Here is a 57,671-nt window from a genome sequence, read left to right on the forward strand (position 1 = left end):
AATTAGTACAATGAATAAAGTACTACCTAGTCAAGCAAAGGTTTCATTTAAAGAAATGATTTCTTTTAGACAATTTAGTGAAACTAGTAAACAATATGTTAAAAAAGATAAAAAAACTGACTATACAATAGAAGTTAGTAATAACCAACGTAAAGATTGGAATCAAATCGCTAAAAATGAGATTTTTGAAAATCTGCAAACCTTTCTATTAGGAACAGGTAAAAATCAGATTGTCACAAAACAACAAAAAGAGCAAAGTCCTCATAATGTTGTCTTACAATATTTATTACCTTTTGGATTGATTGGTACTATTTTTGCTTTTGGTATTCTCTTTAGCCCATTAGTCCTTGTCTTAAAAAAAGGAAAAACGGCGATTGCTTTAATGTTTATGGTTCATGGTGCAGTTCTCATTAATGGCATTGTTCAACCAATTTATGGCTGGTTAGTCATCTGTTTAGCGATTAGTTCTCTATCCTATGCGATTTACTACTTGAATCAAAATGAAAATAAAGGGCGTTATCCTCACTATCAATCTATTATTGGCAATATGTCAAAAGTTTAAATCATACAGCCTTTAATTATGGCTAATCTGTTCATTTATACTCAAATAATCAATGAAAGGAGACCCTAATGAATAAAAAAATTATCTTTAATCCATTCTCATTATTTTTTATCATCATCTTGCTAACAACAGCTGTTTATAGCCTAAGTTGGTCAAGCTTGGCTCCATCGTTTTCAGGAAACTTATGGTGGTTTTTCGGCTTCATCTTGATTAGTTTATTATTCTTTTCAAAATTGTATAACAAAATATTCCCACCAGGAACTTTTGATGATACAAACTTTAAAATGAGCTTAACACCTTGGGCCATTATTGCAACACTATCTATGCTAGCAGAATTTGCATATGAAAAGGCCATCCCAATTATCAACATTCTCATTCTTAAAGATGGATATAATTATTCAGATTTTGAAGGTATTCCTACTTTCCATGTATTTGTCCTTACTTTTGTATCCTTTGTAGGACTACTATTTTGGCAAAAATTTTTAGATACAAAAAAAATCTCGCAGCTTTTTATGTCTATTTTCTTTGTATCCTATCCAATGATGCTCTTTAATCGTGGTGGCTTTATCATGAATGTGATTACCATGTGTTTCCTTTTTATCTATTATAAAAAAACTGTTACAATTGCTTTAAAATATATCATTGGTTTGCTCGTTATTATTGTACTATTCTTTTATGGCTTTGGTATTTTTGGAAATATTCGCTCTGCACCTCCTGAAGAAACTAAAGAAGATGTTACAAGTAGCCTTTTTATTATGGAAACAGGAAAAGCAACATCTGATTTCAAAAAATCTAGTATTCCTAAGCCTTTCTTTTGGGGTTATCTATATGTAGCTACACCATTAGCTAATTTTCAGAACATTGTTCAAGAAACTACGCCAAATTACAATATGACAGCTTTCTTTACGGAAAGCGTACTGCCTGACTTTGTAGGCAAGAGAATTGTAGAAGCTAAAGATATCAAAATACCTGAAGATGAGCTTGTTTCTCCAGTATTTAATGTCTCTACTTTTTTCTCATCTGCTTATAAAACATTAGGTTATACAGGTATATTTTTAATTTACTTCTATTTTGTTGGTTTTGTCTTTTTCTACTCTTATTTAATGAAAAAGATGCATACAACAACTATTATTGCCCTTTCAATTATTTGTACGATTACAGTATTCAATCTATTCAGTAATATGATGATATTCTCTGGATTTAGCTTCCAATTAATCTACCCTATCATGTTCTGGATGTATAAAAAAATAACATAAGAATGGAATGAGAAGATGACTTTTAAAATTGAAATGAAGAATTTAATGAACTTTTTTGCAAGACGTAAATGGATTTTACTCTTAACAACTGTTATCACAGCAATTGTTTTTGCTGGTGTGATGCATTTTTCATCAACTACGAAAGATGAGCCCACTAATACAGAAGAAAAAGCAAAGGTCGATCAATATTACTCTTACTTTACTTTTATCGCTGAGAATCCTATCAATGGAAACAATATGATGAGCATCAGCACAATGAAGTCTGCACTTACAACTGAACGTAACCTAAAAGAATTAAATGAAGCTGGCTTTACACTTGATCAAAAGGATTTAAACTATACAATGAATCTTTTTACAAATGGTGAGTCAGGAGAAACCATTTATTTAATTATTAGAAATACTTCTGAAGAAAATGTCAAAACCGCGATTAATTATTACTATAACTTATTAGTGAATAAAAATAGTGAGTATTTTAGTCAAAAAAATATGTATTACTTATCTCAACCTAGTGATCCATCTTTAGAATTGCCTGTTAAAGCTTACTATACTTCTACAGATAACAATTTATTTGAGGCAGCGACTGCTTCTAAAAAACCTATTGTCAAGAAAGACAGTCAACTAACAACAAATATCTTATATGGGATTGGCATCGGATTAATTCTTGGCTTTATTCTTGCTTTTGTCAGAGACACTACTGATAAAAAAATCCATGGTACGAGCTATATCTATCCTCTTTTCAAGGATCAACCGATGGAGTTAATTGATTTAACTTTTGAAAATAATCAAGTTAGTTCTAAAAAAATCAATATGCTATTAAATGCTGATTCTGAACGTGATCTGGTTATTTCCGAAACTGAAAGCACCTGGATCAATACGATTAAAGAAACAGCTCAAGCTGATATTGCGATTAAAGAGGTTTCGCCTCTCTCTATTAAGGCAATTGATCAAGTTTATATCTTGGTTCAAAAACATCTTACTACTTCTAAATGGCTTCATGAACAAATTGTTTTATTGTCTGATACAACAATTCCTGTTTCTATTATTTTTGTAGATAAGTAGGTATTTAAAAAGGCTGTTCATTTTCTAGTTATACTAGAAAATGAACAGCCTTTTTTACTTTATAAAAATAAAAAAGCTGATCAAGGATACAATTGCTGTATCCATTGATCAAGCTCAAATAATCATTACTTAACAGACACATTAGTAGCCGGAATCCATGCCATTCCTACGCCTGTATCATAATTTTTTACTAAATAGAATTTTTGACCATCTTTTGTTGTCGCAACTGAAGATAGTTTCACTTTTTTATTTAGGAACTGTGTCCAAGTACTTGGTAACTCATCCATTGATTTATCATAAAGACCATAACGCTTCGTATCTTTAGTGATTACACCTTCTAGATTAACAGAGCTCACGCCAGTAACTGCATAAGATACTGAGACATTCTCTACAGGAATCCATGCCATTCCTGTATTAGTAGTATAGTTAATTAGTAAGTAATATTGATTACCTTTATTCGTTGTAATCATCTGTGTCATTTTTACGCGACTACCAAGCATACTTGTCCATGTGCTATTGATTACATCAATATGAGAGCTTGTCGCACCATAACGAGCAGAATCAGTTTTAATAATACCTTCAAAATTAACAGTTTCTTTCTTTACAATTTCTTCTGGTAATTCTAAAGCATCCGCAGCAATCCAAGCAATTCCAACATTTGTATTGTAATCTTTTACAAGATAATACTCTTTTCCATTTGCTGTTTTAGCAACACTTGATACTTTGACTTGTTTATTTAAATAAGCTGACCAATTGCCTGTTAATACGTCCATATCTTTACCATATAGACCATATTTGTTGCCATTCTTCTTCAATAACGCTACTGTATCAATACTTTTCGTGCTTGTTACACGATCTGAAATCGCTACATTTCCAGCTGGAATCCAAGCAATTCCTGTATTGTTACTATAGTTGCGTAAAAGATAATATTTTTTACCAGTTGCAGTGGTTGCAACACTTGCTATTTTAACTTTTTGATTGACATAGCTTGACCAATTGCTTCCTAAAGGATCCAAACTTGTGTCATATAAGCCATATTTATTCCCAGCAGCTGTAATGACACCGACTTCATTCATTGCTTTAGTCTCTACAACAGTTTCAGTTAAAAGAATATTTTCTGCTGGAATCCATGCCATTCCTACACCCGTTTTATAGTTATTGACCAAATAGAATTGTTTGCCACTGCTACTAGTAGCAATTGTGCTCACTTTGACTTTTTGATTGACAAATGAAGACCAATTACTTCTAATAATATCCATATCTTTACCATATAGACCATATCTATTTGCATTTGTATGAATCATTGCATTAGAATTCACTTTTTCTGTTTTAACGATTGTTTCAGATAAAGAAACATTCTCAGCAGGAATCCAAGCCATTCCTACACCTGTCTTATAGTTGACTGCTAAATAATATTTCTTTCCATTAGCAGTTGTAGCAGCTTGTGTTAATTTAACTTTTTGGTATTGGAGCGTTGACCAATTACTCTGCAACGGATCTATATACTTCCCATTTGTCATACCAAATCGACTACTATTTTTTGTAATAATCGCATTAGCATTTAGTTTTTCTGTCTTAGTAACCGTTTGAGAAATGGTTAAATACTTACCTTCTATCCAACAATAACCTACATTATTGACAAGTACTAAATAGTAAACTTGTCCTGTGGTGGTTGTTGCTTTACGACCTAATGTCACACGATAATTATAAGGCGCTACTTTGCTGACAACACTTCCATTTACTTTAGTCAGCAGCCCACCATTAGCAGACATATGAAAAATTTCAGCGTTTGGTGAAATCTTTGCGCCAAAATCTGTTGCCACATTACTTTGAACAGCATGATTAATCGTGCCATTATCATATTGTGTCAAATTATAGGTTGCAATAATGCTATTTAATGTATTGGCATAAACTGGTGAAGTCGCATATCTTCCTTGTAACCATTGTGTCGCATCTCTATAACTAGTTGTATTTTCAATCCATGTTCCATTATAAAAGGCAGGTGCACCATTAATCCCATAACGAAGTAATTGTGCATTATCCTCTAAAGATTCTAAATAAGATGGGTATTTTCTAAAAGCAGCATAAACATCGATATATTGCCCATTTTCCCACTCTTTTGTCCAGAAATAAGAAGATTGTCCATTATAAGAACCTTTGATACCAAATAGGTTATTATGCGGTGCAAGAGATAACTTACTTCCACCCCAGAAGCTTTCTACGATTGCTTGCGCAATCATAACGGATGCATATAAGTTATATTTTTTAGCATTTTGTTGTGCATGTCCTGCAATTTTATTAATAAATTGTTGCTGTGAACTCACACTTCTAAACATCAGATTTGGTTGATTTTGTAAAGAATCAATCACTAATTGTAAATTTGCTTCTTGATCATAAGTATTTTCTGCTGTTTTTTCTGGCTCAATCTTGACAGGTGGTCCACCAATTGGTGCCTGATTTTCTTCTTGAAGGGGAGTTGTTGCCTCTTCCTCTACAGGGAAATCGGGTACGACAGTTGTTTCTGTCTCTTCTTCTGTGACCTCTTCTTTGATGTCAGTTGATGGAACCTCATTTTGAATAACAGCATCTTTATCTAATTTGTCTATGTTCTCAGTTGTTTCAGCTAACACTTGATGTGTTAATAAACTACTAGCTAGCGGACTAATAACCGTTGCAGCTATGATTGTTTTAAGTGTCAAATTCTTGAATAAATTATTTTTTTTAGCCATTTCATCTCTCCTTTTTTAGGCAATAACCTTATTTTATTACATAGTTTAAAGAAACTCAACCTTAAATTTTAAGATTTTTTAATGATTCCCTGTTTAAATTGTGCTAAAGCCTCTTGCCAATTGATTATTTTATACCCAGTTTTTTTTGCTTTTTCTAAATTCATTACTGAGTATTGTGGGCGTTTAGCTTTTTGAGGAAAATCTGAAGATTCAATTGCTTTTACTTCGACATTTTTATCCTGTAAAATTTCTTTAGCAAATTCATACCATGAACAACTTTCATCATTTGAAAAATGATAAATACCATATGCACTCTTTTGATCCCACAGGTAAACAATAAATTCTGCTAAGCTTCTTGTCCAAGTTGGTCGACCAAACTGATCTGCTACCACACTAATAACTGGCATTGTTTCTGCCAAGCGCAACATGGTGTAGACAAAGTTTCCACCAAATTCACCAAAGACCCAAGAAGTTCTGACAATATAATGCTGACTGCAATATTTAGCGACAGCCAGTTCACCTTCATATTTTGCACGGCCATATTCATTTTGAGGATTTGCTTGATTGTCTTCTAAATATTCTGATTGATTGGTGCCATCAAAAACATAATCTGTACTAATATAAATTAAAGTAGCGCCTACTTTTTCAGCAGCTTTGGCAACATTCTCAGTACCAACTACATTCACTTGATAATTGGCTTCTTTCCCCTCATCCTCTGCTTTATCTACTGCGGTATAAGCTGCACAGTGAAAAATAACTGTTGGTTGTAATGCCATGACTTTCTGATTGACCATTTGTGCATCTGTAATATCCATTTCTTTAGAATCAGTTCCTACAAAAGCAAGACCTTTTTCATTGAGTAATTGACTTAATTCTTTTCCTAATTGACCATTTGCACCTGTAATCATAATTTTTGCTGACATGATTTTCACTCCTCTATTTTAATCGTTCCTTTTGGTATATTAATTTCTTTCTTTCTTAATAGGACATACATGCTAATCATAATGCCCAATTCAATCATCGTTAGATTAAGTGCTGCGCCTTTGTCCTGTAAAAAGTAAATTAAGACAGGCATTGTGACCAAGCTAATCATGCTAGCAAAAAAGTAAATTTTGGATAAGAAACGTTGATAGCCAAAATTAATCATTGTTAAGACACCAAAGACATTGGTCCAGCCACGAATAAGTGGTAAAAAGGACATGATTTGAATCAGTATGATGGAATCATTGTATTTTTCACCAAAAACAATTGGGAAGATCCAGCCTGAAAAGAACAGCAATACCACACAACCTGCACCAATGACAATCGTAATGCCTATCCATATTTTTCTAGTAAGCTTAATTACCTGTATTTTAGACTCGTTCATTAAACGACTCACATGAGGATAAACAGCTTGGATAATTGGTGAAATCACACTTGAGCAAGCAGTAATAATCTTATCTGCACCGGTATAATAAGCGGTAATGGTGTTATTTGTAAAAGCACCTAGCAAGAGCGTATTTCCGATTGTATAAATACTTGAAGCAATATTAGAAACAAAGATATCCCAGCCTTCTCTCATTTGTCCTCGTATTTGTTTAAAACTTGGTCGAACAAAGCGAACTTTATATTTAAAGATAGCAATTCCTAGTGCAATACAGCCAGCTATAATATAGCCTAATGAATTTAAAATAGCGACTAAATAGATATCTCCTTTAGCTTTTACAAACATAAAAATACCAATTGTAAAAAATATTTTTGATAAAGCATTTAATAAGGCTGAAACTTTCATTTCTTCAATCCCCTGAAAAAACCAAGTTGGAAAAAGGACACTCCCAACAACCATGCCAAAGGTTAGAATATTTAACAAAATATTTTTTCTGAAATTTGGAACAATCAGAGAAATAAGGACTAATATAACAAAGGATACTACTAATAATAAGACTTTAGCTGACATCACAGATGAAAAAATTTCAGAGACTCTTTTTTTATCTTCTCTTTGTTTTGAAATATCTCGTGTAGCGGTTAAATTAAATCCATAATCTGTAAATAAAATAAAATATTGCGTCATCGCTTGTGCCACACCATAAGCCCCATATGAATTCAAATCTAGTACTCTCATCAAATAAGGCAGTGTCACAACAGGCAAAATGTAGTTGAGCACTTGAATACTTGCTAAAGAGAAAAAGTTCCCTACTATTTTATTATTTTTCAACGTTTTTACCATCGCTTTTAATCACCTGTCTTTATTTATCATAAGGATAAGGTCCCATTTTATTAAAAAGACCATCTTTTATCCCACGACATACATTTTGTATTTTCTTTAATTTATTCTTTTCAAATAGTACAATTTTAATGAATTCAACCCATGAATTAATCCAATCAGTCCGAATCCATCTTTTTTGACCCTTCCAATAGGCCTTATACATCGCGATTCTGTTTCTTGTAATAAAATAGCGTCTTATCGCATTATGGTTGGTTGTAACCATGGTTTTTCCTAAGAAACGATGACTGGTTACTTCTCCTAATGTGTGGAGCAGCAAGCTGTCAAAGGACTGAATCAACACTAAGTTTTCTTTTTTTAGATGAAAACAAAATTCATGATCAACACAGTCAATAAAATAATCTTCTCTAAAGCGAATCCCTTTACTGGTAATCAGCGGAACGTTTAATAAATTGCCAGAGGTCATAGCTGTCTCGATTGCTGTATAGCCCGTTTGTTTGGTTTGAGAGAGGTCATAGGTCATCCCCTCATCTGGATGTTGATAAGTTGGGCTCACTAAAGCAGGCGCTACCCCCATTTCTTTTTCATAGGCTTCAAAGGTATGCACCATCTGTTGAATATAATTTTCTGTGACGCGACTATCTTGGTCAAATGTAAATAAACCATCATAACCAAGGGCTAAGGCTTTCTCTAATCCTAGATTTAAAGGTTGGGCAATGCCTTTGTTCCCACCATTATCAACTACTTCAATCTGCTTTTCTGTAAAGGATACTGTTTGCTGATTTGGAGTATTATCTACTACTAAAACAAAAGGCAGCTGTTGACTTAATAACTTGATATTTTCATAGACATTTGCATCTGGTTCATAGGTTACGACTACAGCCATTACTTTCACTTATTCTATCTCCTTCGACCTTAAATTCATGTTATTATTGTATCACATCTTTTTACACAAAAAATAGTTGGTAAAGAATATTAAAAAATTCTTACCAACTATTTTACTTATTTGTTTAACGCTGCACGCTCTTGTAATGGTCTCCACCAAGCTTCATTATTTTGATACCATTCAATTGTCTCAACAATCCCTGTATCAAAGGTATACTTAGGTTTCCATCCTAACTCATCTTCTAATTTAGTTGGATCAATCGCATAGCGTTTATCATGTCCTAAACGATCTTCAACATATTTGATTAAATCGCGAGATAAGCCTAATTTTTCAATAATGATATCAACGATTTGATTATTGGTACGCTCATTGTGTCCACCAACATTATACACTTCTCCACTACGCCCTTTGTGTAACACTAAGTCAATTGCTTGGCAATGATCCTGTACATGTAGCCAGTCACGAATATTTAGGCCATCACCATAAATTGGTAACTCTTTACCATCCATTCCATTGGTAATCATTAATGGAATTAATTTTTCTGGAAAATGATAAGGACCATAGTTATTTGAACAACGTGTAATGTTTACATTCATACCATATGTTTCATGGTAGGCACGAACTAATAAATCAGCACCTGTTTTACTTGATGAATAGGGACTATTTGGTGCTAAAGGTGTTTCTTCAGTAAAGTATCCCTCTGCGCCTAATGAACCATAAACTTCATCTGTTGAAACTTGTAGATATTTTTCAATATTCATTTCTTTTGCAACATCTAATAAAGCTAATGTTCCTTGAATATTTGTTTCAACAAAGATTTCAGGGTGTAAAATACTTCTATCTACATGTGATTCAGCTGCAAAGTTAACAAAAGCATCAATGTGATGTTCTTTAACTAAATGTCTCACCAATTCACGATTGGTAATATTTCCTTGGACAAAAATATGATTTGGATTATCTTTCACATCATCTAAATTGTGGATATTTCCTGCATAAGTTAATAAATCTAAGTTGATAATTTTATAATCTGGGTGGTTTTCCAACATATAATGTACGAAATTACTTCCGATAAAACCTGCGCCACCAGTTACTAAAATATTCTTCATTGTTTATTTTTCCTCCCAAACAAAATTGTTCTCTGCATCTTTTAATTGTGGATGCTTTGTATCTTTTTCAGACATAATTGGATTGTTCATTGGCCAAACAATCCCAATATCTGGATCATCAAAGGCAATCCCTCTATCATGCTCTGGCGAGTATAATTCATCTACTTTATATTGGACATTCACATTGCCAGTAATGGTACAGAAGCCATGAGCAAAGCCCTTTGGTACAAGTAGTTGACGATGATTATATTCACTTAAAATATAACCTTCCCATTGGCCATAAGTTGGAGAACCTTTTCTCATATCTACCAACACATCATAAATTGCGCCAGTTGTTACACGAACTAATTTTGTTTGTGCTTTTGGATTTAATTGATAGTGCATACCACGAATAACACCTGGCTCAACAGATAATGAATGATTGTCTTGAATAAATTCATTGGTAATACCTGCCGCAACAAATTTATCTTTTGTATAACTTTCTGTAAAGAAACCACGATGATCTCCATGTACTGGTGTTTCAATAATTTTTACATCTTGCAATAATGTATCTAGTACTTTCATTTTCGAAAAACCTCTTTCTTAGCTATTATTTGCCAGTCTCAACAAGTATTGTCCATAACCATTTTTCTTCAATGGTTCAGCCAATGCTAATAATTGCTCTTTTGTGATATACCCCATTCGATATGAAATTTCTTCTAAGCATGCCACTTTTAAATTTTGACGTTTTTCAATGGTTTCAATAAACGTTGAAGCTTCAAGTAAGGACTCATGTGTGCCTGTATCCAACCAAGCAAAGCCTCTTCCCATCAATTCGACATCTAGTATGCCACGTTCTAAATAGGCTTTATTCACATCTGTAATTTCTAATTCACCACGTTCAGAAGGCTGAATATTTTTAGCAATCTCTACTACTTGATTGTCATAGAAATATAACCCTGTCACAGCATAATTGCTTTTTGGTGTTTCAGGCTTCTCTTCAATTGAAACAGCGCGCATTTCTTGATCAAATTCTACAACACCAAATCTTTCTGGATCATTGACATGATAACCAAAAACAGTCGCACCACTGTCTTTATTTGCTGCTCTTTGTAACATTTGTGATAAACCATCACCATGATAAATGTTATCTCCTAGAATCAAGCAAACAGAGTCATCTCCAATAAACTCTTCACCTAAAATAAAAGCTTGTGCCAGGCCATCAGGACTCTCCTGAACTTTATACTCAATATTTAAGCCTAATTCATGACCATTACCGAATAATTGTTCAAATCTTGGTGTGTCAGTAGGTGTTGAGATAAGCAAAATATCTTTAATCCCTGCTAACATCAAGGTTGACATTGGATAATAAATCATTGGTTTATCATAAATCGGCATTAATTGTTTTGATACTGCTTTTGTTAATGGGTATAGACGTGTGCCGCTTCCGCCTGCTAAAATTATTCCTTTCATTCGCTAATCATCCTCTTTATTTTTTATTTTTTATTTTTTATATTTTATAATGGCTTTGATTGTTCCAATTCGTCCGTTGATTTTTTCACTGATGCTTCTTTTTCTAGTTCCTGTTACATTACCACCATGTCTTACATACTGCATTAATGGTTCATCTAATGCAACAATATGGCGTTGATTCATCATTCCAGCTAAAGCAATCCACTGATCATGCATTTCAACTGAATCTGGAATAGGTAGAAATTCTTCAATCAAATCTGCTCTAAATGCCATCATAGCGCCTGTAAACGCATTTTTCAATACATTTTTTAGAATTGTTTGTGGAAATTTATTGCGATTTTCATGGTTCCAAGAATGATTCAGTACTTGAAAATCACCATCTACAACAATGCCATCATGAATCACAATATCTGCACCTTGATTAAAAGCAGCCATTACCTTTTCAACTTTGTCAGCTAACCAGACATCATCTTGATCGCTTAAAAAGACATAATCTCCTTTGACAAAGCTTAAGGCACGTTCAAAGCTTTTAATCACGCCCATATTTTTTTCATTTGGATAAATCTCAATTCTATCTCCAAATTTTTGTTTTAAAATAGAGACTGTATCATCCGTGGAGCAATCATCTATCACAATCACTTGATCTGTTATCTCTAACTGAGAAAGAATAGACTCTAACTGTCTCACAATAAAGGAGGCGCCATTATAAGCAGAGAGACATACTGAAATCATACATTATTACCTCGCAGTCTAAAAAACTTTTTATAACTATATAAAGCAATTTTTTTATTTCCTACAAGAAGGAGCTGTTTGCACGCACGTAAAAATAGGTGCTTCTTATATTGCGGATATAAATCTTTTTGGAAATGCTGATAAAAATAAACTTCAGCATCTAAAATACTTTGATATCTTGAAAGACTCACATTTTTATAATTCATCACTGACAAATCATGTTGTAAGTGCGCATTCATTACATAAATTGATTCATTTAGCTCCGCTAATTGATGAAACAACCAATGATCTAAATAATCAAGTTTAAAATTTGGATTAAAACCACCGATTTTTTCCATAAATGCCATAGAAAGCAGTGTCCCAGAGTTGATACTCATAATCTTTTGGTTTGTTAAGCCTGTTATCGTAACATCCTCTTCTAAGTGACGTAAGTTTTTGGCAAAAACTGGTGAAATCTGCTGTTCGCCAAAAAACACTTTTGGCACAATAGCTGAAGCCTTCTTTTCAGTTTTGGAAAGTAGTAATAACTCTTGAAGATAGGCTTCTGTTAATTGAGTATCTTGATCTAATAGAAGTAACCATGAGCTTTGATTTTTTTTCCCTATTGAAAAAGCCTCATTATAGGCTACTGCAATTCCTGGATTTTTAGGATTGTGAAAATAAGTGATTTTTTCATTCGCTTTATTTATTTTTTCAAGACTATTGTCATAAACAAGCAATTCATAATCAATCTGTAAACTTTCAAATAAATATTCATATGAAAGCAAAGATTGATACGTCTCAGATTCTTCTAGTAATCGTTGGTAGAGGACAAGTACAATTGTTAGTTTCATCAAAATTAACCTTTCTAGTGTTATCTTTTTTATCATTTAATGAGGATAGGCTATCGCCGCTTTTTCTAGATAGATCCAACCCTCAGTTTTAGTTATTCTTTTCATTTCATCAATGTCTTGCTAGTAAGATGTTTTTTCTTTCATTAACAGCTCATACTTTGACATTATTTTTATCATATAGCTGCTATTGGGTACTCTTAGCAATACTCATGTATTCTTGTTCATTGACTATCATATCGCTTCAATAATACATTATATCATTAATTTTATTGTTATGACATATTTTTTAATAGTTTAAGAACTTCTTAAACTTCAATTAAGAGCTATTACCTTTTTCTATCTATTTTATGGTGTCTCTTTATTTTTTTTGAGGCGATTTATTCATAAATTACTGCAAAATAATAACATATATTTCTGAAGCATATCCTCTTTAGCCCATTCAAAAAGCCTTCGGAGTTCCGAAGGCAGAGGACATCTATCTATATGCTAAGCAAACAAATTTTGTGATTTGTAGGCCATACAATTTCTTTTATTAATTACGCCATTTTTCTGCAATCCAATCAAATAAAGGCTGATAAACTTTTTCACGTGCGAAATAGTCAGTTGCAAATTGCTTTGCTGCAACACGATCAAGTTGGTTATTTTGATTTAATTCCACGACTTCCAGTAATCCTTCATATAAGGAAGTCTGACTTCCAGCATGATAATGAATAGCTAAATGCTTTTGAATCAGTTCTTCAGATAATTTCCCTGTTAAGCTATTTAAAAGAAAGAGACCACAAGCCATATAATCAGATTGTTTATAGGAAAGCTTAACATTTGTATTTTCTGTAAAGGAATTAATCCCCACATCCATACATTTTAAATTTGCAATATAAGTGACATAGTCTGATTTTGGAATATGATGAACAAAAGACAATTCAGTGGCTACTTCTTTGACTAGGTGTTCAACCTCTCCACTTCCTAAAAAATAAAAATTAATGTTATCTTTCAATTCTGTTTGATAGGTTCTTAATGTCTCAACAACCGTTTCTAAATTATAATTGACACCTAGAGAACCCGCAAAACAAATATTTAATTTACCTGCTTCTCTTGGTATTTCAGCTGCTGGAATTTGATTAATTTTTAGCATATTCACACCTAAAAGAATCGGAAATAAATCACCATTTTTGACATACTTTTTAAAGTCATAAACATACTCATAGGATTCCCCTACTAATAAATCACACTTTTTCATTCCTGAAGATCTAAGCCATTTCCATAAACCAAAAAATAGATTCACAACAACGCTTTTTTGCATTTTAGGGCTGAGTAAAGGTTTAAAGCTTTCAGGCCAAGTGTCATGTACATCGATAATTAATTGATTTTTCTTGATTCTTTTTACCCAACCATTAAAAAATCCCAAAGAATTAGAAGGGACTGCACATAAAACCATATCTTCTTTTTTTACGTTCTTCAATAGGAAGAAAAAGACGCGCAATGAAAAGAAGAAATGCGAAAAGAGCCTGCCAAGTGACATATTTTTTTTATAGCCATTTTCACGGATATAAACAATTCCCTTTTGAACTTCTTTTGGTTGTTTTTTATAATGATCAAAGGTACTTGTAACGAAGATTGTTTGATAGTGATCTTTTAAGTGCTTATAAATATATGAATAGCGATTATAATCTTCATTTTGGAAGTCTGACGTGTATTGTGACACAATAATTAATTTTCCCATTGTACTATGCTCCTCTTTAATGAATATTCTTCAAAAAGTCTCTTTGTGTATGTGCCTACACAGAACCTTTACCAGTAAACGTTTGAAAAATAGTCAAAAAGAATATTTTTATGTCCAATAATATTGTTTTGTTGTCGACATACTCATTATCATATTTTATTTTATCTCCATGATCAATATCACTGCGACCATTTACTTGAGCCCAGCCAGTAATACCTGGTTTAACAGATAATCTTTTTTTCTGTTGCTCATTGTAATGTTGTGTAATTTCTGGTATTTCAGGTCTTGGACCAATCAAACTCATTCTGCCTTGGAAAACATTAATAAATTGTGGTAATTCATCAATACTATACTTCCGAATAAATTGTCCTATTTTCGTAATGTTTGGATTACTTCCTGAGGATTTAAATACAAAGTCATCAGGTACACCATCTGGCCAATCAAAATCGTAAGAAGGACTTTCTTTACGCTCAGACATGTTTTTCATTGATCTAAATTTATACATCACAAAAATTTTACCATTTTTCCCTACTCGTTTTTGTTTAAACAAAATAGGCATTCCATCATCTGCTACAATAATAATGGATACAATTAGGAAAATTGGGCTTAATAAAATAATAGCGATTGTACTTAGTATGATATCAAACAGACGCTTAAAAAAATTAAAAAAGTTCTGTTCTAATACGTTCGATGTCTTGTTGTTGTTGTTGGGTGTATTCTTCTGCATTTAATAATCCTCCTAAACCATTTGCAATTCCGACAATTCGTGTTGGATGTAAATAACTGTCAACGACAACTTCTCCACAACGTCCAATAATGCCACCGGAAACAATATTCATTCCGTTAATTTCACGTTCTCCAATACTCATTTCATAAAAGCCTTCAGCTAGTCTAGACTGTGCAGCAAAGGCTAAATACTCATCAGCCATTCTGACATCTAATCGAAGCATTCGTATCTTTTTACTTTCAGAATCTGCAATAAAAGAACTTGTATAATTTGAAATACCACCATCAATCACAAAAGCTTTTTCTTTCATGACTGAAAGAAAATGGGCATCAATGACTTGTTCTGCCGAAATAAAACTAATAGCCAAATCATAGTGGTCTTTGATTTCTTGATAAAACGTTATTTTAGGTGAAAAGCGAGGAAGAAATAAATTAATTCCATCAATCACTGTTTGAGCCGTATCAGCATGCAAGTTCCAAATGGAAACATGGGCATTTCGTTCTGCTAAGCGAATGGATAGCTTTGCCCCTAAGTTGCCTGCACCAAAAATTAAAATATTTTTGCCCGCAACATCATCATTCATTAATTTAGAAATTAATAAATCGGCTGCTTCCATGGTGACATCGTTGGGCTTATAGGCATGAATTTGGCTGCTAGGTGTCACATTTTCCAATTGTTGGTCAATGGTTTGCTTTAAGTCAAAATCTCTTTTATTTTCCACATCTACAAAAAGATGCTTGGGCACATCATTTTCTTGAAAAAATGCCTCTGTATCTGCTTTTGAAGAAAATAAATAATTTTTTCTTGCTTTTCCTAGTACCATTTTTTCCGGCAATATATTTGTCTGAGAGGTTACTTTAGCAGTTGTGCTAAAAAAAGCTATATCCTCATTAAAAATAGGCATCATATTTTCTTCCTCATCCTTCACTTTAATTTATACATTATCATTGGCAAATTGAATGACTGCTTTTTTCAATTTCTCTTCATCCAGTCCTTCGACACTTTCAACAAAATGCATAATTGTATCTATTTCCGTATTGTGCACTGCACCAACAAAAATTTTATCATAGACTTTTTCAGTTGTTTTTTCACTATCTACAAGCAATTCTTCATATAATTTTTCCCCTGGACGTTTACCTGTTTCAATAATGCCAATTTCTTCTTCAGTATAGCCACATAATTTAATAATTTTCTTAGCTAAATCAAGAATTTTAACTGGTTCGCCCATATCTAAAATAAAGATTTCTCCACCTTTAGATAGCACACCCGCTTGAATAACCAAACGACTTGCTTCTGGAATGGTCATAAAGAATCTGGTCATTCTTTTGTCTGTTAGCGTAATCGGTCCACCGTTTTGAATTTGCTCTTTAAAAAGTGGAATCACACTGCCACGGCTTCCTAAAACATTTCCAAATCTTACTGCAACGAATTTGGTTTTGTTTGGTTCATTTAAGGATTGAACAATCATTTCTGCAATACGTTTTGTTGCCCCCATGATATTTGGTGGGTTAACAGCTTTATCAGTAGAAATCATCACAAAAGAGCTCACGCCAGCAGCTTTTGCTGCTTCTGCAATATTCTTGGTTCCATAAACATTGTTCTTAATCGCTTCACCTGGATTGTATTCCATCATAGGTACATGTTTATGCGCTGCTGCATGATAGACAACATCTGGCTTATATTTTTCCATAATGCTAAATAATCTATCACGATCTTGAATATCTGCAATAATAGGCACCACATTAAACTGATTTGCATAATTTGTTCGTAACTCTTTATCAATCAAATAAATAGAATTTTCTCCATGACCTAATAAATAAATCGCTTTAGGATTAAATTTTGCTACTTGACGACAAATTTCTGAACCAATCGAACCACCAGCACCTGAAACTAGAATGCTTCTGCCAGTTAATTTCGCTGAAATTAAATCCATATCCAGCTCGATTTCTTCTCTACCAAGTAAATCAACAACATCAATATCTCTAAATTTATTCACTGAAAGTTTACCTGTCATCACATCTTCAATTGAAGGCATGACCTTCACAATCACATGTGTGTTACGGCAAACATCTAAAATACGTTCATATTCATCTCCTGAAAGTGAAGGAATCGCAATAATAATTTGCTTTACTTCCTCTGATTCAACTAATGCTGGAATATCGTCTATTCGACCTAACACACTTACACCAAATAGTTGTAGATGTAATTTTCCAGGATTATCATCAACAATCCCAACTGGATCAATTTCTAAATAAGGATTACTTTTTATTCTCTTAATCAGCATTCCGCCACCATCACCAGCGCCAATAATTAGCGTTCTAATTTTATGGTAATTCGGATCTCCAAGAGATTTATTCATTTTATAATCATGTCTAAATCTTAATACAAAACGACTTGTCATAATCACAGCGACAACTAATAGCCATGACACAAATATCATTCGAATACTAAACACTTGACCAAAAGCTAACATACAAATCATTGTTAGGACGATGGATAAGGTTTCGACTTGAACAATAGATAATAATTCACCAATTCCTGCATAAGACCACATTTTGTAGTAGGACTTAAAAATGTTTGATAAAACAAAATGAAATACTATAAATAGTACAGTTATCACAATGATTGATGTATCTGTAACTGTAATAAACGGATTCAGCAATGTATTAGCAATCATGCAAGAGATGACAATTAAAAAGGCATCCATTAAACTCCATAAAATTTTTCTCTTTGTCATATTCACGAGTAAACACTCCCTGTTATATCAATAAAATTAAACTAAAAAAATCAGACAGAAATATTATAACATATTTCAAAGCAGAATAGCGTCTTTGAGGCAGAAATTTAATATTTTTACACTAAGAATCACTAAAAATGATGCTTGACCATTCAGTCTTTATTCAACGACTACTCTCTTTACGTTTTTATGCTTACTTTCTTTCTATTGCATCCTCATTGATCATAATCAGTTTTTATCCGTTCAAAAAAAAGGATGAAACAAAACTAATAAAATAGTTTTATTTCATCCCTAGCTTTAATTTAGCCTCTTATTTAGCAATTTCAACTTCTTCAATTACCACATCATAAACTGGCTTATCATTTGGTCCACGTTTAACAGACTCAATTTCTTTCACAACATTCATGCCTTCAACTACTTGACCGAAAACGCTATGACGGAAATCTAACCAAGGTGTACCACCTTTTTCACGATAAGCTTCAATCATTTCTTGAGGATAACCTGCACCTTCAAGCTGACTTAACATATTTTCAGGCACTGTTTCATTTGAAACAATAAAGAACTGACTGCCATTTGTATTTGGTCCAGCATTAGCCATTGATAAGGCGCCATTTAAGTTAAAGGCTTCTCTTGAAAATTCATCTTCAAATTCGCTGCCCCAAATGCTTTCGCCACCCATACCTGTTCCAGTTGGATCGCCACCTTGAATCATAAAATCAGGAATTACACGATGAAAAATAATGCCGTTGTAATAGCCTTTTTCGGCTAAACCGATAAAGTTTTCAACTGATTTTGGTGCTTGTTCTGGGAATAATTTAATTTTAATATCGCCCATATTGGTTTTTAATGTCGCAACTGGATGGCCAGCTGTTTCATTTGATAATTGTGGAAATTGAGACATGTAGATGTCCTCCTTTAGTTAAATTCATTCTTCTTTACTATCATACCCAAATCTCTTAAAAAATTCCATCATTTTCCTAGGATTTACTTTGAAAACTAAAATCGCATACTCATTTTGTCTTTATTTTTTTCATTCCACTTTTGTTCATGTTATGATAAAGATAAGCGTATTTCCAGGAAAAACGAGGTGAGTAGATGAGTCTTTTAAATAATTTTTCATTAGTTTCTGCATTTTTTGCTATGACTTTTTCACAGTTGATAAAAATTCCTATTTCGATTATTTTTCGTAAAAAAGTGAATTGGTCACTGATTACTTCAACTGGTGGGATGCCTAGCTCTCATTCAGCTAGTGTTAGCGCCTTAATCACTGCTTTAATTTTACAAAATGGTTTTGCTTCTCCCTATGTTGCGATTGCTGGAACTTTTGGGGTCATTGTGATGTTTGATGCAATGGGTGTTAGAAGAGCTAGTGGTGAGCAAGGAATTGTCTTAAATCATCTGATTGAGGACTTTCAAGCTCTTGCCGAAAGCGTAAAAGGGATTGCCACTACCAAACAAAAGCGGCAGAAAAAAATGCATTTGAAGGAAATGCTTGGTCATAAGCCATTAGAGGTTGTTTGCGGTGCTCTTTTAGGAATCGGAATTGCCTTTTTAACTCAGTGGCTATTTCTTCATTTTGGTCTTTTTCCACCTCTTTAGAAAAAGTTAAGGACTATTTTAACATTTCTTTCGTGTTTTTCTAAGAATCTATGTTATATTAAGTGTTGATAATCATTATCAATTACCTATTTTCATCTTGGAAAATAAACCAGCAAGAACCTGTTTGGAGGAAAAAACATTGACGAACATACCTGAAATGTATGATATCACCATTATCGGCGGTGGTCCTATTGGCCTATTTGCAGCATTTTATGGTGGTATGAGACATGCAAAAGTTAAAATTATTGAAAGCTTACCACAATTAGGTGGTCAACTTTCTACATTATATCCAGATAAAAAAATCTATGACATTGCAGGCTTTCCTGAAATCACAGCACAAGACTTAGTGACTAACTTGGAAGCCCAAATGGCTCGTTTTGATACAACTGTTTGTTTAGAGGAAGAAGTCCTAGAAATCGATAAAAATGATGAGGGTACCTTTGAATTGCGAACCAATCAAGCGACTCATTTTTCTAAAGCGATTATTGTAACTGCTGGAAATGGCGCTTTTCAACCGAGACGATTAGATTTGCCTAAAGCGACACTTTATGAAAAAGAAAACTTACATTATTTTGTTAATGATTTAGAACGTTTTAGAGATCATAAAGTTGCAATTTGTGGTGGTGGAGATTCTGCTGTTGATTGGGCACTGATGCTAGAGCCTATTGCAAAAGAAGTGACCTTAATTCATCGTCGCAATGATTTTAGAGCACATGAGCATAGTGTCCATTTACTACACAACTCAAAAGTAGCGGTTAAAACCCCTTTTGTGCCAACTGAATTAATCGGAAATGAACAAAAAGTCAATAAAATTGAATTAAAACAAGTTCGTGGAGATGAAAAAGTTGAACTTGAAGTAGATGATTTTGTCGTTAATCATGGTTTTGTTTCAGCACTTGGTCCCATTAAAAATTGGGGATTAGCACTTGAAAAAAATGCAATTGTTGTGAATAGTAAAATGGAAACGAGTATACCTGGTATTTATGCTGCTGGAGATATTTGTACGTATGATGGAAAAATTGATCTAATTGTTTCTGGTTTTGGGGAAGCACCTACTGCGATTAATCATGCCATGCATTATATTCACCCTGAAACACGAGTACAACCAATGCATAGCACAAGTATGTTTGGTTCATAAGCAAAAGCCAACAAAAGTTTCGAACTTTTGTTGGCTTTTTTATGTGTTCTTACAAGTAATCTTCTTCTTCAAGATAGCGATAAATTTTGGTTAGCAAATCTTGCGCCGATTCCCCATGAATCACTTCTCCTTCTGCAATCGCAAACAAGCTAGCTGCACAAGTTGTACATTCAGAAAGGCAATTATTGACGACAACATCCACTAGGCCATCTTTTTCCAGTTGTGCAATTACTTCTTCTCCGCCATTTATCACATTGTTAACACAAAATTCTACCATTGGTAACATTGCGTGCACCTCTCTATTTCTTCATTAAATCTGTTTTAGTATATCATGTTTTCTGTTATTTTTAGAGCAAAGTGACTTTAAGGACAGATAGGCTATGTAAAAAACTAGATTTATTCGCACGAAAAGCTAAAACACGTTATTTAGTAGAAATCGTGTATAATAGTAAGTGAGGTGATAAAATTATGGTAAAAAAAGCAGAGGTCTTACATCAAAAAGCATTAGATTTATTAGCTGAAAGAAAGGTTCCATTAGAAAAAATTGCTGATTTAGTGATGTTTCTGCAAGAAAAATATATTGAGGATTTATCCTTTGAATTATGTATGGAAAGCGTGCATAGTGTCCTTGAAAAACGCGAGGTTCAAAATGCTGTGATTACAGGGATTCAATTAGATATTTTAGCAGAACAAAAAGCCTTATTACAGCCCCTACAAGATATTTTAATTGAAGATGAAGGCTTATATGGTATTGATGAAATTATGGCCTTATCGATTGTGAATGTTTATGGTTCCATTGGTTTTACCAATTATGGTTATATTGATAAAGTAAAACCAGGTATTTTAGAGGAATTAAATACGCATCAAGACGGTGTTTGTAATACGTTTCTAGACGATATTGTCGGGGCAATCGCTGCAGCTGCTGCTAGTCGAATTGCTCATGCACATCCTGATAAAAGTGATATTACAAAATAAAAAAACAAGCTAAGAAATTAAAATTCTTAGCTTGTTTTCATTTTTTTCTTGGCTAAAAAATATCCAATGATAAATTGTGCTTCCATTAAGACAAATGCCAAAATGAAGCAATGCATGAAAAAGCCTTCTGGTAAAGCATTAATGATTGGATCTGTGTAAGCATCGAACATCCAAGCATCATTATTAAAGAAGATTTCATGGAATTTCACAAAAACAATCTCAAACATACTACTAATTAAAATTAATAACACAACTGGTACCACAATTGCAATTTGAAAAGGTCTAACTAAGCGCCAACTGCTCTTGGTTTGATAAATTCCTTTGATGAAGAAGAAACTCCCAATCCCAGAAACAATCAAAATAAAATGATTTAATAAAAATAAATTTTTCACTTCTGCAAAATGAAATAACCCTTGCGCTGAACTTGGAAAGTCAGGCATTGCGAGCTGATTTTGCCAAGGAAAGTTTAAATAAGACATCAAAACATCATAATTTTTAGTGAGCACTTCTTTACTCATTCCTGTTAACTCTTCAATTTGAAAATGCCCAATATCAAATAGATAAAGTGGTTTAGCAATAATCACAATTGCGATAGAGAAGGTAATGATGAAGAAAAAGAGCCCTATCATCCCTAAAATAAATGTGTATTTTTTCATTGTTTAAAGTTCCCAATCATCCAAGCTAGCTACTTGATGTGTTGGCATTTTTTCTTTTTGTGCTAAATCTTCTGGGCTTGTAAATCCAGAAAAAACAAGTAAGGTATCAATTTGATTGTTAATCCCCGCCATGATATCTGTCTCATAGTTATCCCCTACCATCACAACTTCTTCTTTGGTTAAACCAATTACTTTTAAGGCTTCTTCCATAATAATGGCTTCTGGCTTTCCAATAAAGGTTGGCTCAGTTTGAGTAGCAGCTTGCACCATTGCTGCAATGGCACCCGCACCAGGTATTAAGCCTCTTTCACTTGGCATATTGGTATCTTTGTTTGTGCCAATAAATTTTGCACCTTTTTGAATCGCTAATACGGCTTTGGTGATTTCTTCATAGGTTGCTTGACGATCCAATCCAACAACCACATACGCTGGATTTTCTTCCTCAATTGTATAGCCTGCTTCAGTAAATTGTGCACGTAAGCCTGCTTCCCCTATTACATAGACCGTTTTACCTAAATTTAATTTATTTAAATAAGCAATTGTTGCAATTGATCCTGTGTAAATCAAAGATGAATCAACATGAATATCAAAGTTTGTACTTAAATTTTCCGCCACTGCTCCAGGAGCCTTGGTGGTATTGTTTGTTACAAATAAAAAGGGTAGCTGCTTTTCTTGCAAACGTTTAATAAAACGTGCTGCTGCTGGAATTTTCTTTGTTCCTAAATACATTGTTCCGTCTAAATCAATTAAATAGCCTTTATAAGTCATCATCCATTGCTCCCCTTATTCCTCTTCAGATTTACTAATTTTAAAATGTCTTTTTGTTTTTTGCACAGGTGTTTTTTCTTTTTTTTCAGCTACTGGTGTCTTTGTAGCTTTTTTCTTAACGGTAAAATTATTTTTTTTCTTTGGTGCTTTTTTGACTTCACTTTTTTTCTGTTCTGCTGCTATTGGTTTGTTTTTATCTTTTGAATAGCGTGGCTTTTTGCTACGAGTTGGTCGCTCTTTTTTGCCACCAATCCGTTTTAGCACAAAATAAGCACAACCAAAATTACAATATTCATAAATATAATCTTCTAATGTGCCGATTCGCTGTTCTAATGGCGCTTTTTTATTTTTATCCTCATAAAAGCCTTTCAAGCGTAATTGTTCAAATCCCCAATCCGCTACAATATAATCATATTTCCCTAAAATATCACTAAAACGCTCGCCTAGCTTTTCTTTATCAAACGCCTCACGATAGTCTTTCACAATTTCATATTCTCTTTCATCAATTACCAAATGAGTAGCATCTAACATTTTAACGCGACTTTCTTCTTCAACTGTCACTTCCGCTACTTCTGCTGCTGCATCAATAGCTGTCGTGTTTTGTTTTTCTTCTATAGTAAGAACCGCTTCTACTGGTTCTATTTGTTTCTCTTCATTTGTCATTTTTTCACCGCCTACATTCATTATTATACTGATTTTTTAGTCAATTGGATAGTTCTTTCTAAGGTACATCCCATAAATATCTCTAAAAAAGTAAGGAAATAGCACTTCCGTTTTTCCACAAATTTCAATTGTTGGGAAAAAGGGTAGATAAATATAATGATCAACTGTTGAAAAGGTATATTCTTTCTTAAAATCTAGTGGCTTTCCTTGCCAATAAACCGTTTTTGTTGCTGCTTCATAGCTGATACCATCATAACATATTTCACCAAAGACTTTGCCTCTAAATCCCATTCCTTTAACCGGAAATTGTCTTAAATAGTGTCGATTCTTTTCCATTTCTCGGATCATTCGATCAATATTTGCACCTGTTAAGGTCACACGAGTTGGACGCATTGGATGCGGTAATAATTCATGGAGCTCTTTTCTTGTGACGATTCCTGCTGATAAGGGTCTAAGAAAAAGGCCTGCACTTAAAATGGCCACTTCTGTTTTTGTGTAAGCTTTCATTGCTTTTAAGCCTAGCTTGACGAGTGCTGATTCTCCTGACCAATGTAAAGGATAGTCTGTCTGCAAATTGGCTACTTTTTGACTGCTTAGTAATTGCTCACCTTGTAGTTGATAGTGATTGATTTGTTCATTTTCAGCCTCTCTTGCAGGTAATAAGGCAACCTCCTGTACAACGGCTGTTTTTTTAATGATTTGATGTGCTTCAATTGAGAGGGTAATTTCTCCAATATATTGACCAAACTTTCCGGCTGCAGCAAGTAAGGTCTGATTGACCCAAAAGCCTTCTGGTAATAAGTGATGGGTATGTGCACCAAGAATCACGGCGATTTCTGGATAGGCTTTGGCAATTCTTTGGTCTTCTCTAAAACCAAGGTGTGATAATAACAAAATAGTATCTACTTGTGGTGTTAATTCAGCTATCAAGGCTGGTAAAACTTCATCTGGTAATAAGACATCCCAGCCATTTGGGCCATAGGTTTCTGGAAAAGAAGCTGTTAGGGCACAAATGCCTATTCTAAAGCCTGATTCTGTGATGAGGATATCATAAGGCTTTACCCAGTTTGGCATCCTCCCAGTATCATGATCATAGAGATTGGACAGAATCACATCAAATTGTGCCTCTTGATAGAGCTGATTTAATTCTATTTTGCTATTGCCAATTCCTTCATTATTTCCAATGGTTACGGCTTGATAAGGGACTTCATTTAGTGCTGCTATGTTCGCTTGGCCAGCAGTTGCTTCAGATAATGGATGCACACGATCCATCGCATCTCCAATATCAAATATATAGGCTTGTTTCTGCTGTGCTGCTTGTTCATTGAGATAATGTGAAATTCGAGGCCAGTTTTCAAAATGTGAATGTAAATCATTGGTATGATAAATCGTGATGGTTTCCATTTTGATTCCTCTCCTTCTCTCACATTGTCATAAGATTATTTTAACACAAAGTAGGACTTTTACCATCTGTCCTTGCTGAATTTCTGGTACAATAAAGAAAAATGAATGGAGGCAACTGATGATTATCAACAGTCCAACTGGAAAAATTGAATTAAAAGAAGATGCAACCGGCATCACACAGCTTGCTTTTACCTTAGATGAAAGTCTACCTGAAACAGCACCAGATGGTCCATTTACAAAAATGCTAGCTGAACAGTTAAAGGCTTATTTTAAGCAACAAAGAAAAGATTTCACTGTTCCGCTTTCGATTCATATTGGGACACCCTTTCAGCAAAAGGTTTGGCAAGCTTTGTTGGAGATTCCTTATGGAGAAACACGTTCTTATGCTGAGATTGCTGAAGCTGCAGGTAGTCCAAAAGCGGTTCGAGCGATTGGACAAGCTAATAAAAAAAATCCAATTGCAATTGTCATTCCTTGTCATCGGGTAATTGGTATAAATGGGAAGCTAACAGGTTATATGGGAAATTCAAGCGAGGGAATACAGAAGAAAAGTTGGTTGTTGGCATTAGAGCAACAGGCTTAAGATAGAAAAAAACAGTAAAAAGATCGTATCTTTTTACTGTTTTTATTTATACAAAGGATTGTTTTTGTCCACCTTTTCCTTGGCGGTAAGTCGCAAGACTAAATAGTAGTATGCTAAAGGCAAGTAAGATGCCAATGTTCAATAGAATTTCAGAGAAGTCTCCGTTTTCTTGTATTTTTTTAATCCCATCAATTAACCAAAACTGTGGGAAAATATGAGCAATTTTCTGCATAAAGTCAGGCATCAGTGATAACGGTACAAACATTCCTGCTAGCATACTGCTTCCAGTGAAAATCATGGTTTTCATTGAAGTCATCACTCGATAGCTTGAACTATAAGTAAAGATCACAAGTACTAGACTCACTGAAACCAAGCCAAACAGGCTAAGCATAAAGAACAAGAATAGATAGGAAACACCTGGATCAATACTTGCACCAAATTTCATCATTAACAAGGTTAAGATAATTTGACCTTCAAGTAAAAGGAAGCTAGCAACAATTTTGCTTAATACATAGGTACTATTTTTAATCGGTGTGCTGAGTAGGCGATAATAGGTTTTCTCTTCTTTTTCTTTTGCCATGAAATCACTCATATTCCCCGCTGAAGTAAGTAGGAAGAAGCTAAGTACACCTAGCATCGTTGCGCCTAATATTTTTCCGGTTTTTTCTGTAGAAGAAACTTTTGTAACATTGACTGGAAAAGCATTTTCTTCATAGTCTGCTAAAACTTTTTCAAAGGTAGCTTGATTGCCATCACTTAAATCAAGTAAACGAATGAGATGATTGATTTTAGGCTCAAGCGCTCTTTTCACTGTGTTGTTCACGACATCCCCTTTTAAGGAAATAATTTGAACATGCTTTGTTTCACCTTGATCGACAGCTTGGTTGAAGCCTTTTTCAAAGATAATGACCGCTGCTTGTTTTTCTTCAGTCAAGGCATCCTCAGCTTCTTTTTTTGTTTCAAAAACAGTGATTGCCTGTCCTTCTTTTCCCATTAATTCAATGGCTTTTTCACCATAGACTGTTTGTTCATCATAGATCACACCATATTTTGGTGGCTCAGTGTCTCCACTCTCCATTGAGTAAAGTGCTAAAACCAAAAGAATAGAGGCTAGTGGGAATAGTACATAAGTAAGGATACGGCTTTTTTTTGAAAAGGCTGTTTTAAAATATTGTTTTATTAACCAGATTAATTGTTGCACTTAAATCACCTCTTTTTTTCTTGTTAGTACACTATACCCTAATATGCATCCGACACTAATCAGGACTAATACAATGATAGGTAAAAGTAAAACATCTAATTTATTTTGATAAACAACTTGTTTCATGACTGTTGATAAATATCCAATTGGAGAAATGTTTTTCCATACATTACTATCAGGTATTGGGAAATAAGCACCACCAAGTGCTGAAAATATTGTAATTACAATTGAGAGGATACCAGGCAAGCCTTTCAGTTTACCACCTGTGATACCATCAGCAAATAAACCAATGGCAATGGCACAGATCATTTCAAGCGTAAAGAGGCCAAATACAATCAACCAATAAGAGCCCCAATCCATTTGGAACGCTAGATAACTGTATAACATGGTCAATGCAATAAAGACACTTTGAATGGTAATACATCCTAATAATTTCCCGGTAAATAACTGCCCTCTTGTTACAGGCGTCATTAAAATTCTATTTAAGGTATGAGATCTTTTTTCTGAAGCTAAGATTTGTGCACCATAAAGCATGCCATAAGCCATCATCATTGTAATGACTGCAATTGAATAATATTGAATAGAAGATTCGGTTTCTTTTCCTGCCACACCAGCTGTTGTAATCTGATTGGTTGTTTCTTTACTAGCTGATTGATAGGTTGCCATTTTTTCCGGTGCTACTTGGTAAAGTGTTTGAATTAACTGTAGCTCTCCACTAAAGCCTTCCATGTAGCCTTCAATCACAGCTTTTGAAAATTCACCTAATTGATCCTGATAAGAAAGGTGCATCCCTTCTTTATCTACTTCAACAATAGCTGTTAAATCGCCATTTTTGACTGCTTCTTCGCCTTCTGATGCACTTGTGATTTCTTCAAAAGCAAAAGCATCCGTTTCTACTTCCTTAATAAACATTTCAAAAGGCTGCTCCAATGCTTCTTCTGTCACTTGATAGCCGATTTTCATATCATCTATTTTAACTGTTTCGCTAAAACCGGAGCCTAAAGCTACGCCTAATACTGTAATCAGAAAGATGGGTAAGGCTAGCATATAAATGATGTTGCTTTTTTCTCTGATTGTTAATTTGATTTCTGTCCAAGCAATGATTAATGTATTCATTTTTCTCCTCCAATCTACCTTAAGTGTTTAGTCACGTAATGTACGTCCTGTTAAGGTTAAGAATACGGTTTCTAAGTTTACTTTTTGTGCTTCTACGCCTTGAATTTCAATCTGCTGTGCCATTAATTTCTCTAAAATCATATTGAGGTTATTGACTTCTACGGATGAGGTCACTTCAATAACTGCACCATTTAACTCAGCATGCTTCACACCAGGTACTAGCAATAAATCATCTAGCATTGGCTTAGCTTCTGAAGCCATTTCAATACTTAATTTACGGATATCTGTTACCATGCTCTTCAAGGCTTCTTTACTACCTTCTGCAATCACTTTTCCTTGATCGATAATCGCAATATTTGTACAAATTTCTTCAATTTCTTCCATATAATGACTTGTATAAATAATCGTACTACCTTGTTGATTTAATTTTTTAATCGATTCTAAAATGTAATTTCTAGATTGTGGATCAATCCCAACAGTTGGCTCATCCATAATAATTAATTTTGGCTTATGAGCAATCGCACAAGCAATATTCAATCTACGTTTCATCCCACCTGAGAAAGAAGAAGGGTTGTGATTTTTATTATCTAGCAAGCCCACAAAGCCTAATGCTTCTTCTACTGCTGCTTTTAAGGCTGTACCGCGTAAACCATAGAGGCCAGCAAAGAAATTCACATTTTCATAAGCTGTTAGCTCTTCATAAACGGCGATATCTTGTGGTACCAATCCTATATTTTTTCTAATCTCAACATCACTGATGCCTTTTTGTTCTTTTCCTAAAATTTCAATGGTTCCTTTAGATTTTTGTAATAGACCACAAATCATATTAATTGTTGTACTTTTCCCAGCACCGTTTGGTCCTAATAAACCAAATATTTCGCCCTCTTCAATTGATAAATTTAAATTGTCTACAGCAATATGCTGGTCAAATTGTTTAGATAATTCTTTAATATTGATACATTTCATGTTGTTCCGCTCCTTTATTTCTTCTTTGTGATTTCATCTTAACAAAAAAAATGAATGTTGCTTAGTGCAATCATTCATTTCCTAACATGAGAATTCTCATATCTTTTCATTTAAAGTGCAATAAGGGTTGTGACAGCGAAATGTGGTTGGCTAACAATCAGGATATGTCCTCCTAGTTTTGCCGTCCGTTCTTCCATGCCAGTAAGCCCAAGTCCATTTTTGACGCTTGGGGCACCTTTCCCGTTATCCTTCACTTCAAGTCGAATGATTTTATGATAAACGGAAAGTGTGACTTCTACTCTGCTTGCTTCCGCATATTTCAACGTATTTGTTAAAGATTCTTTTAAATTTTGTGAAAATACCTGCCACATTAAAGGGGTTACTTTGGTTAAATCTCCAGTAAAATAGAGGGTTGTTTGCATCTGATATTCTTTGGAGAAATCACTTAGTTGTCCTTTTAATCTTTGAATTCCTAAACTTTCTTGTGGTGGTTTGATTCTTTTTAATGTGACTCTAATTTGCTCAATCCCCGTTTTGGTAATTTGAATCGCATTGCTAATCAAGGTTTCTGCCTGTTCTGGTTGAGTTGCTAATATTTTTTTAGCGGCTTCCATTTGAATTAAAGCCCCTGTTAATGAGTGCCCAACTTCATCATGTAAAGTATGAGACAATTCATTCTTTGCTTCCATATGGACTAAATTTTTTTGTTGCTCAAATAATTGTCTTTCCCTTAGTTCATTTGTCTGAATTTGGTTTAATTGCAAGTTTTTTAGCTGTTTCGTCAATCCTTTTATTTGTGTGCTCAAGCGTAAAATAAAAGAGGTAGCAAGAATGGTCAATAAATATAAGCTCATTTCAAGTAGTGAATGTAGCCCAATTAATAATGGCAATAAACTTGCCCCGATTAAAAACCAAGGGTTATCTTTAAAACTTGTGATGTCAGTAAGATAACCACCAATCGTGATAGGAAACAGATAGAAAAAGCTTGGATAATGCCAAAGACCAAATCCTAAAATCAAACTTAGCATGAGGAATACAAGGAGTTGTTGTAATTTGATTGGTTGACAAACAAAATAAAGGAGGCTGAATGAGAAATAAAGGCAAATTGCGAGTAAGAAAAAGCCGATTCGCTCAAAATGATAAATGGCTTGTTCAATAGATAAAATCGTTAATAAAATCAATTGAAAGATCAGCTTATCATTTAATCTCATTGCCTAATCACCAATCTTTCCTGTTAAAAAGTAAATTGCAATTTGGGTGCGATGTGCAAGTCCTGTTTTACTGAGAATTGTTGAAATATAATTGGCGACTGTGCCATCAGAAATAAAGAGTGTTTTCCCAATTTCTTTATTAGAAAGCCCTCTAGAAATCCCTCTCATGATATCTATTTCTCTTTCTGTAAAATCGCTTAAATCAATTTGAGGTTCATTCGTTATGGTTTGACCAGTCTGCATTTGCTCTTTGACCTTATCAAAAATCTCCGTTTGAATCACATGTTGATCGAGCGCTACACTACGAATGGCATGGACGATGGTATCTGGTTCATTATTTTTGAGTAAATAACCTTTTGCACCATTTTCCAACGCTTCTGAAATATATTGATCATCATCAAATGTGGTTAAAATCATAACCTTCGTCTCTGTCTGCTCCACAATTTGTTTGGTTGCAGTGACACCGTCCATCACTGGCATACGAATATCTAGTAAAACAACATCAACAGGATGTGCCTTACAATAATTGACAGCCTCTTGGCCATTTTCTACTGTCTGGATGACTTCAATATCTGGATAAGAATCTAAAACAATGGCCATTCCCCCAGTAATAAACGCATTGTCATCCGCAATTAAAATATGTATCATGCTTTTTTTCAACTCCTTGCTTTTATTATTATACGGTGCTCAACATGATTTTGCACGAATAAATTTGAGAGTGCGTGATTTAAATAGTAATGATGCAAGGTTCAACAACCCTTTCTAGTTTTTTTTGATTGTGAATCATTCATTTAATGTTGCATATCATTCGCAAAAGAACTTTTGTTCAGTTATAATTAGCATACGTTTTTTCATGAAAAGGAGAACTTATATGATTCAGTTTGAAAATGTGACAAAAGAATATGATAACGGACAGCCAATTATTTCAAACTTGAACTTAACGATTCAGGAAGGTGAATTTTTTGTTTTAATCGGGCCTAGTGGTTGTGGCAAAACAACGACTTTAAAAATGATGAATCGTTTAATTCCTCATACAGCTGGTACTATCAAAATTCATGGGCAAGAAATTCATACGTATCATTTAAATGAATTACGCTGGAATATTGGCTATGTTTTACAACAGATTGCCCTTTTTCCTAATATGACGGTAGAGGAAAATATTACGGTTGTACCAGAGATGCAAAAGTGGTCAAAGGATAAGATGGCAAATCGTGTGACGGAGCTACTTAATAGCGTGGGTCTTGATGCCGAAAGTTATCGTCATCGTAAACCACAAGCTCTTTCAGGTGGTGAGCAGCAACGGATTGGAGTGATTCGGGCTTTAGCGGCTAATCCAGATATTATTTTAATGGATGAACCATTTAGTGCTTTGGATCCGATTAGTCGGAAAAAGTTACAGCAGGATGTGCTTCGCTTACAAAAAGAAGTAAAGAAAACAATTGTTTTTGTCACTCATGATATCCAAGAAGCGCTCTATTTAGGTGATCGGATTGCCATTATGCGACAAGGTAAAATTGAGCAATTGGGAACACCTAAAGAAATTTGTAATCAGCCTAAGAATGACTTTGTTAAAGAGTTTTTAGGCTCAGAAAACCTTCCTGTAACGGCACAGCCAATGGTTACTTTATTAATTGAACAGGGATATTTTGATGCTAGTGAGGCTCTCCGAACTGCTCCGCAATTATATTTGGGGGATTCCTTAAATGAGCTGATTCACTTGCTAGCTGTGCACAATCAAGTGGCCATTTATGATAAAGAGTGTTACCTTGGTTTGATTACCTCCAAACACTACCTTAGCTATCTTGCTAAGGAGCTAGAAAAGGAGGGATCAGCTCATGAATGATTTTATTCAACTATTAAGTGAACGAAAAAATGAGTTATGGACTGCGATTTTAGAACATATTCAATTATCCTTATTAGCACTTTTAATTGCCATTTTTATTGCCTTACCTTTAGGGATTTATCTTGCTGAGCATAAAAAAATTGCTGAACCAATGATTCAAGTGACAGCGATTTTCCAAACCATTCCTTCTCTTGCTTTATTAGGACTACTCATTCCCATTGTGGGGATTGGCACATTGCCAGCAGTAATTGCCTTAGTTGTTTATGCGCTACTACCCATTTTAAGAAATACCTATACAGGAATCATTGAAGTTGATGACTCCTTAATTGAAGCCAGTGAAGCAATGGGGATGAATCGGTTAAGGCGCTTAATGAAGGTGCAAATTCCAATTGCCATGCCGATGATGATGGCTGGTATTAGGACTTCTATGGTGTTAATTATTGGAACTGCTACGCTTGCAGCATTAATTGGTGCAGGTGGTTTAGGGAGTTTGATTTTGTTAGGAATTGACCGTAATAACCATCAGCTCATTTTATTAGGTGCAATTCCTGCTGCGTTGCTTGCGATTTTATTTGATTTTTTATTGGGACGCTTAAAGTCTGTCTCCATTAAAAAGATGCTTTGGATTTTGGGTGGGACTTTGATTGTTTTTCTTGGTTTCGCACTTGCACCTTTGTTTAATAAGCAACAGAATGAAATTGTGATTGCTGGTAAGCTTGGTTCTGAGCCTGAACTATTGATTCATATGTATCAATATTTAATTGAGGATCAAACGGATTTAAAGGTCACCTTAAAACCAAACATGGGGAAAACCTCGTTTCTATTTAATGCTCTCCAGTCGGGGAATATTGATATTTATCCTGAATTTACAGGAACTGTGCTAGAGACATTCTTAGATGAGCATGCAGCTTCTAATGATGCTGGTGCAGTGTATCAACAAGCAAAGGATGGATTAGCTAAGGAATTTGAGATGGCTTATTTAAAACCAATGACTTACAATAACACCTATGCTTTAGCCGTGACACCACAAATTGTAGAAAAATATCAAGTAAAGACTATTTCTGATTTGCAACCACTTGCAGGTACAATCAAAGCAGGATTTACACTTGAATTTACGGATCGCAAGGATGGTTACCTTGGGATTCAGGATCAGTATGGCTTTCGTTTTGCACAGTTACAGACAATGGAACCTAAGTTACGCTATACAGCAACTCAATCAGGAGATATTGATGTGATTGATGCTTATTCAACAGATAGTGAGCTAGCTGAGTATCGATTAACTGTGCTAAAAGATGATTTGGGTTTATTCCCTCCTTATCAAGGTGCACCTTTAATGCTTGCTAGTACATTAAAAAAATATCCTGAGCTTGAACCGGTGCTAGGTCAGCTCGCTGGTAAAATTACAGATGCTGAGATGCGACAAATGAATTTTGAAGTCAATGTAAATGGTAAAACACCACAAGCGGTTGCAAAAGATTTTCTTATAAAGGAAAAATTACTAGCCCCATAATAAAAAAGCCTCGTGAGGCTTTTTTATTATCTATTGATGGCAATTTTAATTGGCTGACCACTTTGATACACAGTTAAGTCAGAAACATGTAAGTCTTGGAGTAATTGAATGGCTTGCTCAAAATAACTTTCAAATTTTTCTGCATTATGGGCGTCAGAGCCAATCGTAAAGTATTTTCCACCTAAAGATTGATATAGCTTGATACCGTAACGATATAAAGCTTCATTTTCATAACGATACATGCTTTTCGTATTTAACTCAAAAGCGATTTGCTTTTGAATCGCTGCTGTAAAAATTTCCTTCAGCTGGCTTTCGTATGCTTGTAGCGCTTCTACAGATAAGGAAAAATTGCGTAAGCCATAATCAAAATGAGCAAGTACATTTGCACCTTTTACGTTTTGTATGCCTTCTAACATCAAGGTAAAGTATTCCATCATCATTTGATGGACGTTCATTTTTTCTTTATTGCAATTTGAAAAATCATATTGTCCATTTTGATGAATACTTAAAAGAATTAAATCAAATTCTTTATCAGCTAAATAGCTTTCAATCTGCTCTTTTGAGGCAGTTGTATAGCCAACTTCAATTCCTTTTAAAAAGTGTGTGTCATATTCCTGTGCTAATTGTGCAATTTTTTCACGATAAGCGTCATCATCAGGAAGGTCGTCTCTATAGTCCGATACTGGGTTATGAAAATCTAGATGCTCAGTTGTGACAAAATAGCTTGGCGCTTGTTTTAAGTAATCCTCAAAGGTTGCATCTGAATCAAATGAAAAGTTAGTATGTAAATGTTGGTCATAATATTTCATGATTTTCACACTCCTATTATCTATTGTACTATAATAACACAGATAACATTTCTTCTCAAAATCTAGAGTCCACACGGTACATCTCCTTACATCCTAAATGAAATACTTCAAAAACAACTCCCTTTTTCCCAACTAAAAGCAGCATATGTTACATTTTCTTACATTCCAAGTCAGATTTGTTTTGACATTTCCTTACCAATCAGATTAAAATGAAATGAGTGATTTATTAGATAAAGATTAGAGACAAGGATGAAGGAGGAGTATTCATGATTGAATTTAAAGACGTAAATAAATATTATGGTAAATTTCAAGCACTAAAAGATATCAATTTAAAGGTAGAAAAAGGACAGGTTGTGGTATTAATTGGTCCTTCTGGTTCTGGTAAAAGTACATTATTAAGATGTATTAATGGTTTAGAGGAAATCACCTCAGGTCAGTTACTTGTTAATGAGGCAGATTTACATGATAAGCAAACCAATCTAAATGATGTACGAAAAAATATTGGGATGGTTTTTCAGCATTTTAATTTATATCCACATAAGGATGTCTTAAATAACATTACACTTGCTCCAAAGAAAATCTTAAAGCTATCCCAAGAGCAAGCAGAAAAAGAAGCCAATGAACTGCTCACTAAAGTGAGTATGTTAGATAAAGCTGCTTCATTCCCTGCAATGTTATCAGGCGGGCAGCAGCAACGTGTCGCCATTGCTAGAAGCTTAGCGATGCATCCAGATGTGATGCTTTTTGATGAGCCAACTTCTGCTTTAGATCCTGAAATGATTGGAGAAGTGCTCGATGTGATGAAAAAATTGGCAGCTGAAGGAATGACAATGGTCGTTGTTACTCATGAAATGGGCTTTGCTAAAGAAGTAGCTGACCGTGTGATTTTTATGGAAAATGGGGTCATTTTAGAAGATAGTCCTGCCAAAACTTTCTATGAAAATCCAAAAGAAGAACGCGCGAAACAGTTCTTGAGTAAAATTATCAATCATTAGAATGGAGGTTCTCAACCTATGAGAAAAAAATTAACTTATTTTTTAACGATGTGCCTCTTTCTTTTTACATTGACTGGTTGTATGAAACAGAATATTGCAGAGCAAGATATTGTAGAAAGAATTGAAAAAGAACCCACAATTACTTGGGGTGTTAAAATAGATACCAAATTATTTGGTCTTTATAATATTGAAAAAAGTGAAATTGAAGGCTTTGATATTGATATTGCCAAAGAATTAACTAAGCGAATTTTAGGCCCTAAAGGCAAAGCAGAATTTGTCGAAGTGACCTCTAAAACGCGGATTCCGTTACTTAAAAATGGCAATATTGATGGGATTATCGCCACAATGACGATTACAGATGAACGCAAGCAAGTGGTTGATTTTTCTGATGTTTATTTTGAAGCAGGTCAATCTTTACTTGTAAAAAAAGGTAGCACCATTCAAAGCATTAAAGATTTAAATGCAGATACAACCGTCTTAGCTGTGAAAGGCTCAACCTCTGCTACAAATATTCGAAAAGCGGCACCAGATGCGAAGATCTTAGAGCTTGAGAACTATGCAGAAGCTTATACTGCTTTAAAATCTGGACAAGGTGATGCTGTGACCACAGATAATGCTATTCTCTACGGGATGGCCTCAGAAGACAGCAATTATGAAGTTGTTGGTGGCATTTTCACTGATGAACCTTATGGAATTGCCATAAACAAAAATCAAGAAGCTTTTGTCAAAGAAATTGATCAGGCCTTAGCCGAAATGAAAGCTGATGGCACGTATCAGAAAATTTATCAAAAATGGTTGCCAGATGCAACAAATGAAGCGAAATAGGAGGTGGGAAAAATGCTACAATTATTTATGGATCATTCAGGAGAATTTTTAGAAGGACTTAAATATACCCTGCTTTCAAGTGTGATTGCCTTAATTTTTAGTTTAATCATTGGGATTTTAATTGCAATTTTTCAGATTTCTCATTCGAAGCCTTTACGAATTGTTGCTAAAATTTATGTTGAATTTTTTAGAAATATTCCTTTATTAATTATTGCCATGTTTTTTTATGTGGTTGTCCCCATGTTTTGGTTTAAGCTTGATGGTTTTACAGCGGGAACAATTGGTTTAACAATCTATACTTCAGCCTTTATTGCTGAAACGATTCGGGCAGGGATTTTAGCAGTTCCTCCTGGTCAATTAGAGGCAGCACGATCATCAGGCTTTAGTTATGTCCAAGCGATGTGGTATATTGTGTTGCCACAAGCGATTAAAATTGTGATTCCGCCACTGGGCAATCAATTTATTAACTTAATTAAAAACTCGTCTATTTTAGCTGTTGTGACTGGATTAGATTTAATGTACCAAGGGGATTTAATTGCTTCAGCAACCTTTAATACGTTTGACACTTATATGATTGTTGCATTGTTGTATTTAATTTTAACCTTACCATTAAGTATCATCATGAACCGATTAGAGAAAAAATTTGCGGTGAATGGATAGAAAGGAGGAAGATAAATGGACTTTTCAGGTGCTTTTTCATGGGTCAATATTCGCTTTTTATTAGAAGGCTTATGGGTGACCGTTCAAGTTGCAGGTATTTCAATTGTTTTAAGTTTCATTATTGGTGGATTGATTGGCTTGGTTCGCTTTGCAAAAATTCCTTACCTATCAAAAATTGTTGGTTTATATGTAGAAGTGATTCGTAATTTACCGTTACTTTTAATTATCTTCTTCACTTACTTTGCCTTACCGCAGATTGGGATTAGATTTGATATTTTTTGGTCTGCGATTGTGGCTTTAACGATTTTTGAGTCTGCTATGTTATCTGAAATTATTCGTGGTGGCTTAAATGCTGTACCTAATGGACAAATGGAAGCAGCGCGGTCAACAGGTTTAAGCTATGGGCAAGGTTTATGGTATATTCTGATTCCTCAAGGATTAAAAAAGATGTTACCACCGATTGTGAGTCAATTTATTGCGTTAATTAAGGATACTTCCCTTGCTGTCATTATTGCTTTACCAGAAGTGACACATCACGCTAAAATTATTTATGGGCAAAGTACCAATTATGTGTTGCCAATGTTTGTTGCTATGACCTTACTTTACTTTTTAGTTTGTTATGCGTTATCTCTTGTGGCAAAACAATTGGAATTGCGGTTTAAATAAATGCAATAAAGAGCCAAAACTCAATGAGTTTTGGCTCTTTTGCTATTTATAATAGCATCTCATAAAATCCAAACATTAATCAAAAATGCTAGAACATGACTAGTAAAATGTCTAGTTTATGTTCTAGCAATTGAATCAAGATTCGTTTGTATCTACTCTTTAGAAGGAATCAATAAGCGTAAACCATTGAATAAAACAATTAATGTACTTCCTTCATGAGCAATAACACCAATCGTAATATCCATTTTCCCTAAAATATTTAAAGTAACAAGTAACACAACAACCAACATGGAGAAGATAATATTTTGCCAGACAACACGATCGAGACGTTTAGAAACTTTGTGCGCATAGCTGAATTTGGTTAAATCATTTTGCATCAAAACAGCATCGGCTACGTCAATCGCTACATCTGTCCCATCTCCCATAGCAACGCCAATATCTGCAGTCACTAAAGCTGGAGCATCGTTGACACCATCACCAAGCATGGCTACTGAACCATATTTTGCTTGTTGGTCTTTAATAATTTGTGCTTTATTTTCAGGTAAGACATTCCCAATCACTTCATCAATGCCAATTTGGCGGCCAACTGCTTCACCAGTTAATGCTGCATCACCAGTAATCATCGTTGTATGAATATTTTGTGATTTCAAGTAGCTAATGACTGTACGTGCATGTTCATTTGGTACATCCATCATCGCAATCATGCCTTTTACTTGGTCATTTTCAGCAAAGTAAACAACGGTTTTACCTTCTTTAGCATAGCGCTCATTATGCGCTTTAATTTCCATTGGTATATGCTCGAAGCTTTCAGGCTTCCCAATTTGATAGCTATCCCCCTCATAAGTGGTGGTTAAGCCTTTTCCAATTTCATTTTCAACTGTTAAGTCTAGTATTTTTTCAGCTGAGAAGCCTTCCAAAATAGCATTGGCTAATGGATGGTTGGCTGTTTTTTCCATTGCAACAATCATGTCGATATATTTTTGTTGCATGTTATTGTCTGTTGAAGAGATAAAATAAGTGTCTGTTACAGATGGTTTTCCTTGTGTTAATGTTCCTGTTTTATCAAAGGCAACAGCTTGAATGCCTGCTAAATTGGAAAGATAAGAACCTCCTTTGAATAGAACACCACGTTTAGCTAAGTTGGAAATGCCTGATAAAGTGGCTGGTACTGCACTAGCAGCAAGAGCACAAGGTGAAGCTGAAATTAAGAAGACCATCCCTCTATAGAAGCTTTCATTCCAATCCCAATTGAAAATAGTTGGGCCTAATAGGATAAAAATCGGTACAAGAACTAGAACTGCTGTGACATAGTAGGGTTCTAGTGTTTGAATTTTAGTTGCTGTTTTAGATAAATTAGCTTGTGATTGATTGACTAATTGCAGAATTTTAGCAAAAAGCGTATCACTACTATCTTTTGTCACTTCCATTGTAAAAGTACCTGTCCCATTGATGGTACTGCCAAATACTTCATCTCCGACTGTTTTTTCTCTTGGGATACTTTCTCCATTAATAGATGATTCATCAATTGAGGTGCTACCAGATAAAATCACACCATCTGTTGCAACTTGATCACCATTTAAGACTTGCAAACAATCTCCAATCTTAAGTGTTGAAACAGCTACCGTTTTCACATTTCCATCTGCGCCAATCAGTCTCGCTTCAGTTGGATTCATTTTAAGCAAATTCGTGATTTCTCGTTTGCTACGGCCTTCTGCATATTCTTCTAAGAAATGAGCTGCTGCAAAGATAATAATCAGCAAGGCACCTTCTTCATATTGTCCAATAATGGCTGCTCCAAGTGCTGCTAAGGACATTAAAATATGCACATTAGGAGAGAATTTTCTTTTACGTTTAGTTGATTGAATTGTGTCTACTACACCTTCCATCATAATGTGATAGCCCGACATTAACATCGCACTGATAAAGAAAATCTCTTGTAAGATTGAGTCTGCTGGTAAGAAGAATGCCAGTATAAAAGCTGCAAGTCCTGTAAAGAATAAAACAATTGGTGATTTGCCATGACTGTGACTATGTCCATGACATCCATGGTCATGTTCGTGTTCGTGATGTGCGTGATTCTGTTGATGATTGTGTTTGTCTACTTTAGTGGTTTCCATAAGGGGTTCCCTTCTTTCCATGCAATTGTTCATGTATTGGGTCGTTCTTTTAATCAATGTAATTAACACATGAATAGTTACTCATATGTTAATTACATTATATATGAACAACCAATCATATGTCAACCCTTATTCATGGTTTATATAAAAAGATAAAAAAAAGCAATAAACCCGCTAAAAATTGGATTTATTGCTTTTTTTTTTAATGTTTTTCTTGAATGACTTGTTGGTACCAATAGAATGATTTTTTCTTTTTTCTAGCCAATGTGCCAGTGCCATCATCATGCTTATCAACATAAATGAAGCCATAACGTTTTTTCATTTCTCCTGTTGTGGCACTCACTAAATCAATCGGTCCCCAGGTCAGATAGCCAAAGCATTCTACATGGTCTTCTGTCACAGCTTTTTTGATTTGTTCAATATGCTTCTCAATATATTCAATGCGGTAATCATCATTAATTTCACCATTTTCAGCCACTTCATCCACTGCACCTAAGCCGTTTTCAGTAATGATGATTGGTAGTTGGTAACGACGATACACATAATTTAAGAGATAGCGTAAACCGATTGGATCAATCGCCCAGCCCCATTTACTTTGTTCTAAATAAGGATTTTGGACGCCACCAAATAGGGTTTCTTCGCTTTCATCGTCTCCTTCATAATGAGCCACACTTGAAGAATAATAATTTAATCCAATGAAATCGATTTTCCCCTCTGCAAAAGCTTGAACATCTTCATCTGTGATTGTCAGATGAATGCCTTGTTCTGCATATTGATGTAGTTTATATGCTGGAAATTTTCCATGACACATAGCATCAATTTGATAAAATTCATGGTCGTTTTCTTGAAAAGCGTTCATCACATTGGTTGGATTACAATTGACAGGGTAAGAAGGGGTTAGCCCAAAAACACAGCCAAATTGATTACTAGGATCAATTTCATGCCCTAATTTGACTGCTTTGACACTTGCTAAGGTCATGTTGTAACCAATTGTGGCTAAGGTTTGCTTTTTATCCGCTAGCTCTGAATATTTTAATCCAGCAATAATATAGGTAAAAATATCTGAGGCTTCAGTTTGTGGATCAATATGGTTCATTTCATTAAAGGTTGCCCAATAACGAACGCTCCCTTTTAAGGCTGTAAACATGGTTTCACAGAACTTCAAATAAAAATCAATGACCTGACGGTTGGTCCATGAACCATAAGCACGGACCAAATGAATTGGCATTTCAAAATGATAAAGGGTCACAATCGGTTCAATTTGATGCTTTCTTAGCTCTGCTACAACATTTTGATAGAAGGCAATCCCTGCTTGATTTGGTTCTGCTTCATCTCCTTGTGGATAAATTCTTGACCAATCAATCGAGATACGTAGCGCTTTAAAGCCCATTTCTGCAAATAAGGCAATATCTTCCTTATAAGTATGATAAAAATGGATGCCTTCATGAGAAGGGTAGCTTTTACCAGCTTCAATTGTTTGGCAAATTTCACGTGGTACCTCATAGGTTCCTTGTGTGACTAAATCCATAATCGCAATGCCTTTGCCAGCTTCGTTCCAAGCACCTTCACATTGATGGGCTGCAATACTACCGCCCCATAAAAAGTTTTGATTCCATTTCATTGCGTCATCGCTCCTTAAAGTTGTTTAGAGGCTACGCTTTGTTAGCCTCTAAACTTTATTTATTTTATTATAACATGATGGTTAAGCACTCAGCTTCACTTGTTAGTGCACCACTTGGAGATGGAATCACATCTAAATAGTCTACAGTATTCGTAATCACAACAATAATGGTTGGATCATATCCTGCCGCTTTCACACCTTCAAAATCGACTGTTGCCAGTAATTGTCCTGCTGTTACTTGATCTCCTGCTGTTACGATGGTATCAAAGTGTTGACCATCAAGTTCCACTGTATCAATGCCAATATGAATCAGTACCTCTACCCCCTCTTTGGTTTTTAGTCCAATGGCATGCTTTGTTGGAAAGACTACCATGACTTCTCCATCAACCGGTGAAACCACTTCATTACTAGTTGGTAAAATCCCAATTCCTTTACCTAATGCACCTGTTGAAAAGGCTTGATCCTTAACCTCTGCTAGTGGAATCAATTCACCTGCAGCAACTGAATATAAAGGAATTTTTTTCAAGCTATTTTTGACTTTATTTGGTTGTGCAACTTCTTCTTTAACTGAAGCTGTTTCTTTTTTCTCTGATGGAATACCTAATAGATAGGCAGCTACTGCAGCTGCTACAAAGGCAATAACCACACTAATAATCATAAAGGTTAAATTGGCAAAATCTTGATTTTCTGCATAAGAAGGTAAGCCCATTAAGCCCCAAACGATTGAATAGGTTTTAACATTCATTAAACCGGCAAATAAACCACCGATTCCGCCACCAATCATTACCGCAATAAAAGGTTTTCGATATTTAACAAATACTCCATAAATAGCGGGTTCTGTAACCCCCATAATGGCACTAAAGCTAACTGTTCCAAATAATTGTTTTTGCTCAGAATTTTTAGCTTTAAGGAAATAACCTAGCATCGCTCCAGATACCGCAATATCTGAAATGGTTGCTGCTGCTAAGAAGATTGGATCATAGCCCATTTTATTCACAAAGTTTAATGCTAATGGCATCATAAAGTTTCCGGCACCGAGCATAATTAAGAAGGGTTGGAAAGCGGCATAAAGGGTCAATACAATCCAGCTACCAAAAGTATTGTGTAGCAATTCAAAGAACCAGCCTAGTCCATCACCAATCCAAATGCCAATTGGTCCAAAAATCAGTAAAGTAACAGGTAAACAAATGACCATAATTAGAACTGGATTTAAGAAATATTGTAAAAATTTAGGAATATATTTTTTTAATAAGAGCGTTAATTTCCCCATAAACCAAGTCGCTAAAATAATAGGAATAAATGAGTTTGCATAAGCCATTTGTGGTAGATGAATCCCAAAAATACTTAGGCCTGCTACATCATTAATGGAAGATGAAACTAAAGTTGCTGCTAATGCTACTGCTAAATAAGGACTAGCATTTAAACGTTTAGCACAAGACATCGCAATCAGAATCGGAAGGAAGAAAAAGACTGCTTCACGAATCGAATTTAATAAAATATAAGTGGGACTTTCAGCTGATAGAATACCTGTCATGGTAAAAAGTGATAAGAATCCTGCTAGTAAACCAGAAGCAATAATCGGCTCAATCACAGGTGTCATGGTTTCTGAAACCAAATCTAGCATCGCTTTTAAAGGATGTTTTTTCTCCTCAACAGTTTCTTCATTAGTTGTTTGATTGCTTAAGCCTAACATGGTAATCAATTCAGCATGAACCTCACTGACATGTGTGCCAATAATAATTTGATAAGATACATTATTTGAGACAACATCAATCACACCATCCATCGCTTTCATTGCATCTGTTTGTGCAAGTGAACGATCTTTTAAAGTAAAGCGTAATCTAGTCATACAATGAACTACGGCTTGAATATTCTCTTTTCCACCGATAAGTTGAATGATTTCTTCATTAAATTGTTGATACTTCATTTTTCGACCTCTTCTCTCTTTGTTAAGCTCTATTCGTAATCCGATGAATATGCAGCATTAAATAGGTCTCTTCATCTGTGGTTAATTCACAAGCATATTTTTCTCTGATATAGACTCTAATTTTCTGAACACATTCATATGCATCTGGATAGAGCGCTTTAATTTGTTCGTTTAAAATAGCATCGCTTTCGTCATAAATGTTTTTTGTCAGTATTCGTTGGATAAAATATTGAAGGTGAGTCATTAAACGCATATAATTCATGGAATGCTCGTCGATTGTCAATTGAAAATGATATTGAATAATTGAAATGATGTCTCTTAAACTTTCCATTGAGTGAATCGTTTCTTCTAAATTATTTTTTCCTTCTTGTAAATTCACAAAATGTAAGGCAATCGATACCGCTTCATCCTCTGGAAATTCCACCTGAAATTGCTGGTTAATTAAATCAAGTGCATAAAGTCCGATAGCAAAATGCTCAGGATAAAATTTTTTCACTTCCCAAGTTAAGGGACTGCGGATAAATTGTCCTTTGGCAGCACGTTTTAATGCAAAGCCAATATGATCTAGTAAGGTTAAGCTTAAATAATCATTGGCTTTTTCTCCTAGTTTTTCTTCTCCATAAGCAATGATTTCATTCACAATCGTAATATGCAATTCATCCGAATGGGATAATAAATAACTAAAGTGCTCCAATAAATCTGTTGAATCTAAGACATAGGTTTTTTCAATTTCATCCTCAGTAATGACCTGTCCGACTTTCTTTCTAAAAGCGAGTCCTCTTGCATAAACAATGACCTCATTCTCGCCTCTTTTGACAACTGCTACATTGTTATTTAATATTTGGCTAACCTTCACTGACTTACTCCTTTCCAGAAAAAAAACTCAAACTACCTAGAGACAAGTTAAACTTGTTCCTAGGTAATTTGAGTTCTGCCTGCTTTAATCAGTAACATACTCTATTTGATGACTACAGCGCCATCGTCCGTTTTTTTTCTACCCTCAGTATAAGGGATGATTTTCTTTCTGTCAACGCTTACAAGATATCTATGAATGAAAGAATTAATCCTCATTCATCACACAAAGATAACGTTTCAGCATTTCGGTTGTTTCTTGAATCAATTGATCCGCTTTTTTTTCAGAAATTAGCTCTGGGTAAAAAGTAATTTGATCCACTACACCGTCACAAAGCACACGAATCAAGATAGCCGCAGCATCAAAATCTGTTACTCTTAGTGCCACTTTAGTTGATTGAAGTGCTTCTTTGATAAAATCAAGGCTCTTTTGATAAGAGGCATCTGATAATTTAGCCACTTCCTCATCAATTTGGTATAGCATCTTTGTCTCTTTTTGAAAATTAATTGAGTCTTGATGAAGCTTAATCAGGTCTTTAATTGAACGGATAAATAACTCTTCTAAGGCTGCTATTGAGGTAATTTCTTGATATTGTGCTAACTCAAAGGTTTGTTCAAGTGAGTTGACATAGGTTTCATAAACAAGCTTAAAAATCATTTTTTTATCTTTAAAATATGAATAAACGGTTCCAACTGAGACTTTGGCGCTTTTAGCAATATCATTCATCGTGGTCTGTGCATAGCCATTTTGGCAGAATTGTGCATAAGAGGCCGCTAAAATACGTTCTTTTTTTTCAATACTTCTTTTTTGTTGAGGCTCTCTATAAATGGTTTCATCTGTCATTTGGCACACCCCTTTTCTCTCTTTCGATTTTAGAGGATTTAACATCAATTGTCAAAATTGATTGACATTTAAAAAAATTGCGCATAAGATAAAACATGAATATGAATTCATATTCAGAAAAAGGAGAGGATTTTATGAAAAAAATAGCTTGTGCAACTGCCTTAATTATCGCTACCTTTATCGGGATTATTGACAGTACAATTGTGAACATTGCCTTACCTGACATTACAGCTTACTTTCAAGTGAGCTTAGATGATGCCAGCTGGATTACGACCAGTTATGTGTTGAGTATGTCTATTTTTATGATTATTAGCTCAAAATTTGCTGACCAATTTGGACGAAAAAAATTAATGCTGATTGGTTTGATTTTATTTGGAGGGAGTTCCTTTATTTGTGGATTGGCAACAAATCTACCCATGTTAATTGTGGCGCGCTTTGTTCAAGGATTAGGTGGTGCAATCATTACGCCTTTAACGATGCCGATGGGAATTGCTGCACTTGGGAAAAATAAAATCCCTAAATTTGCAGGTCTAGTTGGGGCCGTTTCTGGTTTAGCTGCTGCTGGAGGTCCGCCGATTGGTGGTGTATTAGTAGATTATTTTAATTGGCAAAGCATCTTTTTAGTCAATGTTCCTTTCATAGCGATTGCTTTTATATTAATTGCAAGCTGTGCAGATGAATCCTATGATCAAACAGTGTCCAAAAAAATTGATTACTGGGGAATGTTAACCTTGACCATCACATTAGCTTCCTTCACTTTTGCTTTATTAAAAGGCAATACTTATGGTTGGAGTTCTCTTATCATTCTTTCATTGTTATTTCTTTCAGTACTTAACTTATTTCTTTTCATCTGGGTTGAAAAAAGATCTACCTTTCCAATGGTTGAGCTTTCACTATTTAAAGAAAAAACATTTTCAGCCTCGTGTTTTACTTACTTATTATCAGGTTTTTCAATTATCTGTACCTCTTTAATATTTAACAACTACTTACAAAGTATCTTACATTATAAAACTTTAGAGGCTGCTTTTATTATCATGTTTTCTTCTATTTCTGTCATTTTCTTTATGCCCTTAGGTAATTTCCTAACAGCTAAATTTGATGCCCGTCTGGTTAATTTTTTAGGCATTCTCCTTTTTGGCATTGGTATTTTATGTCTAACAACCGTATCTGCCATGACATCAAAGAGCTTGATGGTGCTTTATATGGTGGTAATCGGAGCTGGTTTAGGCTTTACTTTACAATGTATTATGTCTTCTATCCAACATCTACCAGAAGAAAAAAGTGGCATTGGTTCGGGGCTTGTGAATGCTGCTAGGCAGATTGGTACTTGTTTAGGAATTGCCATTTTAATCAGCTTATTAACAACTAACCTAACAACTGCTAGCAAAAATATTGCGACTTTTTCCAATGAAAAAATGATGAGTCTTGCTCTTCCACAAGAGGTACAACAAACGTTGCTGGAAAAAAGCAAAGAAATTGAGCAAGAAAAAAATAAAGAGCTACAGGAAAAACTCAAAAAAGAGTTACAAGTAAACCTTGAATCCCAAATGCAAGAACCAGCAATTGGACAAGAGGATTTTGAGAAAACGACAGCAATTATTGTTGCAATGGATGAAATAAAGGACTATCAAACAACTACTATCGATACAGCCTTTCATCATGTTTTCCGATTTACCGGGATTCTTTTATGTTGTTTATCCCCTATTGGGCTGCTGACCGATAAGAAGAAGAGTACTTCCCTTTCCTAGGCTTTATCATCCGCTTAAAGTAAAAAAATAGTAGAAGAGATAAAAATCAGTTTCATCTCTTCTACTAAAAAATGCTAGCTATTTCACAACAATAAGTTAGCCCTAAGCTATCATATTCGTTAAAAAAAGGACAATCAAAACCACATCAAATCATTTTTAGGAGGGATTATGATAATCTATTTAATTAGTTACTGTATTTTTTGGGTGCTATCTATTATCTTTGTTTTAACCATTCATCCACAGCACATGATTGAAACGCTTTTCTTAGTACAAGCCATTGGGAATCTTAGCTTTTTTGGCTTTGTCAATTTTACTGGACATGTCATCAAGCGCAAACAAGTTGCTAAATCGATTGGCTGGGTATCAAATGGCTTTCAGATAGAGGTTGGTTTTGTCTCTTTAGGTATTGGCATCTGTGGTCTGATTGGCTACTGGTTCAATGATCGATTTTGGGTGGCTACGCTCATACCAGTTACTACCTTTTTACTTGGCGCAACTTTTAATCATATCAAAGAAATGATCATCGAAAAGAATTTCAACCCTGGAAATGTCCTCATTATCTTACCAGATATTTTGATACCATTGACCTTATGGCTTCTATTTTTCTTCAAATAAGCTGATGAAAATAATTTTCAACAGGTCATTAAGCTTTTTTTACCGGTAACCACACTTCAAACTTTGCATGCTCTGGGTTATTGTCTAAATAAACCTCAATATCTGCACCATCAGCATATTCATAGCCTGATGTTGGTAACCAATCTGTGACAATCTTTTTCTCTAATTCTTGAATAGCCTGTGGTGAGCCTTCTCCTGGGAAAATGGCCCAGGTCATTTGTGGCACTTTATAGCTCGTTAAACCAGCTGGGGCATCCTTATCACTTGCGACAGCAATATAATAGTTTAGCTCTTCTGACTCTTGACCAAATCCAGTACTCACACCTAATACACCCATGGGTTCTTGGTTCATTAAAGGGATGATTTTTGCTAAGGTTCCTTCAGTTGCTACCTTTTGCCAAAACTTTGGTACCTCTACAAAGTTTTGTTCAATTTCTTTTGATAGGGGAATGCTTGCCCCAATAATCGTAAAAGCTGCTTTTGTTTCAATTCGATAATCCATTTCAACCGCTCCTTTAACTGTAATTTGGAATTTAATGCGGGGATAAGATTTCATCATTGTTCCTTCTTTTTGTGCAGATGAAGGTGTCATTTCATGCATTTGCTTGAACGCACGATTAAAAGCTGTTGGTGATTCATAACCATATTTTAGCCCAACATCAATCACTTTCTCACCTTGCTGTAAATCTACTGCTGCTAAAGATAATTTTCTTTTTCGGATGTACTCTGCTAAAGGAATACCTACCATATAAGAGAATACACGTTGAAAATGATAGTAAGAGCAACCAGCAAGCTGGGCTAATTTTTGTTGGTCCATGTCCTCTGTCAAATGCTGCTCAATATAATCTATTGCTTCTTCTAAACGATCTATCCATTCCATCTCATCAACTCCTATTTCATTGTAAGTGATCTGATTTGATGATACCTCTTATCTTCTGTCCAATATAGAGAGGTTCTGACTAACCAGTCATTGTATTGATTTTAAAGTAGAAAAATTCAAGATTGAAAAGGATTCAATCCTGGCCTTTTTTTATTCACTTGTAAAAAAGGATGGATAATCACTTGTTTTTTTGACTAAAGCTACATGATCATTTTTGAAGGTTGCTTCATATGAATCTAGGATTGTGATGATTTTTCGTTCAGTAGGACTAATCCCTAATTCTCTATCCTTTTTCTTAGTCGCTCGCGCTCGAATTACCCAATAAACGGGGCCACCAAGCTGATTGAATGTTTCATCTTGCTTAGTCGCGCAATACCCATATAAATAAGCCAGTCGCTCAACTATTTCTCCCCAGATGACATACTCATCTTTTCGTTCCTTTAACAACGCATATAAATCATCTATTTGATTGATTCCATCCACGTCTCCAGCCCCTTTCCCCCATTAAAACTTCTTTTTCTTCAATAAATAATTTGTTAATAGACTTACAATTCCTGTATAAATTCCTGTTAGTAAAATAGCTTTTCCTAGTGATAGAACTGAAAAATAAGATGTATCCATCAGTAAAGCTGTCAATTCATGAACAGGTGGCAGAATCCAAAGAACAAATTTCAGCAATGGAAATTCAGCTAAGATGTTCCCTTTAACGAGTGCACAAATGGCAATAATGGTTAAAGATACAAAAGCTAATTTTCTGTCTTTGACAATTCTTGGCTGAAAAATTCTAGCTACGGATAGTCCTAATAATACCATACATAAATGAATCAATAAGCCTCCTACTAGATCTGATAGCGTGAATGCTCTTTTAAATAAATCGCCACCATCTATGAAGCTACCAATAATTGGAATTGATAATGCCAGTAAGGTTAAAACAAGCCCAATGAAAAAGATAAAAGCAAATTTACTGCAATAATATGTACGTGTTTGTTTCACTTTCAGTAAAAGGAGTTTTTCGGATGTTGGATCGACTGAATCATCATAGGTCATTTCAACCCAAATCATCACTAAAAATAAAACGGTTGCTGTGACAACTAAGTTAGGAACAACCTCTAGTGGCTTGGTTGAATAAGAAAAGTAGAGATAAACTACCCAAAATAAGGTAGGCATGATTATCTTATTGGTTTTAAAATAAGTAACGGCTTGGTAGGATAATAAATTTTTAAAAGATTTCATCGGTCATCCTCCTTAATTCAAAGCCTGCTTGTAGCATTTCTTGTAGCAGTGCATGACTTTTATCACTGGTCACAATTAATACCGTTTCATGCTCTTTTTGCTCGACTTTTTCACTAGCCTCACTAACTATTGCTGGAAGCGGCTGATCTAATTGTTGATGACTGAAATGCAGGCGTTGTAAGACTGAATGAATTGGTTCAATTGCTTTTTCTTGGAGGCTTTTATCTGTCATTTCGTATGCTACAGTGGCTACTTGATGAATCAAATATTTTTCATGACAAGACATCACAATTGCACCACCCCCAGCAACATATTCATTCATCAATTGAATAAAAACCTTTTGAGAATCACTATCTTGACCTGATAAAGGCTCATCTAGTAATAAAATATCAGGCACTGTTAATAGAGCTTGAATCACTGCAATTTTTTGTAAGGTACCTTTTGATAAATGCTTTAAGGGGGTATCCACCATTTCCTCTAAGAAAAATTGCTTAAATAAAGCTTGACTCTTCACTTCTAATTCAGCTGCTGGAATGCCTTCTATTAGGCCAACTGATTGCACATATTTCCTTGCTGAAACGGCGAGTCTTGGAAATGATTCTGGGACAAAATTGATTTTTAAATCCTGATGTCGTTTGATGGTACCACTTTGAATAGCGGAAAATCCAGCCATAATATTTAAGAGCGTACTTTTTCCACAACCATTATGTCCTGTAATGGCAATGGCTTGATTTTTTTGGACAGTTAATTGGACATTTCGAAAGAGAATGCGATTCTCAATCCGCTTGGTTACACCATTTAGTGTTAATAGGTCATTTTCCATGATTGTGCCCTTCCTTTCTTCACTTATTTCGAGCTAATTAAATCGTAACACACCCTACGTAATAACGTAAATCATAAAATATATTTTCTGCATTTATTAACAAAAAAGGAAAAGCAACTATAAAGAACATTGCATAAAATTCAATTTTGAATCCTGATTTTATGCAATGCTAGATTACCACACTATCATAAAAACTAAAGGTTAAATAGATCATTCAAGTGCTAGTTCTCCCTTTATATTATTCAATAATTTTTGAAAATTCAGTTGCTGCATATCGAATTGACTGATACCCATCAAGCCGTGCTTTACCTATTGGCAAAAGCATGATAGGTAACCAATGAGACGGTAGTTTTAGATACTCTTGTATGTCTGTAAATAATGCACCTCTCATTGGTACTGTTCCATAACCATGCGTTCTAATAATATGAATTAAATTCATCGCAAACAATCCAGTATCTAGTGCTGCTCCAAATGCTTTTTTATCTTTAGGATGTAATTGGAAGAAATCTTCAACTATTTTGCATTGCTTTGCAGCTGTTTCAGAATCTATAAAACCGTGATTAACCATCCTTTTCATCACTTCTGCAATATCATCATATTTTGTCATATCTGCAAATAAGATAAAAACGACAGAGGCTTCTTTAACGGCCGTTTGACCAAATGCAAATTCCGAGATTTTTTTCTGTATTTTTTTATTTTTAACCGCAACAACTTTCCATGGTTGCAGATTATTACTAGAAGGAGCTGTAGCTGCTTCATCTAAAATTTGTATGATTTCGTTGTTTGTTATTTCAAAGCTTTCATCAAAACTCCGAATTGATTGTCGGTTTGTTAAAAATTCTTTTATTTCAAGCATTTATTTTCCCTCTTTCTATTTATGTACACCTAGCTAAGTGATATATTTAACTTATTACAATGAAAATAAAAATACAAGTACGCACATTTTTGTGTTTGTAAAAGGAGGATTTATGGAAAAAAATATTTGTGGTGTTAAAAAAGCATTATCTGTAATTGGTGGAAAATGGCGAATTGATATCTTATGGCATTTAGCCCAACATTCTAATTTAAGATACAATGCTTTAAAAAGAGCATTGGTTGGTATAACAAATACTACACTTAATCGTTCACTCAATGAGCTGCTTGCCTATCAATTGATTCATCGTGAACAATTTGATGTGAGTCCTCCTCATGTTGAATACTCATTAACAGCAGAAGGAAAAAAATTAATCCCTGTATTTGAAATCATTAATTACTTGGGCTTAGAAATGGTTCAAAAGAAGGATACTTTTAGTTGTTAATATTTATCAAAAAAAGTTGTAAAAGGTCATGTGCCCTTTACAACTTTTTTTTAACTATTTTTAATGATTTGGTTAATTTTCTTTATTTATGACAATCACTTTTTTGATACCAATTAAGAGATTGTTTAATTACTATAATCTACATCACTAAGGTTATATCATTAACGAATCACTTTCATCACTTGCTCACCTGGCTCAGCAAGGGTTTTGGTTAAGGTAATAATATCTCCAAAATCTGCTGAATTTGTCACAACAACTGGTGTAATGGTTGGATAGCCTTTTTCTGCAATTTTTTCTAAGTCAAATTGAATTAATAAATCCCCAGCTTGGACTTTTTGTCCTTTTCCCACAAGGTATTCATAGCCTTCACCATTTAATTGAACCGTATCAATACCAATATGAATCAACAGCTCAACACCTGATTCACTGGTTAAACCAATGGCATGCTTTGAATCAAAAACAGCTGTAATGGTTCCTGCTACTGGTGCATAAACTTTTCCTTCAACTGGTTTTACAGCAAAGCCTTTGCCTAAAATTTCTTCTGAAAACATGCCATCCTCAACAGCTGAAAGAGCCACAATTTCTCCTTTAATAGGAGCAGTAACCTCTACGATTTCGCCACTAATAGCGGATGTTGTTGGTGTTGTTGCTTCATCTTTGGTTGTTGCTTGTTCTTCTTCTGTAACTGGATCTTTATAAAGCATATAAGAAAGGGCAAATGAAATCACAATACTAATTGCTGCACCAATACAGGCAAAGTATAAATGTTGTAAGGTATCATCCCCAATATAGCTTGGTAATGTAATTAAGCCTGGTGAACCACCTGTAAAGTTTTTTACTTTTGTTAGCCCCATGAATAGACCACCAAGTCCGCCACCAATCATAGCTGCATATAAAGGCGTTTTATATTTCAAGTTAACCCCATATAAAGCTGGCTCAGTAATCCCAAATAAACCTGTCAAACCTGCTGAAGAGGCCATTTGTTTAATAGAAGAATTTTTACTCTTGAAACCAACAGCCATTGCTGCTGCACCTTGACCAACATTTGATGCTAACATTCCTGGATAAATCACAGTATCATAACCATTTGTGATACGGTTGTTAATCCCAATTGGCACAAGACCATAGTGAGTACCTGTTGCAACAAATAATGGTGTTAGGCCACCAATTAAAGTTGGGACTAACCAAGGACTGAAGTTTTCTAGCGCTTTAATTCCGTTTGAAATCGCATCACTAATCAAGTAACCAAAAGGTCCAATTACAACTAATGAAACAGTTCCCACAATCGCAATCGTAATCAATGGTTTACTAAAGAATTTAATGACTTTAGGTGATACTTTGTCTGCAATGGGTTCTACATAAGACATAAACCAAACAGATAAGATGATTGGAATAACAGAAGAGCCATAGGTTACAGGAGAAATTGGCATCCCAAAGAGATGAATCCCACCTTCGCCTGCTTCTTTAATTGCAGCAACCATACCTGTAAAGTTTGGATGGAGTAAAATTCCGCCAACCATCATCGCTAAATACATATTGGTTTTGAATTTTTGTGCGGAAGAGGCTGCTAAAAGAATTGGCAAGAAATAAAAGGCTGCATCTGCCATAAAGTCAATAATAATATAGGTTTGACTTAGTTTATCAATCGCATTGAAAACCACTAATAGTGAAAGAACCGCCTTTAACATCCCTGCTGCTGTAATCGCTGGCAAGATTGGCGTAAAAATTCCTGTAATGGTATCAATAATTCTTGATCCCACACCACGTTCATCTTTCTCATTTGAACTGCTTTGTTCACCATCTAGTGCTGGGATTTCTTTGACGATTTCTTTATAGACACTGCCAACATCGCTACCAATAATGACTTGGTATTGACCCCCTTTTGAAACAACACCCATGACACCTGCTGTATTTTTGATGTCATCGGTTAAGGCTTTGTCTTCATTTTTTAAGTTAAAACGTAGTCTTGTGGCACAGTGTGTTAAGCCACTAACATTCTGCTGACCACCTATTTTTTCAATAATGGTTTGTGCTAATTCTTGATAATTCATTGATTGATTCCTCCTAATTTTTATCATTTTTCATAAAAAAATACCTAAGAAGCCTCTCATTTAAAAAGAGGTTTTCTTAGGTATAGCCTGCTCATCGGCAGTAACAATCCTTATTTGTTGGTAATTCTTCTAATATGAATGGTGAGATAAATCATCTCATCTTCTTTTAATTCACGTCCAAATTCTTTGGCAATATAATCACGAATTTTTAACGCACAAAGGTATTCTTCTTGATACTTTTCTTTTAACATAAATAGGAAGCCTTCATCCTTGTCTTTATCTAGCTCAATGCCACTAAAAAGGCGCTGAACAAAAAACTTAAGGTGCGTGATAAAACGTTCATAGTTTAAAGAGTATTCATCTAAATCCGTTTTATAGTGGTACTTAATAATATTAATAATTTTTTGAATCACTTTTGTCATTTCAGAAACTTGACTAACTTGTGATAGGTCTAGTTCTGCATTGACAATATGCAACGCAATGAAACCGGCTTCATCTTCTGGCAAAGTAATGCCAAGTCGATTGGAAATCATATTTAAGGCTTCTTTTCCAATTAAATATTCATGATTATAAAATCGTTTAATTTCCCAAAGCAATGCGTTTCTAACAGGCAAGCCATGCTGCTGTCGTTCGATTGCATAATCAATGTGATCCGTTAAGGTTAAGTAGATATTTTCATTGAGTTTTTTGCCTAAAGAGACTTTTGCAAAACTAATAATTTCATTGGCTACTTGTACATGCTCTAATTGAACATTTTCTAATAGCTGTGTCAGCTTATTGGTACTCATTTCCTTATTACTAGTATAGACTTTTTCAATCAAGGTATCATCAATGAGATCTCCTACTTTTTTCTTAAAGCCAATGCCTTTCCCCATTACCAGAACTTCATGCTGGCTGTCATCAAGGGATTTAACGATATTGTTATTGATTACTTTTTTTACTTCCATACATTCTATCTCCTCAATGTGAGATTAAACCAGCTAGCTAACAGAATCATACGATTTAAATTAAGTATAGCCTGAAAAGTACAGTAACAATCTTAATTCAATAACCATTAAAGCATGAATGTAAACGGTTGTCAATAAAGGAAAAGTTAGTTTTCGTTTGCGCTTTCATTTAACCAAAACTTTATGCAACAATTTTATTATCTTTTAAAATAAGGCGTTCCTTCATGCTAAAAAAAATTTTTCAGTTATTGGTTGTTTTGTGAGTACTTTATATGTTTACTTTTCTATATTTTCTGTTATGTTTTTAGGTCTGACAAGTTATGCCTCAATTTACCTATTACATTTTCGTTTTTCAAAATTAATCAGTTACTTTTGTTTATCATCATTTTCTTGAGAAATCATCTATTTAGTTACCTGTTATTTTTCATCGGATAGTAGATGATTTTAGATACCATTGCTATATGGTTTCTTCTCACTAGCTACAAAAAAATTGCCTACACAATCTAATGTGTAAGCAATTTTTTATGTTACATTTCAGTTAAATTTTCACCATTTGTAGCAATCACTTTTTGATACCAATCAAAGGATTTTTTCTTACTTCTCTTCAATGTCCCATTTCCCTCATCATCCATATCAACATAAATGAAGCCATAGCGTTTCTTCATTTCGCCTGTTCCAGCAGAAACAATATCAATACAGCCCCACGGTGTATAACCGATTAAATCAACACCATCTAATTCAACAGCATCCTTCATCGCAGCAATATGTTTTTTGAAGTAATCAATACGATAATCATCCTGAATTGTGCCATCTGCTTCTACTTTATCAACAGCACCAAAGCCATTTTCTACTACAAATAAAGGAATATGGTAGCGATCTTCTAATTTACATAAGGCAATACGCAAACCAAGTGGATCCACTGCCCAGCCCCATTCAGATTCTTCTAAATATGGATTTTTCACAGCTGGCATTTGATTGCCACCCACATATTTCACATCAGTTGGATCTGACGCTGAAACAGTCGACATATAATAACTAAAACCAATATAATCAACAGTTCCACTAGCTATGATTGCATCATCTCCAGCTTCTTTTTTAATCGTAATGCCTTCTCTTTCGAATTCTTTTAATTTGTGCTTAGGATAATAGCCTTTCACTTGAACATCCATATAAAATTCTTGCTCACGATTAAAGGTTAAAGCTTCCATCACATCTTCTGGTTTACAAGACATTGGATAGCTAGGAATATAAGCAACCATCATCCCAATCTTAAAGTCTGGATTGATTTGATGCCCTAAAGTCACAGCTTTTCCACTTGCCACAAATAAATGATGGGCAGCTTGATATTTTGATTGTTTGCTATTATCATGAATCCCAATTTGTGTCCAACTTCTTAAGAAGTTGATTTCATTAAATGTCATCCAATATTTGACTTTATTTTTATAGCGAGTAAATAAAGTTTCACAGAAAAATAGGAAATGATCAATTGTTTCGCGACTAGACCAACCGTCCAGCTCATCTGCTAAATACATTGGGATATCAAAATGATTGATGGTAACAATTGGTTCAATGCCGTGACTTAGTAATTCGTCAAAGACATTATCATAGAAAGATAATCCTTCTTCGTTAACCTCTTTCGTACCTTTTGGACAAATACGTGACCAAGCAATCGATAATCTAAAGCATTTAAAGCCCATTTCAGCAAATAAAGCAATATCTTCTTTGTAGTGATGATAAAAATCAGTCGCTACATGGCTTGGATAGTAAGTCTCTGGATCAATATAACCTACTGCACCTTCTGGTAAGGCATCACCTCGGCCACAAGTTTCGATTTTACCGTCTTTCGTTTTGTATGTAATCATACGTGGTTTTGTGTGACTACCACCAGTAATGGCATCTAAAGTACTTGGACCTTTGCCTCCTGATAAGTAACCACCTTCATATTGATTGGCTGCTGTTGCGCCGCCCCATAAAAAATCTTTTGGAAATGTCATGTTATTCGCCCCTTTTTTTATCTCATACTTTTTATATCGTAATAAACTTCTCTATATTTATTCTAACATGAATGAAATCGTTTTAACTAGTTTGTTTTAATTTTTATCCTTGATTCATGAAAGCAGCATCAAAGGTCTTGTTTATGATACAATTTAGCTAAACATAAAATGATGCGTTTTTAGTCATAAAATAAAGAGATTTAAGAGAGGAGAGGAACAATATGATCTCCGTCATGTGGTTTCGACAAGATTTAAGATTAGAAGACAATACTGCTTTAAAAAAAGCTTTTGATGATCCCAATGAACTGATTCTTTTATTTCAAGTAAATCCTTCTCAGTTTTTAGAAAATAGTTTGAATCATCAGGCTTTTTTTCAAAGTGTTGCCCACTTTCAAAAAGAAGTGAATAAACCTTTCCATTTACAGATTCTGTATGGTGATGTTTTGATGTGTTTTAATCAACTAAAAAAAGCTTTACCCAATTGGAATACAGTTTACTTTAACCAAAATCACTGTGGTTCTGGACATGAGCGTGATCAAATGATGCGCCATTTTTTTAAAGAGAAACAGATATCGGTCGTATCTTGTGCCGATCATCAGCTTCATGCTGCGGATGAAATCAAAACGAAAACAAACGATGATTATAAGGTATTTACCCCTTATTACAATCAATGGATCCAGCGAATAAAAGCAGCGCCTATCAAAGTTGACTTAAAAAAAGACAACGTCATCAAAGAGGTTTTATTTCCTGAAGATGAAGAAAAATTTGCTCAGCTGATTCAAGCTCTTCCAAATAAAATCTACTATTTGGTTGGCAATCAAGCAGCGCATCAACAGCTTGAGCTTTTTCTATCACAACACCTTGTTGATTATCAAATTGCTAGAGATTTTCCAATCCAAAATAAAACTAGTCAATTATCTCCTTATCTTAGAACAGGAGAAATCTCCATTCGTACGATTTGGCAACGTCTAAAAGAACAGCCTGCTAGCGAAGGAAAAGAAACATTTATCAAAGAATTATGTTGGCGCGATTTTTACAACATGATTTACGCAGCTCATCCTCAACAAAAAGATCAACCAATTCAAGAAGCATTTACTTTTATTCATTGGGAAAATAATCCGATAGATTTTG

At 34.6% G+C, this 57,671-nt stretch carries 55 protein-coding genes (2 of these 55 running past the window's edge); 17 read left to right on the top strand and 38 right to left on the bottom strand.

The genetic code is table 11. The features are described 5' to 3' along the window. The 3 genes from BMW29_RS02835 to BMW29_RS02845 form a co-directional block, all read left to right on the top strand. Positions 1 to 562 carry the 3' portion of an O-antigen ligase family protein gene (locus BMW29_RS02835; RefSeq protein WP_092650098.1) on the top strand. The gene continues 830 nt to the left of window position 1, outside the view, so 562 of the gene's 1,392 nt are visible here — the last part of the coding sequence; its start codon lies beyond the left edge, outside the window; it ends in the stop codon at positions 560 to 562. 68 nt (positions 563 to 630) lie between these two features. Continuing rightward, complete coding sequence (locus BMW29_RS02840; protein WP_092650100.1) at positions 631 to 1,818, top strand: oligosaccharide repeat unit polymerase; 1,188 nt, start codon at positions 631 to 633, stop codon at positions 1,816 to 1,818. Positions 1,819 to 1,833: 15 nt separating this feature from the next. Further along, complete coding sequence (locus BMW29_RS02845) at positions 1,834 to 2,877, top strand: YveK family protein (protein WP_092650102.1); 1,044 nt, start codon at positions 1,834 to 1,836, stop codon at positions 2,875 to 2,877. Between the two features lie 125 nt (positions 2,878 to 3,002). Here the strand turns inward: BMW29_RS02845 and BMW29_RS02850 are convergent, their stop codons facing one another. The 14 genes from BMW29_RS02850 to BMW29_RS02915 all read right to left on the bottom strand — a co-directional run bounded on the left by BMW29_RS02850 (position 3,003) and on the right by BMW29_RS02915 (position 18,903). Continuing rightward, positions 3,003 to 5,606 (bottom strand): glucosaminidase domain-containing protein, encoded by a 2,604-nt coding sequence (locus tag BMW29_RS02850; protein ID WP_245706212.1) that lies wholly within the window; start codon positions 5,604 to 5,606, stop codon positions 3,003 to 3,005. 68 nt (positions 5,607 to 5,674) lie between these two features. Continuing rightward, on the bottom strand, positions 5,675 to 6,529 hold the full coding sequence (gene rfbD, locus BMW29_RS02855) for a dTDP-4-dehydrorhamnose reductase (RefSeq protein WP_092650104.1): 855 nt from the start codon (positions 6,527 to 6,529) through the stop codon (positions 5,675 to 5,677). Between the two features lie 5 nt (positions 6,530 to 6,534). Then, the gene (locus BMW29_RS02860) at positions 6,535 to 7,812 is read right to left on the bottom strand and encodes a flippase (protein ID WP_092650106.1); all 1,278 of its coding nucleotides are present in this window, start codon (positions 7,810 to 7,812) and stop codon (positions 6,535 to 6,537) included. A 19-nt stretch (positions 7,813 to 7,831) separates the two neighbouring features. Continuing rightward, positions 7,832 to 8,695, bottom strand: coding sequence for a glycosyltransferase (locus BMW29_RS02865; RefSeq protein WP_245706221.1), 864 nt, complete (start codon positions 8,693 to 8,695; stop codon positions 7,832 to 7,834). Positions 8,696 to 8,811: 116 nt separating this feature from the next. Beyond that, positions 8,812 to 9,801: a dTDP-glucose 4,6-dehydratase gene (rfbB, locus tag BMW29_RS02870; protein ID WP_092650110.1), complete on the bottom strand. Its 990-nt coding sequence runs from the start codon at positions 9,799 to 9,801 to the stop codon at positions 8,812 to 8,814. Positions 9,802 to 9,804: 3 nt separating this feature from the next. After that, on the bottom strand, positions 9,805 to 10,365 hold the full coding sequence (gene rfbC / locus BMW29_RS02875; protein WP_092650112.1) for a dTDP-4-dehydrorhamnose 3,5-epimerase: 561 nt from the start codon (positions 10,363 to 10,365) through the stop codon (positions 9,805 to 9,807). Between the two features lie 18 nt (positions 10,366 to 10,383). Beyond that, on the bottom strand, positions 10,384 to 11,253 hold the full coding sequence (gene rfbA, locus BMW29_RS02880; RefSeq protein WP_092650114.1) for a glucose-1-phosphate thymidylyltransferase RfbA: 870 nt from the start codon (positions 11,251 to 11,253) through the stop codon (positions 10,384 to 10,386). A 30-nt stretch (positions 11,254 to 11,283) separates the two neighbouring features. After that, entirely contained in the window at positions 11,284 to 11,985 is a 702-nt protein-coding gene (locus BMW29_RS02885; protein ID WP_092650116.1) for a glycosyltransferase family 2 protein, read from the bottom strand. Beyond that, entirely contained in the window at positions 11,982 to 12,818 is an 837-nt protein-coding gene (locus tag BMW29_RS02890; RefSeq protein ID WP_177165655.1) for a glycosyltransferase, read from the bottom strand. The genes BMW29_RS02885 and BMW29_RS02890 overlap by 4 nt, the downstream gene beginning before the upstream one ends. 532 nt (positions 12,819 to 13,350) lie before the next feature. Then, on the bottom strand, positions 13,351 to 14,538 hold the full coding sequence (locus BMW29_RS02895; protein ID WP_092650120.1) for a glycosyltransferase family protein: 1,188 nt from the start codon (positions 14,536 to 14,538) through the stop codon (positions 13,351 to 13,353). A 55-nt stretch (positions 14,539 to 14,593) separates the two neighbouring features. Further along, the gene (locus BMW29_RS02900; protein ID WP_092650123.1) at positions 14,594 to 15,265 is read right to left on the bottom strand and encodes a sugar transferase; all 672 of its coding nucleotides are present in this window, start codon (positions 15,263 to 15,265) and stop codon (positions 14,594 to 14,596) included. After that, on the bottom strand, positions 15,201 to 16,169 hold the full coding sequence (locus tag BMW29_RS02905; RefSeq protein WP_177165656.1) for an NAD(P)-binding domain-containing protein: 969 nt from the start codon (positions 16,167 to 16,169) through the stop codon (positions 15,201 to 15,203). The genes BMW29_RS02900 and BMW29_RS02905 overlap by 65 nt, the downstream gene beginning before the upstream one ends. A 30-nt stretch (positions 16,170 to 16,199) precedes the next feature. Next, entirely contained in the window at positions 16,200 to 18,002 is a 1,803-nt protein-coding gene (locus tag BMW29_RS02910; protein WP_092650350.1) for a polysaccharide biosynthesis protein, read from the bottom strand. Between the two features lie 310 nt (positions 18,003 to 18,312). Then, positions 18,313 to 18,903, bottom strand: a complete 591-nt coding sequence (locus BMW29_RS02915) for a peptidylprolyl isomerase (protein WP_092650127.1) — start codon at positions 18,901 to 18,903, stop codon at positions 18,313 to 18,315. A 194-nt stretch (positions 18,904 to 19,097) separates the two neighbouring features. On the opposite strand from BMW29_RS02915, the gene BMW29_RS02920 reads away from it, so the two are divergent. Together BMW29_RS02920 and BMW29_RS02925 are read left to right on the top strand one after the other, a co-directional pair. Next, positions 19,098 to 19,601, top strand: coding sequence for a divergent PAP2 family protein (locus tag BMW29_RS02920; RefSeq protein ID WP_092650129.1), 504 nt, complete (start codon positions 19,098 to 19,100; stop codon positions 19,599 to 19,601). 157 nt (positions 19,602 to 19,758) lie between these two features. After that, positions 19,759 to 20,739 (top strand): NAD(P)/FAD-dependent oxidoreductase, encoded by a 981-nt coding sequence (locus BMW29_RS02925; protein ID WP_092650352.1) that lies wholly within the window; start codon positions 19,759 to 19,761, stop codon positions 20,737 to 20,739. 49 nt (positions 20,740 to 20,788) lie between these two features. On the opposite strand, the gene BMW29_RS02930 is transcribed toward BMW29_RS02925, so the two are convergent. Then, a complete protein-coding gene (locus tag BMW29_RS02930) occupies positions 20,789 to 21,025 on the bottom strand; it encodes a YuzB family protein (RefSeq protein ID WP_092650131.1) in 237 nt (78 codons plus the stop codon). A gap of 182 nt (positions 21,026 to 21,207) precedes the next feature. Here BMW29_RS02930 and BMW29_RS02935 point away from each other — a divergent pair, with 182 nt between their 5' ends. Beyond that, on the top strand, positions 21,208 to 21,714 hold the full coding sequence (locus tag BMW29_RS02935; protein ID WP_092650133.1) for a phosphatidylglycerophosphatase A family protein: 507 nt from the start codon (positions 21,208 to 21,210) through the stop codon (positions 21,712 to 21,714). A 26-nt stretch (positions 21,715 to 21,740) separates the two neighbouring features. Here BMW29_RS02935 and BMW29_RS02940 read toward each other — a convergent pair whose 3' ends face one another. From BMW29_RS02940 to BMW29_RS02955, 4 genes are read right to left on the bottom strand one after another with little or no spacing between them, the layout of a single operon-like run. Further along, on the bottom strand, positions 21,741 to 22,370 hold the full coding sequence (locus BMW29_RS02940; protein WP_092650135.1) for a TIGR01906 family membrane protein: 630 nt from the start codon (positions 22,368 to 22,370) through the stop codon (positions 21,741 to 21,743). Between the two features lie 3 nt (positions 22,371 to 22,373). Further along, positions 22,374 to 23,138, bottom strand: a complete 765-nt coding sequence (locus BMW29_RS02945; protein ID WP_092650354.1) for a TIGR01457 family HAD-type hydrolase — start codon at positions 23,136 to 23,138, stop codon at positions 22,374 to 22,376. Positions 23,139 to 23,153: 15 nt separating this feature from the next. Next, positions 23,154 to 23,801, bottom strand: coding sequence for a YutD family protein (locus BMW29_RS02950; protein WP_092650137.1), 648 nt, complete (start codon positions 23,799 to 23,801; stop codon positions 23,154 to 23,156). A gap of 36 nt (positions 23,802 to 23,837) precedes the next feature. Next, positions 23,838 to 25,205 (bottom strand): bifunctional metallophosphatase/5'-nucleotidase, encoded by a 1,368-nt coding sequence (locus tag BMW29_RS02955; RefSeq protein ID WP_092650139.1) that lies wholly within the window; start codon positions 25,203 to 25,205, stop codon positions 23,838 to 23,840. A 118-nt stretch (positions 25,206 to 25,323) separates the two neighbouring features. Between BMW29_RS02955 and BMW29_RS02960 the strand changes: the two genes are divergently transcribed. Beyond that, complete coding sequence (locus tag BMW29_RS02960) at positions 25,324 to 25,788, top strand: methylated-DNA--[protein]-cysteine S-methyltransferase (protein WP_092650141.1); 465 nt, start codon at positions 25,324 to 25,326, stop codon at positions 25,786 to 25,788. A 46-nt stretch (positions 25,789 to 25,834) separates the two neighbouring features. Here the strand turns inward: BMW29_RS02960 and BMW29_RS02965 are convergent, their stop codons facing one another. From BMW29_RS02965 to BMW29_RS02985, 5 genes are all read right to left on the bottom strand, one after another. Beyond that, positions 25,835 to 26,989: an ABC transporter permease gene (locus tag BMW29_RS02965; RefSeq protein ID WP_092650143.1), complete on the bottom strand. Its 1,155-nt coding sequence runs from the start codon at positions 26,987 to 26,989 to the stop codon at positions 25,835 to 25,837. Continuing rightward, complete coding sequence (locus BMW29_RS02970) at positions 26,990 to 28,105, bottom strand: ABC transporter permease (RefSeq protein ID WP_092650145.1); 1,116 nt, start codon at positions 28,103 to 28,105, stop codon at positions 26,990 to 26,992. Between the two features lie 27 nt (positions 28,106 to 28,132). Continuing rightward, on the bottom strand, positions 28,133 to 29,071 hold the full coding sequence (locus tag BMW29_RS02975; protein ID WP_092650147.1) for an ABC transporter ATP-binding protein: 939 nt from the start codon (positions 29,069 to 29,071) through the stop codon (positions 28,133 to 28,135). Between the two features lie 110 nt (positions 29,072 to 29,181). Next, the gene (locus BMW29_RS02980; protein ID WP_092650149.1) at positions 29,182 to 30,282 is read right to left on the bottom strand and encodes a sensor histidine kinase; all 1,101 of its coding nucleotides are present in this window, start codon (positions 30,280 to 30,282) and stop codon (positions 29,182 to 29,184) included. A 3-nt stretch (positions 30,283 to 30,285) separates the two neighbouring features. After that, entirely contained in the window at positions 30,286 to 30,930 is a 645-nt protein-coding gene (locus BMW29_RS02985) for a response regulator transcription factor (RefSeq protein WP_092650151.1), read from the bottom strand. A gap of 223 nt (positions 30,931 to 31,153) precedes the next feature. On the opposite strand from BMW29_RS02985, the gene BMW29_RS02990 reads away from it, so the two are divergent. Next, the gene (locus BMW29_RS02990; RefSeq protein WP_092650153.1) at positions 31,154 to 32,125 is read left to right on the top strand and encodes an ABC transporter ATP-binding protein; all 972 of its coding nucleotides are present in this window, start codon (positions 31,154 to 31,156) and stop codon (positions 32,123 to 32,125) included. Further along, positions 32,118 to 33,635: an ABC transporter permease/substrate-binding protein gene (locus tag BMW29_RS02995; protein ID WP_092650155.1), complete on the top strand. Its 1,518-nt coding sequence runs from the start codon at positions 32,118 to 32,120 to the stop codon at positions 33,633 to 33,635. Before BMW29_RS02990 ends, BMW29_RS02995 begins: the two co-directional genes overlap by 8 nt. 26 nt (positions 33,636 to 33,661) lie before the next feature. Here BMW29_RS02995 and BMW29_RS03000 read toward each other — a convergent pair whose 3' ends face one another. Continuing rightward, positions 33,662 to 34,444, bottom strand: a complete 783-nt coding sequence (locus BMW29_RS03000; RefSeq protein ID WP_092650157.1) for a PHP domain-containing protein — start codon at positions 34,442 to 34,444, stop codon at positions 33,662 to 33,664. A gap of 266 nt (positions 34,445 to 34,710) precedes the next feature. Here BMW29_RS03000 and BMW29_RS03005 point away from each other — a divergent pair, with 266 nt between their 5' ends. The 4 genes from BMW29_RS03005 to BMW29_RS03020 are packed head-to-tail and all read left to right on the top strand — an operon-like array spanning position 34,711 to position 37,590. After that, positions 34,711 to 35,439 carry an amino acid ABC transporter ATP-binding protein gene (locus tag BMW29_RS03005; RefSeq protein WP_092650159.1) on the top strand — a complete coding sequence of 243 codons (729 nt, stop codon included), beginning with the start codon at positions 34,711 to 34,713 and terminating at the stop codon, positions 35,437 to 35,439. 18 nt (positions 35,440 to 35,457) lie between these two features. Next, a complete protein-coding gene (locus tag BMW29_RS03010) occupies positions 35,458 to 36,264 on the top strand; it encodes a glutamate ABC transporter substrate-binding protein (RefSeq protein WP_092650162.1) in 807 nt (268 codons plus the stop codon). 12 nt (positions 36,265 to 36,276) lie between these two features. Continuing rightward, positions 36,277 to 36,924, top strand: a complete 648-nt coding sequence (locus BMW29_RS03015; protein ID WP_092650164.1) for an amino acid ABC transporter permease — start codon at positions 36,277 to 36,279, stop codon at positions 36,922 to 36,924. Positions 36,925 to 36,939: 15 nt separating this feature from the next. Beyond that, positions 36,940 to 37,590: an amino acid ABC transporter permease gene (locus tag BMW29_RS03020; RefSeq protein ID WP_092650166.1), complete on the top strand. Its 651-nt coding sequence runs from the start codon at positions 36,940 to 36,942 to the stop codon at positions 37,588 to 37,590. Positions 37,591 to 37,742: 152 nt separating this feature from the next. Here the strand turns inward: BMW29_RS03020 and BMW29_RS03025 are convergent, their stop codons facing one another. The 5 genes from BMW29_RS03025 to BMW29_RS03045 all read right to left on the bottom strand — a co-directional run bounded on the left by BMW29_RS03025 (position 37,743) and on the right by BMW29_RS03045 (position 44,951). Further along, positions 37,743 to 39,707: a heavy metal translocating P-type ATPase gene (locus tag BMW29_RS03025; protein ID WP_092650168.1), complete on the bottom strand. Its 1,965-nt coding sequence runs from the start codon at positions 39,705 to 39,707 to the stop codon at positions 37,743 to 37,745. A 202-nt stretch (positions 39,708 to 39,909) separates the two neighbouring features. Further along, positions 39,910 to 41,328 (bottom strand): family 1 glycosylhydrolase, encoded by a 1,419-nt coding sequence (locus tag BMW29_RS03030; RefSeq protein WP_092650170.1) that lies wholly within the window; start codon positions 41,326 to 41,328, stop codon positions 39,910 to 39,912. A 67-nt stretch (positions 41,329 to 41,395) separates the two neighbouring features. After that, positions 41,396 to 43,255, bottom strand: coding sequence for a beta-glucoside-specific PTS transporter subunit IIABC (locus tag BMW29_RS03035; protein ID WP_092650172.1), 1,860 nt, complete (start codon positions 43,253 to 43,255; stop codon positions 41,396 to 41,398). 22 nt (positions 43,256 to 43,277) lie between these two features. Continuing rightward, positions 43,278 to 44,111 carry a PRD domain-containing protein gene (locus BMW29_RS03040; protein ID WP_092650174.1) on the bottom strand — a complete coding sequence of 278 codons (834 nt, stop codon included), beginning with the start codon at positions 44,109 to 44,111 and terminating at the stop codon, positions 43,278 to 43,280. A 204-nt stretch (positions 44,112 to 44,315) separates the two neighbouring features. After that, entirely contained in the window at positions 44,316 to 44,951 is a 636-nt protein-coding gene (locus BMW29_RS03045) for a TetR/AcrR family transcriptional regulator (protein WP_177165657.1), read from the bottom strand. A 134-nt stretch (positions 44,952 to 45,085) separates the two neighbouring features. Here BMW29_RS03045 and BMW29_RS03050 point away from each other — a divergent pair, with 134 nt between their 5' ends. Continuing rightward, positions 45,086 to 46,699, top strand: a complete 1,614-nt coding sequence (locus BMW29_RS03050; RefSeq protein WP_177165658.1) for an MFS transporter — start codon at positions 45,086 to 45,088, stop codon at positions 46,697 to 46,699. A gap of 168 nt (positions 46,700 to 46,867) precedes the next feature. Beyond that, on the top strand, positions 46,868 to 47,314 hold the full coding sequence (locus tag BMW29_RS03055) for a DUF6790 family protein (RefSeq protein ID WP_218139630.1): 447 nt from the start codon (positions 46,868 to 46,870) through the stop codon (positions 47,312 to 47,314). A 28-nt stretch (positions 47,315 to 47,342) separates the two neighbouring features. Here BMW29_RS03055 and BMW29_RS03060 read toward each other — a convergent pair whose 3' ends face one another. The 5 genes from BMW29_RS03060 to BMW29_RS03080 all read right to left on the bottom strand — a co-directional run bounded on the left by BMW29_RS03060 (position 47,343) and on the right by BMW29_RS03080 (position 51,106). Further along, positions 47,343 to 48,194, bottom strand: a complete 852-nt coding sequence (locus tag BMW29_RS03060) for an AraC family transcriptional regulator (protein WP_092650180.1) — start codon at positions 48,192 to 48,194, stop codon at positions 47,343 to 47,345. 150 nt (positions 48,195 to 48,344) lie between these two features. Next, positions 48,345 to 48,677 (bottom strand): hypothetical protein, encoded by a 333-nt coding sequence (locus BMW29_RS03065; RefSeq protein ID WP_092650182.1) that lies wholly within the window; start codon positions 48,675 to 48,677, stop codon positions 48,345 to 48,347. A gap of 21 nt (positions 48,678 to 48,698) precedes the next feature. Then, positions 48,699 to 49,427, bottom strand: coding sequence for a hypothetical protein (locus BMW29_RS03070; protein WP_092650184.1), 729 nt, complete (start codon positions 49,425 to 49,427; stop codon positions 48,699 to 48,701). Beyond that, positions 49,414 to 50,250 carry an ABC transporter ATP-binding protein gene (locus tag BMW29_RS03075; protein WP_092650186.1) on the bottom strand — a complete coding sequence of 279 codons (837 nt, stop codon included), beginning with the start codon at positions 50,248 to 50,250 and terminating at the stop codon, positions 49,414 to 49,416. The genes BMW29_RS03070 and BMW29_RS03075 overlap by 14 nt, the downstream gene beginning before the upstream one ends. Positions 50,251 to 50,488: 238 nt before the next feature. Next, on the bottom strand, positions 50,489 to 51,106 hold the full coding sequence (locus BMW29_RS03080) for a nitroreductase family protein (RefSeq protein ID WP_092650188.1): 618 nt from the start codon (positions 51,104 to 51,106) through the stop codon (positions 50,489 to 50,491). A gap of 112 nt (positions 51,107 to 51,218) precedes the next feature. On the opposite strand from BMW29_RS03080, the gene BMW29_RS03085 reads away from it, so the two are divergent. Continuing rightward, entirely contained in the window at positions 51,219 to 51,548 is a 330-nt protein-coding gene (locus BMW29_RS03085; RefSeq protein WP_092650190.1) for a winged helix-turn-helix transcriptional regulator, read from the top strand. Positions 51,549 to 51,709: 161 nt separating this feature from the next. Here the strand turns inward: BMW29_RS03085 and BMW29_RS03090 are convergent, their stop codons facing one another. From BMW29_RS03090 to BMW29_RS03100, 3 genes are all read right to left on the bottom strand, one after another. Continuing rightward, positions 51,710 to 53,599, bottom strand: coding sequence for a beta-glucoside-specific PTS transporter subunit IIABC (locus BMW29_RS03090; protein WP_092650192.1), 1,890 nt, complete (start codon positions 53,597 to 53,599; stop codon positions 51,710 to 51,712). A 110-nt stretch (positions 53,600 to 53,709) separates the two neighbouring features. Beyond that, complete coding sequence (gene licT / locus BMW29_RS03095; RefSeq protein ID WP_092650194.1) at positions 53,710 to 54,546, bottom strand: BglG family transcription antiterminator LicT; 837 nt, start codon at positions 54,544 to 54,546, stop codon at positions 53,710 to 53,712. A gap of 527 nt (positions 54,547 to 55,073) precedes the next feature. Continuing rightward, positions 55,074 to 56,540, bottom strand: a complete 1,467-nt coding sequence (locus BMW29_RS03100; RefSeq protein WP_092650196.1) for a glycoside hydrolase family 1 protein — start codon at positions 56,538 to 56,540, stop codon at positions 55,074 to 55,076. A 221-nt stretch (positions 56,541 to 56,761) separates the two neighbouring features. Between BMW29_RS03100 and BMW29_RS03105 the strand changes: the two genes are divergently transcribed. Beyond that, positions 56,762 to 57,671, top strand: partial view of a cryptochrome/photolyase family protein gene (locus BMW29_RS03105; protein WP_092650198.1) — the 5' portion only. The gene runs 512 nt beyond the window's last position; only the first 910 of its 1,422 coding nucleotides appear in the window; it begins with the start codon at positions 56,762 to 56,764; its stop codon lies off the right edge, out of view.

Source organism: Isobaculum melis (assembly GCF_900111355.1).
Lineage (GTDB): Bacteria > Bacillota > Bacilli > Lactobacillales > Carnobacteriaceae > Isobaculum > Isobaculum melis.

Excerpts from the sequence above, each read along its gene's own strand:
- BMW29_RS02960 (WP_092650141.1), top strand. The coding sequence starts at position 25,324 with ATGATTATCAACAGTCCAACTGGAAAAATTGAATTAAAAGAAGATGCA.
- BMW29_RS02840 (WP_092650100.1), top strand. The coding sequence starts at position 631 with ATGAATAAAAAAATTATCTTTAATCCATTCTCATTATTTTTTATCATC.
- BMW29_RS03015 (WP_092650164.1), top strand. The coding sequence starts at position 36,277 with ATGCTACAATTATTTATGGATCATTCAGGAGAATTTTTAGAAGGACTT.
- BMW29_RS03090 (WP_092650192.1), bottom strand. The coding sequence starts at position 53,599 with ATGAATTATCAAGAATTAGCACAAACCATTATTGAAAAAATAGGTGGT.
- BMW29_RS02990 (WP_092650153.1), top strand. The coding sequence starts at position 31,154 with ATGATTCAGTTTGAAAATGTGACAAAAGAATATGATAACGGACAGCCA.
- BMW29_RS03070 (WP_092650184.1), bottom strand. The coding sequence starts at position 49,427 with ATGAAATCTTTTAAAAATTTATTATCCTACCAAGCCGTTACTTATTTT.
- BMW29_RS02950 (WP_092650137.1), bottom strand. The coding sequence starts at position 23,801 with ATGACAAATGAAGAGAAACAAATAGAACCAGTAGAAGCGGTTCTTACT.
- BMW29_RS02910 (WP_092650350.1), bottom strand. The coding sequence starts at position 18,002 with ATGACAAAGAGAAAAATTTTATGGAGTTTAATGGATGCCTTTTTAATT.
- BMW29_RS02925 (WP_092650352.1), top strand. The coding sequence starts at position 19,759 with ATGTATGATATCACCATTATCGGCGGTGGTCCTATTGGCCTATTTGCA.
- BMW29_RS02945 (WP_092650354.1), bottom strand. The coding sequence starts at position 23,138 with ATGACTTATAAAGGCTATTTAATTGATTTAGACGGAACAATGTATTTA.
- BMW29_RS02970 (WP_092650145.1), bottom strand. The coding sequence starts at position 28,105 with ATGAATACATTAATCATTGCTTGGACAGAAATCAAATTAACAATCAGA.
- BMW29_RS02885 (WP_092650116.1), bottom strand. The coding sequence starts at position 11,985 with ATGATTTCAGTATGTCTCTCTGCTTATAATGGCGCCTCCTTTATTGTG.
- BMW29_RS02905 (WP_177165656.1), bottom strand. The coding sequence starts at position 16,169 with ATGCCTATTTTTAATGAGGATATAGCTTTTTTTAGCACAACTGCTAAA.
- BMW29_RS02930 (WP_092650131.1), bottom strand. The coding sequence starts at position 21,025 with ATGTTACCAATGGTAGAATTTTGTGTTAACAATGTGATAAATGGCGGA.
- BMW29_RS02845 (WP_092650102.1), top strand. The coding sequence starts at position 1,834 with ATGACTTTTAAAATTGAAATGAAGAATTTAATGAACTTTTTTGCAAGA.
- BMW29_RS02985 (WP_092650151.1), bottom strand. The coding sequence starts at position 30,930 with ATGATACATATTTTAATTGCGGATGACAATGCGTTTATTACTGGGGGA.
- BMW29_RS02940 (WP_092650135.1), bottom strand. The coding sequence starts at position 22,370 with ATGAAAAAATACACATTTATTTTAGGGATGATAGGGCTCTTTTTCTTC.
- BMW29_RS02955 (WP_092650139.1), bottom strand. The coding sequence starts at position 25,205 with ATGGAAACCATCACGATTTATCATACCAATGATTTACATTCACATTTT.
- BMW29_RS02860 (WP_092650106.1), bottom strand. The coding sequence starts at position 7,812 with ATGGTAAAAACGTTGAAAAATAATAAAATAGTAGGGAACTTTTTCTCT.
- BMW29_RS03030 (WP_092650170.1), bottom strand. The coding sequence starts at position 41,328 with ATGAAATGGAATCAAAACTTTTTATGGGGCGGTAGTATTGCAGCCCAT.
- rfbB (WP_092650110.1), bottom strand. The coding sequence starts at position 9,801 with ATGAAGAATATTTTAGTAACTGGTGGCGCAGGTTTTATCGGAAGTAAT.
- BMW29_RS03010 (WP_092650162.1), top strand. The coding sequence starts at position 35,458 with ATGAGAAAAAAATTAACTTATTTTTTAACGATGTGCCTCTTTCTTTTT.
- BMW29_RS02900 (WP_092650123.1), bottom strand. The coding sequence starts at position 15,265 with ATGCAGAAGAATACACCCAACAACAACAACAAGACATCGAACGTATTA.
- BMW29_RS03100 (WP_092650196.1), bottom strand. The coding sequence starts at position 56,540 with ATGACATTTCCAAAAGATTTTTTATGGGGCGGCGCAACAGCAGCCAAT.
- BMW29_RS03025 (WP_092650168.1), bottom strand. The coding sequence starts at position 39,707 with ATGGAAACCACTAAAGTAGACAAACACAATCATCAACAGAATCACGCA.
- BMW29_RS03035 (WP_092650172.1), bottom strand. The coding sequence starts at position 43,255 with ATGAAGTATCAACAATTTAATGAAGAAATCATTCAACTTATCGGTGGA.
- BMW29_RS02935 (WP_092650133.1), top strand. The coding sequence starts at position 21,208 with ATGGTAAAAAAAGCAGAGGTCTTACATCAAAAAGCATTAGATTTATTA.
- BMW29_RS03020 (WP_092650166.1), top strand. The coding sequence starts at position 36,940 with ATGGACTTTTCAGGTGCTTTTTCATGGGTCAATATTCGCTTTTTATTA.
- BMW29_RS02895 (WP_092650120.1), bottom strand. The coding sequence starts at position 14,538 with ATGGGAAAATTAATTATTGTGTCACAATACACGTCAGACTTCCAAAAT.
- BMW29_RS03045 (WP_177165657.1), bottom strand. The coding sequence starts at position 44,951 with ATGACAGATGAAACCATTTATAGAGAGCCTCAACAAAAAAGAAGTATT.
- BMW29_RS02995 (WP_092650155.1), top strand. The coding sequence starts at position 32,118 with ATGAATGATTTTATTCAACTATTAAGTGAACGAAAAAATGAGTTATGG.
- BMW29_RS03055 (WP_218139630.1), top strand. The coding sequence starts at position 46,868 with ATGATAATCTATTTAATTAGTTACTGTATTTTTTGGGTGCTATCTATT.
- rfbD (WP_092650104.1), bottom strand. The coding sequence starts at position 6,529 with ATGTCAGCAAAAATTATGATTACAGGTGCAAATGGTCAATTAGGAAAA.
- BMW29_RS03005 (WP_092650159.1), top strand. The coding sequence starts at position 34,711 with ATGATTGAATTTAAAGACGTAAATAAATATTATGGTAAATTTCAAGCA.
- BMW29_RS03075 (WP_092650186.1), bottom strand. The coding sequence starts at position 50,250 with ATGGAAAATGACCTATTAACACTAAATGGTGTAACCAAGCGGATTGAG.
- BMW29_RS02975 (WP_092650147.1), bottom strand. The coding sequence starts at position 29,071 with ATGAAATGTATCAATATTAAAGAATTATCTAAACAATTTGACCAGCAT.
- BMW29_RS03050 (WP_177165658.1), top strand. The coding sequence starts at position 45,086 with ATGAAAAAAATAGCTTGTGCAACTGCCTTAATTATCGCTACCTTTATC.
- BMW29_RS02850 (WP_245706212.1), bottom strand. The coding sequence starts at position 5,606 with ATGGCTAAAAAAAATAATTTATTCAAGAATTTGACACTTAAAACAATC.
- BMW29_RS02865 (WP_245706221.1), bottom strand. The coding sequence starts at position 8,695 with ATGGCTGTAGTCGTAACCTATGAACCAGATGCAAATGTCTATGAAAAT.
- BMW29_RS02890 (WP_177165655.1), bottom strand. The coding sequence starts at position 12,818 with ATGAAACTAACAATTGTACTTGTCCTCTACCAACGATTACTAGAAGAA.
- BMW29_RS03060 (WP_092650180.1), bottom strand. The coding sequence starts at position 48,194 with ATGGAATGGATAGATCGTTTAGAAGAAGCAATAGATTATATTGAGCAG.
- BMW29_RS03085 (WP_092650190.1), top strand. The coding sequence starts at position 51,219 with ATGGAAAAAAATATTTGTGGTGTTAAAAAAGCATTATCTGTAATTGGT.
- BMW29_RS02920 (WP_092650129.1), top strand. The coding sequence starts at position 19,098 with ATGAGTCTTTTAAATAATTTTTCATTAGTTTCTGCATTTTTTGCTATG.
- BMW29_RS03080 (WP_092650188.1), bottom strand. The coding sequence starts at position 51,106 with ATGCTTGAAATAAAAGAATTTTTAACAAACCGACAATCAATTCGGAGT.
- BMW29_RS02980 (WP_092650149.1), bottom strand. The coding sequence starts at position 30,282 with ATGAGATTAAATGATAAGCTGATCTTTCAATTGATTTTATTAACGATT.
- rfbC (WP_092650112.1), bottom strand. The coding sequence starts at position 10,365 with ATGAAAGTACTAGATACATTATTGCAAGATGTAAAAATTATTGAAACA.
- licT (WP_092650194.1), bottom strand. The coding sequence starts at position 54,546 with ATGGAAGTAAAAAAAGTAATCAATAACAATATCGTTAAATCCCTTGAT.
- BMW29_RS03000 (WP_092650157.1), bottom strand. The coding sequence starts at position 34,444 with ATGAAATATTATGACCAACATTTACATACTAACTTTTCATTTGATTCA.
- rfbA (WP_092650114.1), bottom strand. The coding sequence starts at position 11,253 with ATGAAAGGAATAATTTTAGCAGGCGGAAGCGGCACACGTCTATACCCA.
- BMW29_RS02915 (WP_092650127.1), bottom strand. The coding sequence starts at position 18,903 with ATGTCTCAATTTCCACAATTATCAAATGAAACAGCTGGCCATCCAGTT.